The 57,671-nt window shown below is 51.0% G+C and carries 52 protein-coding genes and 3 tRNA genes (2 of these 55 only partly in view); 36 read left to right on the top strand and 19 right to left on the bottom strand.

From position 1 onward, the window contains the following. Both mrdA and rodA read left to right on the top strand, forming a co-directional pair. Positions 1-597, top strand: partial view of a penicillin-binding protein 2 gene (gene mrdA / locus H3L98_RS08630; protein WP_246327807.1) — the final stretch only. Its footprint begins 1,506 nt before the window's first position; only the last 597 of its 2,103 coding nucleotides appear in the window; the start codon falls outside the window, past its left edge; it ends in the stop codon at positions 595-597. Continuing rightward, the gene (gene rodA / locus H3L98_RS08625) at positions 594-1,706 is read left to right on the top strand and encodes a rod shape-determining protein RodA (protein ID WP_027021659.1); all 1,113 of its coding nucleotides are present in this window, start codon (positions 594-596) and stop codon (positions 1,704-1,706) included. The genes mrdA and rodA overlap by 4 nt, the downstream gene beginning before the upstream one ends. A 36-nt stretch (positions 1,707-1,742) precedes the next feature. Here rodA and H3L98_RS08620 read toward each other — a convergent pair whose 3' ends face one another. The 6 genes from H3L98_RS08620 to murI form a co-directional block, all read right to left on the bottom strand. Then, complete coding sequence (locus H3L98_RS08620; RefSeq protein ID WP_027021658.1) at positions 1,743-1,967, bottom strand: hypothetical protein; 225 nt, start codon at positions 1,965-1,967, stop codon at positions 1,743-1,745. A 123-nt stretch (positions 1,968-2,090) separates the two neighbouring features. After that, on the bottom strand, positions 2,091-2,753 hold the full coding sequence (locus H3L98_RS08615) for a DUF3108 domain-containing protein (protein ID WP_027021657.1): 663 nt from the start codon (positions 2,751-2,753) through the stop codon (positions 2,091-2,093). Between the two features lie 235 nt (positions 2,754-2,988). Beyond that, positions 2,989-4,116 (bottom strand): hypothetical protein, encoded by a 1,128-nt coding sequence (locus H3L98_RS08610; RefSeq protein WP_156932228.1) that lies wholly within the window; start codon positions 4,114-4,116, stop codon positions 2,989-2,991. 90 nt (positions 4,117-4,206) lie between these two features. Next, positions 4,207-4,833 carry a phosphoribosylglycinamide formyltransferase gene (gene purN, locus H3L98_RS08605; RefSeq protein ID WP_027021655.1) on the bottom strand — a complete coding sequence of 209 codons (627 nt, stop codon included), beginning with the start codon at positions 4,831-4,833 and terminating at the stop codon, positions 4,207-4,209. A 30-nt stretch (positions 4,834-4,863) separates the two neighbouring features. Further along, positions 4,864-5,361, bottom strand: coding sequence for a GNAT family N-acetyltransferase (locus tag H3L98_RS08600; RefSeq protein ID WP_051532008.1), 498 nt, complete (start codon positions 5,359-5,361; stop codon positions 4,864-4,866). Continuing rightward, positions 5,361-6,170, bottom strand: a complete 810-nt coding sequence (murI, locus tag H3L98_RS08595; protein ID WP_027021654.1) for a glutamate racemase — start codon at positions 6,168-6,170, stop codon at positions 5,361-5,363. The genes H3L98_RS08600 and murI overlap by 1 nt, the downstream gene beginning before the upstream one ends. 340 nt (positions 6,171-6,510) lie before the next feature. Here murI and H3L98_RS08590 point away from each other — a divergent pair, with 340 nt between their 5' ends. The 5 genes from H3L98_RS08590 to H3L98_RS08570 all read left to right on the top strand — a co-directional run bounded on the left by H3L98_RS08590 (position 6,511) and on the right by H3L98_RS08570 (position 15,718). After that, positions 6,511-8,175: a ShlB/FhaC/HecB family hemolysin secretion/activation protein gene (locus H3L98_RS08590; protein WP_051532007.1), complete on the top strand. Its 1,665-nt coding sequence runs from the start codon at positions 6,511-6,513 to the stop codon at positions 8,173-8,175. Between the two features lie 102 nt (positions 8,176-8,277). Beyond that, entirely contained in the window at positions 8,278-12,771 is a 4,494-nt protein-coding gene (locus tag H3L98_RS08585) for a hemagglutinin repeat-containing protein (protein ID WP_034333103.1), read from the top strand. 172 nt (positions 12,772-12,943) lie between these two features. Beyond that, positions 12,944-14,230 (top strand): phosphopyruvate hydratase, encoded by a 1,287-nt coding sequence (gene eno, locus H3L98_RS08580; RefSeq protein ID WP_027021652.1) that lies wholly within the window; start codon positions 12,944-12,946, stop codon positions 14,228-14,230. 48 nt (positions 14,231-14,278) lie between these two features. Further along, positions 14,279-14,548, top strand: a complete 270-nt coding sequence (locus H3L98_RS08575) for an FtsB family cell division protein (protein ID WP_027021651.1) — start codon at positions 14,279-14,281, stop codon at positions 14,546-14,548. Between the two features lie 18 nt (positions 14,549-14,566). Then, complete coding sequence (locus tag H3L98_RS08570) at positions 14,567-15,718, top strand: M14 family metallopeptidase (protein WP_027021650.1); 1,152 nt, start codon at positions 14,567-14,569, stop codon at positions 15,716-15,718. A gap of 167 nt (positions 15,719-15,885) precedes the next feature. On the opposite strand, the gene rnr is transcribed toward H3L98_RS08570, so the two are convergent. Continuing rightward, positions 15,886-18,291 (bottom strand): ribonuclease R, encoded by a 2,406-nt coding sequence (rnr, locus tag H3L98_RS08565; protein WP_084481844.1) that lies wholly within the window; start codon positions 18,289-18,291, stop codon positions 15,886-15,888. Between the two features lie 81 nt (positions 18,292-18,372). On the opposite strand from rnr, the gene H3L98_RS08560 reads away from it, so the two are divergent. The 6 genes from H3L98_RS08560 (at position 18,373) to H3L98_RS08535 (ending at position 23,562) form a co-directional block, all read left to right on the top strand. Next, positions 18,373-18,459, top strand: a tRNA-Leu gene (locus tag H3L98_RS08560). A gap of 24 nt (positions 18,460-18,483) precedes the next feature. Beyond that, positions 18,484-18,570 (top strand) — tRNA-Leu (locus H3L98_RS08555). 153 nt (positions 18,571-18,723) lie between these two features. Further along, positions 18,724-20,235 (top strand): ubiquinone biosynthesis regulatory protein kinase UbiB, encoded by a 1,512-nt coding sequence (gene ubiB / locus H3L98_RS08550; protein ID WP_027021649.1) that lies wholly within the window; start codon positions 18,724-18,726, stop codon positions 20,233-20,235. Between the two features lie 55 nt (positions 20,236-20,290). Beyond that, positions 20,291-21,988 carry a MotA/TolQ/ExbB proton channel family protein gene (locus H3L98_RS08545; protein WP_169733454.1) on the top strand — a complete coding sequence of 566 codons (1,698 nt, stop codon included), beginning with the start codon at positions 20,291-20,293 and terminating at the stop codon, positions 21,986-21,988. Then, positions 21,989-22,687, top strand: a complete 699-nt coding sequence (locus tag H3L98_RS08540) for an OmpA/MotB family protein (RefSeq protein ID WP_211247094.1) — start codon at positions 21,989-21,991, stop codon at positions 22,685-22,687. It begins immediately after the preceding gene. Further along, the gene (locus H3L98_RS08535; RefSeq protein ID WP_051532006.1) at positions 22,684-23,562 is read left to right on the top strand and encodes an HNH endonuclease; all 879 of its coding nucleotides are present in this window, start codon (positions 22,684-22,686) and stop codon (positions 23,560-23,562) included. Before H3L98_RS08540 ends, H3L98_RS08535 begins: the two co-directional genes overlap by 4 nt. A gap of 50 nt (positions 23,563-23,612) precedes the next feature. Here the strand turns inward: H3L98_RS08535 and H3L98_RS08530 are convergent, their stop codons facing one another. The 4 genes from H3L98_RS08530 to rfbA form a co-directional block, all read right to left on the bottom strand. After that, positions 23,613-24,878: an alpha-hydroxy acid oxidase gene (locus tag H3L98_RS08530; protein ID WP_034333099.1), complete on the bottom strand. Its 1,266-nt coding sequence runs from the start codon at positions 24,876-24,878 to the stop codon at positions 23,613-23,615. Between the two features lie 122 nt (positions 24,879-25,000). Beyond that, on the bottom strand, positions 25,001-25,546 hold the full coding sequence (rfbC, locus tag H3L98_RS08525) for a dTDP-4-dehydrorhamnose 3,5-epimerase (protein ID WP_027021646.1): 546 nt from the start codon (positions 25,544-25,546) through the stop codon (positions 25,001-25,003). A 106-nt stretch (positions 25,547-25,652) separates the two neighbouring features. Continuing rightward, the gene (gene rfbD, locus H3L98_RS08520; protein WP_051532005.1) at positions 25,653-26,582 is read right to left on the bottom strand and encodes a dTDP-4-dehydrorhamnose reductase; all 930 of its coding nucleotides are present in this window, start codon (positions 26,580-26,582) and stop codon (positions 25,653-25,655) included. Then, positions 26,579-27,463, bottom strand: coding sequence for a glucose-1-phosphate thymidylyltransferase RfbA (gene rfbA / locus H3L98_RS08515; protein ID WP_027021645.1), 885 nt, complete (start codon positions 27,461-27,463; stop codon positions 26,579-26,581). Before rfbA ends, rfbD begins: the two co-directional genes overlap by 4 nt. A 101-nt stretch (positions 27,464-27,564) precedes the next feature. Here rfbA and rluD point away from each other — a divergent pair, with 101 nt between their 5' ends. Continuing rightward, the gene (gene rluD / locus H3L98_RS08510) at positions 27,565-28,620 is read left to right on the top strand and encodes a 23S rRNA pseudouridine(1911/1915/1917) synthase RluD (RefSeq protein WP_034333096.1); all 1,056 of its coding nucleotides are present in this window, start codon (positions 27,565-27,567) and stop codon (positions 28,618-28,620) included. 3 nt (positions 28,621-28,623) lie between these two features. On the opposite strand, the gene folD is transcribed toward rluD, so the two are convergent. From folD to H3L98_RS08490, 4 genes are all read right to left on the bottom strand, one after another. Further along, positions 28,624-29,475, bottom strand: coding sequence for a bifunctional methylenetetrahydrofolate dehydrogenase/methenyltetrahydrofolate cyclohydrolase FolD (gene folD / locus H3L98_RS08505; protein ID WP_027021643.1), 852 nt, complete (start codon positions 29,473-29,475; stop codon positions 28,624-28,626). Positions 29,476-29,545: 70 nt separating this feature from the next. Continuing rightward, a complete protein-coding gene (locus tag H3L98_RS08500) occupies positions 29,546-30,448 on the bottom strand; it encodes a recombination-associated protein RdgC (RefSeq protein ID WP_027021642.1) in 903 nt (300 codons plus the stop codon). A 144-nt stretch (positions 30,449-30,592) separates the two neighbouring features. Further along, positions 30,593-31,708 carry a tRNA guanosine(34) transglycosylase Tgt gene (tgt, locus tag H3L98_RS08495; protein ID WP_027021641.1) on the bottom strand — a complete coding sequence of 372 codons (1,116 nt, stop codon included), beginning with the start codon at positions 31,706-31,708 and terminating at the stop codon, positions 30,593-30,595. A gap of 41 nt (positions 31,709-31,749) precedes the next feature. Beyond that, positions 31,750-32,574 (bottom strand): hypothetical protein, encoded by an 825-nt coding sequence (locus H3L98_RS08490; protein ID WP_246327806.1) that lies wholly within the window; start codon positions 32,572-32,574, stop codon positions 31,750-31,752. 117 nt (positions 32,575-32,691) lie between these two features. On the opposite strand from H3L98_RS08490, the gene H3L98_RS08485 reads away from it, so the two are divergent. From H3L98_RS08485 to rplT, 5 genes are all read left to right on the top strand, one after another. Continuing rightward, positions 32,692-32,768, top strand: a tRNA-Val gene (locus H3L98_RS08485). Between the two features lie 155 nt (positions 32,769-32,923). Continuing rightward, positions 32,924-34,831 (top strand): threonine--tRNA ligase, encoded by a 1,908-nt coding sequence (thrS, locus tag H3L98_RS08480; RefSeq protein WP_027021639.1) that lies wholly within the window; start codon positions 32,924-32,926, stop codon positions 34,829-34,831. Between the two features lie 92 nt (positions 34,832-34,923). Next, on the top strand, positions 34,924-35,445 hold the full coding sequence (gene infC, locus H3L98_RS08475) for a translation initiation factor IF-3 (RefSeq protein WP_084481843.1): 522 nt from the start codon (positions 34,924-34,926) through the stop codon (positions 35,443-35,445). Between the two features lie 144 nt (positions 35,446-35,589). Next, on the top strand, positions 35,590-35,787 hold the full coding sequence (gene rpmI, locus H3L98_RS08470) for a 50S ribosomal protein L35 (protein WP_027021637.1): 198 nt from the start codon (positions 35,590-35,592) through the stop codon (positions 35,785-35,787). Positions 35,788-35,800: 13 nt separating this feature from the next. Then, positions 35,801-36,160: a 50S ribosomal protein L20 gene (gene rplT, locus H3L98_RS08465; protein ID WP_027021636.1), complete on the top strand. Its 360-nt coding sequence runs from the start codon at positions 35,801-35,803 to the stop codon at positions 36,158-36,160. 77 nt (positions 36,161-36,237) lie between these two features. Here the strand turns inward: rplT and H3L98_RS08460 are convergent, their stop codons facing one another. Then, entirely contained in the window at positions 36,238-36,561 is a 324-nt protein-coding gene (locus tag H3L98_RS08460; RefSeq protein WP_051532004.1) for a hypothetical protein, read from the bottom strand. 175 nt (positions 36,562-36,736) lie between these two features. Between H3L98_RS08460 and tsaE the strand changes: the two genes are divergently transcribed. The 5 genes from tsaE (at position 36,737) to H3L98_RS08435 (ending at position 41,425) form a co-directional block, all read left to right on the top strand. Continuing rightward, the gene (gene tsaE / locus H3L98_RS08455) at positions 36,737-37,192 is read left to right on the top strand and encodes a tRNA (adenosine(37)-N6)-threonylcarbamoyltransferase complex ATPase subunit type 1 TsaE (protein ID WP_034333094.1); all 456 of its coding nucleotides are present in this window, start codon (positions 36,737-36,739) and stop codon (positions 37,190-37,192) included. Then, positions 37,180-38,406 carry an N-acetylmuramoyl-L-alanine amidase gene (locus H3L98_RS08450; protein WP_027021634.1) on the top strand — a complete coding sequence of 409 codons (1,227 nt, stop codon included), beginning with the start codon at positions 37,180-37,182 and terminating at the stop codon, positions 38,404-38,406. Before tsaE ends, H3L98_RS08450 begins: the two co-directional genes overlap by 13 nt. Positions 38,407-38,492: 86 nt before the next feature. Next, the gene (gene hpnD / locus H3L98_RS08445; RefSeq protein ID WP_027021633.1) at positions 38,493-39,344 is read left to right on the top strand and encodes a presqualene diphosphate synthase HpnD; all 852 of its coding nucleotides are present in this window, start codon (positions 38,493-38,495) and stop codon (positions 39,342-39,344) included. Then, positions 39,341-40,630 carry a hydroxysqualene dehydroxylase HpnE gene (hpnE, locus tag H3L98_RS08440; RefSeq protein ID WP_027021632.1) on the top strand — a complete coding sequence of 430 codons (1,290 nt, stop codon included), beginning with the start codon at positions 39,341-39,343 and terminating at the stop codon, positions 40,628-40,630. Before hpnD ends, hpnE begins: the two co-directional genes overlap by 4 nt. A 72-nt stretch (positions 40,631-40,702) precedes the next feature. Continuing rightward, complete coding sequence (locus H3L98_RS08435; protein WP_027021631.1) at positions 40,703-41,425, top strand: SDR family oxidoreductase; 723 nt, start codon at positions 40,703-40,705, stop codon at positions 41,423-41,425. A 47-nt stretch (positions 41,426-41,472) separates the two neighbouring features. On the opposite strand, the gene H3L98_RS08430 is transcribed toward H3L98_RS08435, so the two are convergent. Beyond that, positions 41,473-43,134: a phospho-sugar mutase gene (locus tag H3L98_RS08430; RefSeq protein ID WP_051532060.1), complete on the bottom strand. Its 1,662-nt coding sequence runs from the start codon at positions 43,132-43,134 to the stop codon at positions 41,473-41,475. 226 nt (positions 43,135-43,360) lie between these two features. On the opposite strand from H3L98_RS08430, the gene H3L98_RS08425 reads away from it, so the two are divergent. After that, on the top strand, positions 43,361-43,921 hold the full coding sequence (locus H3L98_RS08425) for a hypothetical protein (protein ID WP_027021629.1): 561 nt from the start codon (positions 43,361-43,363) through the stop codon (positions 43,919-43,921). A 112-nt stretch (positions 43,922-44,033) separates the two neighbouring features. Then, positions 44,034-45,077, top strand: a complete 1,044-nt coding sequence (trpD, locus tag H3L98_RS08420; protein WP_027021628.1) for an anthranilate phosphoribosyltransferase — start codon at positions 44,034-44,036, stop codon at positions 45,075-45,077. 56 nt (positions 45,078-45,133) lie between these two features. On the opposite strand, the gene H3L98_RS08415 is transcribed toward trpD, so the two are convergent. Together H3L98_RS08415 and H3L98_RS08410 are read right to left on the bottom strand one after the other, a co-directional pair. Then, the gene (locus tag H3L98_RS08415) at positions 45,134-46,192 is read right to left on the bottom strand and encodes a serine hydrolase (protein ID WP_027021627.1); all 1,059 of its coding nucleotides are present in this window, start codon (positions 46,190-46,192) and stop codon (positions 45,134-45,136) included. 192 nt (positions 46,193-46,384) lie between these two features. Continuing rightward, the gene (locus tag H3L98_RS08410; RefSeq protein WP_034333090.1) at positions 46,385-47,236 is read right to left on the bottom strand and encodes a DMT family transporter; all 852 of its coding nucleotides are present in this window, start codon (positions 47,234-47,236) and stop codon (positions 46,385-46,387) included. 185 nt (positions 47,237-47,421) lie between these two features. Here H3L98_RS08410 and H3L98_RS08405 point away from each other — a divergent pair, with 185 nt between their 5' ends. The 10 genes from H3L98_RS08405 to H3L98_RS08360 form a co-directional block, all read left to right on the top strand. Beyond that, positions 47,422-47,736 (top strand): HLGFF motif protein, encoded by a 315-nt coding sequence (locus tag H3L98_RS08405; protein ID WP_027021625.1) that lies wholly within the window; start codon positions 47,422-47,424, stop codon positions 47,734-47,736. A gap of 1 nt (position 47,737) precedes the next feature. Continuing rightward, on the top strand, positions 47,738-47,935 hold the full coding sequence (gene ccoS / locus H3L98_RS08400) for a cbb3-type cytochrome oxidase assembly protein CcoS (RefSeq protein ID WP_027021624.1): 198 nt from the start codon (positions 47,738-47,740) through the stop codon (positions 47,933-47,935). Beyond that, a complete protein-coding gene (locus H3L98_RS08395; RefSeq protein ID WP_034333085.1) occupies positions 47,917-49,206 on the top strand; it encodes an MFS transporter in 1,290 nt (429 codons plus the stop codon). Before ccoS ends, H3L98_RS08395 begins: the two co-directional genes overlap by 19 nt. A gap of 191 nt (positions 49,207-49,397) precedes the next feature. Next, the gene (carA, locus tag H3L98_RS08390; RefSeq protein ID WP_027021623.1) at positions 49,398-50,525 is read left to right on the top strand and encodes a glutamine-hydrolyzing carbamoyl-phosphate synthase small subunit; all 1,128 of its coding nucleotides are present in this window, start codon (positions 49,398-49,400) and stop codon (positions 50,523-50,525) included. Positions 50,526-50,539: 14 nt separating this feature from the next. Beyond that, positions 50,540-52,420 carry a hypothetical protein gene (locus tag H3L98_RS08385; protein WP_027021622.1) on the top strand — a complete coding sequence of 627 codons (1,881 nt, stop codon included), beginning with the start codon at positions 50,540-50,542 and terminating at the stop codon, positions 52,418-52,420. Then, the gene (locus H3L98_RS08380; protein ID WP_027021621.1) at positions 52,417-52,923 is read left to right on the top strand and encodes an isoprenylcysteine carboxyl methyltransferase family protein; all 507 of its coding nucleotides are present in this window, start codon (positions 52,417-52,419) and stop codon (positions 52,921-52,923) included. Before H3L98_RS08385 ends, H3L98_RS08380 begins: the two co-directional genes overlap by 4 nt. A 65-nt stretch (positions 52,924-52,988) precedes the next feature. Beyond that, on the top strand, positions 52,989-53,459 hold the full coding sequence (locus H3L98_RS08375; protein WP_156932227.1) for a hypothetical protein: 471 nt from the start codon (positions 52,989-52,991) through the stop codon (positions 53,457-53,459). A 75-nt stretch (positions 53,460-53,534) separates the two neighbouring features. Beyond that, positions 53,535-53,909 (top strand): hypothetical protein, encoded by a 375-nt coding sequence (locus H3L98_RS08370; RefSeq protein ID WP_156932225.1) that lies wholly within the window; start codon positions 53,535-53,537, stop codon positions 53,907-53,909. An 87-nt stretch (positions 53,910-53,996) separates the two neighbouring features. Next, on the top strand, positions 53,997-57,278 hold the full coding sequence (gene carB / locus H3L98_RS08365; protein ID WP_027021619.1) for a carbamoyl-phosphate synthase large subunit: 3,282 nt from the start codon (positions 53,997-53,999) through the stop codon (positions 57,276-57,278). A gap of 327 nt (positions 57,279-57,605) precedes the next feature. Beyond that, positions 57,606-57,671: the 5' portion of a PilC/PilY family type IV pilus protein gene (locus H3L98_RS08360; RefSeq protein WP_027021618.1), read on the top strand. 3,708 nt of this gene lie beyond the right edge of the window; 66 of the gene's 3,774 nt are visible here — the first part of the coding sequence; its start codon is at positions 57,606-57,608; the stop codon falls past the right edge of the window.

Here is a 57,671-nt window from a genome sequence, read left to right as displayed (position 1 = left end):
AAAGAGCTGTTAAACCATGAAAAACAAACCATTACCGTGATTGACCCCAAGCCCGAACGTCAATTGCCTTTTGCTGCCGACCATTTTGATTATTTGAAAGAAGCGATGGCGCGGGTAATACGCGGCGGTACGGCACGGCGCATCGGTGGCGGTTTGCGCTACAGCATGGCGGGCAAAACGGGAACGGCACAGGTGGTGCAAATTGCCCAAGGCAAAACCTATAACGCTGCTGCCCTGCGCGAACAACACCGCGACCACGCTTGGTTTATCGCCTTTGCGCCTGTAGAACGCCCGCAAATCGCCATTGCCGTGATTTTGGAAAACGCAGGCTGGGGCGTGAAAGCCGCGCCAATTGCCCGTCAGTTAAGCGATTTTTACCTGTTGAAAGTGAAAACAGGGCGTTTGGAAAAAGACGTAAAAGGCGCACAGCTTACCGCCAATCCTTTATTATTCAATGAAGAAAGCGCAGCTTCAGACGCTTCAGCAGCAGTGTCTGCGCCAGCCGAAGCACCGTATGCCGCGCTTGCCCGCCGCCGCCGCGAACAAAGCGCGTCCCAACCCCATGCCCCCGCAGCGGGCAGCGAACCGACACCATGAACCACAAACACAACGACAGCTTAATCAAACTGAAAAAACTGGTTTGGGAGCCGATGGACAAATGGCTGTTTTTCGCCATGCTTGCCATTTATGTGATGAGCCTGTTTCTGCTGTATTCGGCAGACGGCGGCGATTTTAGCCAGCTTCGCAACAAAACCCTGCACACCGTTGGCGGATTTATCCTGCTGTGGCTGATTGCCCGCGTGCGCCCGCAAACATGGAGTAATTTTGCCCCGCCTGCCTATGTATTGGGTGTGTTGTTGTTGTTGGGCGTACATTTTTTCGGCATCACGGTAAACGGCTCTACGCGCTGGCTCAATTTGGGCATTGTGCGCCTGCAACCGTCTGAAATCATGAAAATTGCCCTGCCGATGGTGGTGGCGTGGTATTTTCAGCGTTATGAAGGCAAATTGCGCTGGTTTCACTATTTGGGCGCATTGGCGATTATTTTTGTTCCCGGTGCGTTGATTTTAAAACAACCCGATTTAGGCACAGCCACGTTGATTATGGCATCGGGTTTGTTTGTGGTGTTTTTTGCGGGACTGCCGTGGAAAGCCTTATTTACATCGGTGGTGTTGTTTGCCGCTTCCCTGCCTTTGGCTTGGCTGTACGGTATGCACGACTACCAAAAAACCCGCGTGATGATGCTGCTTGACCCGACTAAAGACCCTTTGGGCGCGGGCTATCATATTATTCAATCCATGATTGCGGTGGGTTCGGGGGGCGTGTGGGGCAAAGGCTGGCTCAACGGCACACAAACCCATTTGGACTATATTCCTGAAGCGACCACGGATTTTATTTTTGCCGTGTATGGTGAAGAATTTGGTTTATTGGGGAATATTTTATTATTGCTGGTGTATTTGGTGATTTTGGGGCGCGGGCTGTATATTGCTTCGCTTGCACCCACCGTTTACAGCCGCACTTTGGCGGGGGCGCTGACAATGACGTTTTTCTGTTATGCCTTTGTAAACATGGGCATGGTAACGGGGATTTTGCCTGTGGTGGGTGTGCCTTTGCCTTTGGTAAGCTATGGCGGTACGGCAACGCTGTCGATTATGGTAATTTTGGCATTGCTGATGGGGATTTCTTATCAGAATCGGATGAAGTAGGAAAATCAATGGGCTGCCTGAAGCAGAATAACTGTTTCAGGCAGTTTGATTGTTGGCATACACCAGCACCACGCCGCGCACTTTCCAAAAATAATCTTGCGCCTGTTGCAGAGGCAGTTGCGGTGGCAGCGATACTGATAGCAGGTTGGGCGCAGCATGGCTGTGGTAGCGCAAACGTGCGCCGCAAGCGGTAATGGCATTGAGTAGGGTGGCGGCGTTGGTGTTGGGGTCGTGCCAAATCAGCAGTTCGTGGGTATTCATGGGCGGGCATCTCTTAAAATGGGTTGCGCCGCCCTGATTTATGGCGGCGTGGCGGGGTAAAACATGGTGTTGCTCTGTGGTTTGGTCAAAAGTAAGCAGGCAGCGTATGTGCTGCCTGAAAAATTAAGGCTTAACAGCTTTGCCGTCAATGGTAACGGATTTGAGGGTTAAATTGTATTTTTTGCCGTTGTCCTGATAGGTAATCACGGCAGGCACATTGTTTAATGCAGGGGCGAAGGCGTAATAAACGGTGTCGTCGCCACGTTTCACATGAAACTGATTCACTGTGGTGTTGCCACCACCCACATTCATTGGTTTGTTGCCTGCGGCGCGTAAACCGCCTAAAGGATAGAGTTTTTTACCATTGGTAATGGTCAGGTTGGCGGGGGCTTTGCCATCGTTAAACGCCAACTGCCACGACAGGGTAAACAAATCCATCACGCTGCCCGCTACATTGGCGGTTTGGGTTTCGCCCGCTTTGCCGTAAGTGGCGCGGTTGCCTGAAAACTGTGCCGAAGCATAGGTTTTGCCGTTGCGTACATCGCGGTAATAACTGGGTTTTAATTGTTTACCAACAATTTTGCCGCCGCTTTCAAAGCGGATTTTGTACATCGGCACATTGATTTGCGCTGCCACGGTGTAGTTGTCGCCGCTGCGTTTGAAGGTCATGGTGGCGGGAATGCCGTAGCTGCCGCTGTAATTTAAGGTGGCGTTTTGCGGGATTTCGGCGGCTTGTGCCGACAGCGCGGCAAACAGCGCGGCGCAAAAAATGGTGCGTGGGAACATGGGCTTCCTTGTGTTGGGAAAAAAACGCCAATGTAGCACGGGCAAATGTTAAGAAACGGGCAGATTGGGTAAGGTTTTGGCGGGATTGGGTAAGTCTGTTGGCTAGTATTTTGTTTTTAATGGATTTGATAGGCTGGGAACAACATTGTGTTGTGGTAAAAGGTGTGGAAATTTCCCGACAAAAAACTGCCTGCCGTTTATCGGGGCAGGCAGTCGGGTTGGAACAAGAGATGATTTACAGCACGTCAAAGCTCGGTACATCGTATTGCGGCGGCTGCAGGGCGGCATCGCTGCTGTAATGCGGGACATCGGCAAGCGGCACGGGCGTAAATTGTCCTTCAATCATGTGGTCGCCGTAAGTGTTGTCCAATACTTGGGAAAAACTCAAATGGAACGGGGGGTTGGCATGCTTGTCGTTAAAATCTGCCAGAGGGTCTTGTCCGTCTCCGCCTGTATCGCCATCGCGGGTAAACGAGGCGAAGGAAGGAGCGATATTGCGTTCACTCAATGTCTCTGACCAGATGGAAGAAGCGGCGGGGCTGTCGTCGCTGTCGTGTTCGGCGCTGCGGACAAAAACGGGTTGTTCGGTGTATGCGTCCGTCATGGCAGCAGGCACGGGGTGATTGACAGGTGCAACGTTAGACGGAGTGTTTAAATCGTGAATCGCGATTTTTGGGGGTTCGGCATTGGGGGGATACTGGTTGAAATTTTCAGCACCTTGGGTAACGGCGTTAATATCGGCGATAGAGCCATCGCTTAACAGTTCTTTGGTACTGCCTGTGGGTAAGTCAATATGAGGCGGTGGGCTGGCTTCCATTGGAACGGGTGGGGGATTTTCATTGTTATCTGAATTTTCGCTGGGGGTGGTGCTGTTGGAGTTTTCGCTGCCGATTTGTCCGTTATTATTATGATTGTTTTGATGATTCTGAATCAGATTGTCATCGTCTTTATGGCGTTTTACCAGCCATACTGCGCCCAAAATGCCTGCGGTGGCAGCCGCAGCCGACCAAGTCAGCGAGCCGAAACTTAAACCTGCTGCTTCTTTGATGGCGGCGGCAGGGGCTGCATCGGCGTTTTGCACGGCGGTCAGGTTGCCGAAATACGAACGGTGCTGGTTGGAAGGCGCAGGAAAATAATCCGCATATTGACTCAAAACAAAGTCGGGACGGGTGCTGCTGTCAGGTAGGTCAATCCACAAATCACCGTTGTCCTGCAAATGGGCGGCGTATTCGGTAATCGGCTTACCTTGCATATCTAAAAGCTGATAAAACGCATCGGGTTGGGCATTCAAACGAGTGGGGGAAGGTTGGGTGCTGACAAATTCGCTTTGTCCTTGGCGGGTCATTCGGATAACGGCAGGCATAATGAGGTTTCTGTTATGGTGTCAAGATTCTATGTAGGATAATGTTGCTGCAGGTTAAAGTCAATCCGTGTGCGGTGGAAAAGGCGCGTTTTATGCCAGTAGTGCTGCGGATTCGGCTGTTTGCCGTTGCCTGATAACGCGTTTGCCAACAATATGCAGTCTGCCTGCCACAAAATCCGCCACGGCTTGCGGAAAAATCCGATGTTCGGCAGCCAGCACCCGCGCAGCAAGCGTGTCGGCGGTGTCATTATCCAACACGGGAACAGCGGCTTGGGCGATAATGGGACCGTTGTCCAATTCGGCAGTGGCAAAATGCACGGTACAGCCTGCGATGCGGCAACCTTCGTCCAAAGCGCGTTGATGGGTGTGCAGTCCCGTAAATGCGGGCAACAGCGAAGGGTGGATATTGATGAGGCGGTTTTCGTAATGACGACAAAATTCGGGGGTTAAAATCCGCATAAATCCTGCCAATACCACCAAATCGGGCTGATGTGCGTCAATTTGCGCCATCATGGCGCGGTCAAACGCAGCGCGGTCGGGGTAATCGCGGTGGTTGAGTGCGGCGGTGGCAATCCCGCGCGATTGCGCCCATGCCAAACCCGCTGCATCGGGATTATTGGACAACACGGCGGCAATGTTCGCATTGGGAATGTCCGCTTCTACCAATGCCTGCATATTGCTGCCGCGCCCCGAAATTAAAATCACAATGTTTTTCATGTTTTTATCTCAAATATCATGTTGAACTGTTTAACGCAGGTTTTTCTGCAAAACGTTTACTGCTTTTATCATACTGCCGCTGCGGGTACGGAACACAACGGTTTTCCGCGCCACAGGCACAAAATTCTGCCGCAGCCAAAAACGACAGGCATCGGGATTGTCGTATAACACCGACAAACGCACGCGCCGAAAACCCGCACGGCGCATACGGCGGCAAAAATCCGCCACAATCCGCCCGCCTGTGCCTTGCCCGTGCAAACGCCCGTGTACCAGCAGCAAACCGATATAAGCGCAATCCGCATCAGGATAGCCGTATAAAGCATCTAATACGGCAACTGCCTGACCGTGTTCGCGAATCAGAAAAAAGGATTTTTCCGCGCCCGCAGGCGGTAACTGACGGCTGTCGCGGCGCACCGCATCGGCGGGATTGGCGGGCAGCGGGTCAATCCGCGACAGATAGGCACGGTTGCTGCGGTAAATATCAGCGGCATCATTCAAATGCGCTTCGGCAGACAAATAGGCAAACATCAGCCCAAACCCATCATTTCAATTTGTTCCAAACTGCGCCCCAAAAAGCGTTCGCCTATGGTTTGAAAACGCAGCGGAATATCGGAAACATAAAAACGGTAATCGGGCGCGGGATTGTTGGGATTCAATAAATCGGCAGCGGCAAGTGCCTGTGCGGTGGCTTCGGCAGTGGTAATGGCGGAATCCACCAGCGTGATATTGGGGGCTTCCTGTTTGAGCAGCGGCTTGAGCAACGGATAATGCGTACAACCCAACACCAGTGTATCCACCGAATCCGCCAATAAAGGTTTTAAATACTCGCGCACGGTTAGGCGGGTGACTTCGTGGTCGAGCCAGCCTTCTTCCACCAAAGGCACAAGCAGCGGACAGGCTTGCGACAAAATACGCGCAGCGGGATTTTGGGTGTGTATGGCGCGGGCGTATGCGTTGGCGTTTACCGTGGTGCTGGTGGCAATCACCCCGATATTGTGGTTGCGGCTGGTGGCGAGCGCGGCTTGTGCGCCTGCGGCGATTACGTCCAACACAGGCATATTGCCCGCGCTTTGACGCACTTTATGCCCTGCCACCGCAGCAATGGTATTGCAGGCAATCACCAAGGCTTTCACTTCGTTGCCCAATAAAAAATCCACAATTTGAGCGGTAAAGTGTTCAATGGTGGCGCGGGATTTGACACCGTAAGGCACACGGGCTGTGTCGCCGAAATACACAATGTTTTCCATCGGCAGGCGTTCCATCAGGGCGCGAACCACTGTTAATCCACCCACGCCCGAATCAAACACGCCGATAGGGCGCGAATGCGAAGCAGTCATAACAAAACCGTTTGGCTTGAAAAACGCTTATTGTAATCCAAATTGTCGCCTTTTTTACCTGCTATGGTGCGGCGGGAGGGGCTTTGGATTGTCTATGTTATTGATTGGTGTTATATTTGAAAAGTTTTGCTGTGGGTGTGGCGGGGTTTTTTACCTGTTTTGCCCATTATCAACAAAAATTGTCAGTTTGCTGAAATTGTCAGTTTTCCTGTCCGTACCGGCATAAAATTTTGAAATTTTAATCCGATTGATAAAATTTTTAATGGATAGGGGTTAAAATACTTCGGGTTTTCCCAATGGTTTTTAACTGCCCAAGTCATTCAAACATCAAGGAAAAATCATGAAAAACAAGGAAAAGCTCTTTTCTGCGCTGCTGGTGTCGGCGGCAGCGGCGGTGCAGGCGGCAGACATTCCGCATGTTCCCAATCCTGCTGCCGAAGATGCGCGTGATGCCTTGCGCGAAATCCGTAATATTGAAGACGGATTGCGTGAAGATGCCGCGCGTTCGCGCCAGCAAACCCACACCGATGTGGAAGAACACAAGGCGACAGAAACGGTCGCGCCCCCTGATAAATCCAGCAGTTGTTTGAATTATAAAAGTATTGCTGTTGAAGGCATTACTTTGATTGATGCTGCGCCGTTTCAGCCCAAAGCGGCAGAATGTGTCAGCGAAAACAGTTTGAACCAACTCAGCCGCGAAATTGTGGCTGCCTATATTAAAAAAGGCTATATCCACACGGCGATTGATTTTGTGGAAAATCAAGATAATACCTTAACTATTAAGGTAAAGGAAGGACGAATCCGCAAGATTACCGGTAAAAGCCGTACCGTGAATACAGCTATGCTGTTTCCTGATTATAAAGGCAAACCGCTGAATATCCATTATTTGGATCAGGGCGTGGAACAGGCGAATAAATTAAGCGGCAACGATGTCAGCATGGATATTTATCCGCACAGCGACGGCTCGGCTACGGTTGCCTTAAACAATAATAAAGGTAAAAGCTGGTTCGGCAGTGTGTCGGTGGATAATCGGGGCAGCAAACCCAATGTGGCGGTGGTGCGGGTGCAGGCTGGGATTGACAGTCCTTTGGGGCTTTCCGACAGTCTGTATTTGGGTGGGTATTCCAATTTGCGCCCCGACAGCGACCGTTATAACCGTGGTGCAAGTGCTTTTTATTCCGTGCCTTATGGAAATTGGACTTTTAGCGGTTATGGCAGTTTGTCGCGCAGCCAGAGCATCACGCAGTTTGGCAGTGGCATAAAATTTGCTTATCGTTCTAAGACGGTTGCAGCAGGTGTGAAAGGCGAGCGTGTGTTCTCACGCGGTCAAAAACACGTTGCTTCGGGCTATGCGGGTGTGGATTATTTAAATGTCGCCAGCAAATTCGGCGGCAGCCTGCTGAAGCTGCAAAGCCCGAAATTAGGCACGGTGCAGGCGGGTGTGTCGCATTCGCGGATGTTGGACAACGGCACTTGGCTGAATGATGTGGGTGTTGAAGTTGGCACAAAAGCATTTGGTGCTAAAGATTCGCCGCAGTCGCCGTTTACTTCGCGCTATGTGCGCCTGTCGCTGCAAAGCGATTTGTCGCAAATGCGCCGTGCGGGAAATTGGCTGGTGCGCAACAAGCACCGTTTGACGGCGCAGTATGCCAATAAAGACGTATATGCAGCCAAGCAGTTTGCGGTCAGCGACCGTTCGGCAGTGCGCGGGTTTAAACAGTTGTCGCTTAACGGCAATTCGGGGGTGGCGGTAAACAATACCCTCTATGCCCGCCGCCAGTCGGCTTCTGGTATGTATGTTGAGCCGTATGCTGGTGCCGATTGGGGCATTGCCAAAGACCGCGAAAGCCGCTATACGGGCTACGGTGTTGCCGCAGGGGTCAATATCGGTTATAAACACCGTTGGCAAATTTCGCTGGAAAGTGCGCGTGGGTTTTTGCGTGCCAAAGGCGGAATCAAAGCCCGTGAAGAGCAAATTACTGCCTCGGTAAGGGTGATTTTTTAAAAGTTGGCATGTGATTTGCTTGTAGCACAACAGTAGGATTTCAATTTAAACGAAACGCCGATGCAACAGTCGGGTCAGTTTCTCAACCATGTAAAGGAAATAATGATGCAAACACATAACTTGAAGTTGTCCTCCAGCGGCAAACTTTTGGTTTCCCTGAGTTTGGCGTATATGGGCGTGTCCGGCGCAATGGCCGCCAATATTGAAGCCGCCAACGGCAATACCGCCGTCAGCCAACAAAACGGCGTAGATATCGTTAATATCGCCAAGCCCAACGCACAGGGTCTGTCTCACAACGAATTTAACAAATTCAATGTGGGTAAAGCTGGTGCGGTATTGAACAACGCACAACGTGCCGGTCGTTCCGAACTGGCAGGTGAATTGGGCGCGAACGCCAATTTGCGCGACCAAGCTGCCAAAGTGATTTTGAACGAAGTAGTCAGCAAAAACCCCTCACTGATTTTGGGTAAACAAGAAGTATTCGGTATGGCTGCCGATTACGTTTTGGCAAACCCCAACGGCATTTCCGTTAAAGACGGCGGCTTTATCAATACCAACCGTGCTGCTTTGGTGGTAGGCAAGCCCGAAGTTAAAGGCGGTCGTTTGGAATCCTTGGGCGTGGGCGGTAACACTGCTGCCAAATTGGAAGTTCAAGGTCAGTTGAAAGGCGCGAACGTATTGGATTTGGTTGCCCCAAAAGTGGTGGTGGCTGCCAATGCCGATGTACAAGCTGCTGACGCCATCAACATGGTTTCAGGCAGCAGCAAAGTTGCCCTGAATCAAGATGGTACCGTATCTGCACAAGCCGTTAAAACCGAAGCGGCGGCAGAAGCTGCACCTGCGGCTGCCAAACCCGCTACCGTTACCCGCACCCGCACCGTTACCAAAATGGTAAAAGAAACCCACCGTGTGCGCGGTCGTAACGTAACCCGTTATGTTCCCAAAAAAGTGGTAGAAACCTACACCGTTCCTGCACCTGCTGCCGCGCCTGCGCCTAAAAAAGCTGCTGCGCCCGCACCGGTATTGGACGGTCAAGTATTCGGCTCTATGCGCGCCGGTTCTATCCGCATTCACGCCACCAATGAAAAAGGCACTCAAGAACTGCGCGGTACCATTGCTGCAGAAAAAGAGCTGAAAACCGATATCGCAGGCAAATTGGACGTGCGTGCTGCCAAATTGTCTGGCGAAAATGTGGTATTGAAAGCCAAAGACACCAATATTGACGGTGTGGTAAGCAGCAAAACTGACTACAACACCCAAGAAAGCGGTACCGGTCGTATGGTTGCGGCTTACCGTCATGCCGAAAACGGTGTGAAATACCAAAACAGCAAAAACAGCACTTCACAAAGCTTTGAAGGCAGCAGCATTTCTGCTAAAAACGGCTTGTCTTTGGAAAACAGCGGCAACATCAACATTAAAGGCGCAACCATCAATGCAGGTTCGCTGAATGTGGAAGCTGCCAGCCTGACTACCGGCGGCGAGCGTACTACCAACCGCAAAAACAGCACTTCCAACAAGAGCAAAGCCTTGTGGATGAACAACACGGTTACTTCTGATACCGAAGAAACCCTGCACGCCACCAAAATCAAAGTAAACGAAACTGCCGATGTAAAAGTTAAAGGCAAAGTGGACCTGAAAGCCACCAAGCTGAACGTAGGCAAAACCTTGAGCCTGAAAGGTGAGCAAGGCATCAAACTGCAAGGCGAAGTAACCCGCGATTTGCACAGCACTTCTGTGAACTTCAAAAACGAAACCAAAGTTGAAAACGTTAATAACCGCAAACTGAAAACCGGTCATTCGCGTAAAAACTTTGACCTGCAAACCCTGCATGCCACTGAAATTGAAGCTGGCGGCGATGTGATTTTCCAATCTCAACAAAACTTGGAAACTGCCGGTGCGAAAGTAAAAGCAACAGGTAACTTGCTGACTGATGTAAACAAAGTTCACTTGGACACCGTTTCTACTATTGAAAAATCAGTTGTGGATGACAAACTGCGCTTCTTTGGCGGTGCAGACGAAGGCTTGAACGACCTGACCGACCAAACCCTGCACGGTTCTTCCCTGATTGCCGGTAAACAGGTTTTGCTGAACAGCAAAAAAGGCGTAACCGTACGCGGCAGCGCGGTTAAAGGCGGCAGCGAAGGTGCAATTGTGAATGCAGGTGCGGGCAAAGCCAACATCACGCATGTAAACGCCACCGATTTGCTGGTAAACCGCAAACGCATCGGCACCATCTTCAACATCACCAAGAGCCTGAATGCCAGCAAAAACAGCGAACAAACCGCTGTGGGCGCAACTTTGAACTCTGATGCCAATTTGGTTGTGAAGAGCGAAAAAGAAATCAATGTGTTGGGTAGTAAAATCTTGGCTGCCCGCGACATTGAGCTGAAACCCGCTACCGGTAATGTGAACATTGCTGCAGCCAAAACCAACAGCCAGCGCGAAACCGAAACCTTTGGTATCAAACCCTTTGCCCGTGCCAACGGCGATAAAGGCAACCTGTTGAATGCCAGCGGCAAAGTAGGCGTGGGCTTGAGCTTTGAAAAAGGCAAAACCAACAGCCAGCTGACCCAACACGCAGGCAGCAACGTACAGGCAGGCGGCACTTTGAGTGTGGCTTCCGAAAAAGATGTTAATGTACACGGCAGCACCATCGGTGCCAAAGGTGGTGTGGATGTTAAAGCACAAAACATCAACATTACCGCTGCTAAAGATGTTAACACCACTGTTTCCAACCAACGTGTAACCGAAATTGGCATCGGCGCTTCCGTATCTGCCAACAACGGTACGCCCAAAGCAACCTTGAGCGCAGGCATCAACAGCGGCAAAACCGTTACCGATTCCAAAGCGACCACCGCTAAAGTTTCGGGTGTGAACAGCGACGGCAATGTGTACTTGGTGGCAAGCAACAACATCAAGCACGAAGGCACCAACGTTAAAGTGGGCGGCGACCTGAACCAAACTGCGAAAAACATCACCAACGCAGCAGCGGTGAACACCGTTGACACCACCACTGTAGAACACAAAGGCGGTATCAATGTGGAAGTGGGCGCGTCTGTAAACAAAGCCTTGAGCGCGAAAGCCACAGTAGGCGGCAGCGGCGGCAAAACCGTGAGCAACACCACAGTTGCCAACGGCGGTAATGTTCAGGCAGGCGGCAATGTAAACCTGATTGCTGAAAACAAAGTCAGCGATGTGGGCACCAAATACAATGCCAACGGCACTTTGAACATTGCAGCAAAAGACTATGTGAATGAAGCTGCTGTCAGCACTGCCAAACACGTCAGCAACAAAGGCGGAGCAGAATTGTCTGTGGGTGCATCTACCACCGATTTTGCCACCATCAATGTGAGCGTGGGCGGTAAAGTGAACTACAACCACGAAAAAGGCAATGCTACCCAAGCAACTAAAGGTACTTTGAATGCCAACAACGTGGTGGTGAATGCCGGCAACAAAGCGACCATCGCAGCGGATGTTACTGCTAAAAACGATGTGAACATCAACGCGGCAAACGGCGTAACCTTCACTGAAGCTAAAGACACCGTAAACAATGTAAGCGGCGGCTTTGAATTGGGCGGCAGCGTAGGCGTGAAAGTGGTTCCCGCAGCAGGCGTGGTTGTACCGAACTCTGTAGGCGTAAATGCCAACGTGAATTACGGTAAAAAAGACTACAGCAAAGCCACCGGTGCCAATGTTCAAGCCGGTAACGACATCACTGTGGACGGCGGCAAAAAAGTTGAGCTGCAAGGTACCAATGTTGCTGCCAAACACAATGTTTCCATCAAAGGCAACCAAGTTGTCAGCAACTCTGCCCTGACCACCAACAACGAAGTGGCTTTGGGTGTGGGTGCCAACGTAGCCTTGGGCTTGGGCGACAACGCCGACCCCATCAAATCCTTTGATGTGGGTGTGGATGTGGACGTGAAACGCGATAAAGAGCACACTCATGCCATCAACAACATTCAAGGTGGTAATGAAGTCAGCATCGCGGGCAACTTCCAAGGCGCAGGTGTAAGCCTGACCGGTACTGATGTTGCTGGTAACAAAGTGAAAATTACCAACGAAAACCCGAACGGCACAGTCAGCATGACCGGTGTGAACAGCTCGTTCAGCAGCCTGACCGTAGGCGCAGGTGTGAATGTTGGCGGTGAGCTGGAAATTGAAAAATGGACCGAACGCGAAATTCGTACTTGGTTGAACCGTTGTGGTTATCCACAAGTTTCGGTAACCGATAAAGAGATGATTCGCAAGATTTGGAATCTGCATGGCGGTGGCCGCTTCTACATTGACAACAAAGTAGGCGGCGGCGGCGGCGGCGGTAAGATTACCTACACTCCGCCCACTCCCGACCCCAAACCGATTCCCCCGTCAACACCTGAGGAGTCCAAACCCAACAAGCCGGTACCGCCCACTGTACCTGAAGAGCCTGTAGTTCCCTCTCTGCCTGAAGAGCCTGTGGTTCCGCCCCAGCCTGAAGAGCCCGTGGTTCCGCCCCAGCCTGAAGAGCCTGTAGTACCCGAGCAACCTCAGCCGCCTGTTGTAGAAGAGCCTCAACCTCAACCGGCACCCGCTGAAGAGGACGTGTTGGACCTGTAATTCGGTATCAGACTAACAGTCTAGTGTAACAAAGCAGCACACCGTGTAAAAAACGGTGTGCTTTTTTGTGCCTGCCAGTGTTTTGCCGCAGGCGAACAGGGTATAATTAAGGCAGTTTTGGCAAGTTTGATTCTTGTCATGCCATTGAAACAGCGTATTTGAGGAGTAAACAATGAGTGCCATTGTCGATATTGTCGCCCGTGAAATTTTGGATTCGCGCGGCAACCCCACCGTAGAATGTGATGTGCTGCTGGAAAGCGGCGCAATGGGGCGTGCCGCCGTACCCAGCGGTGCATCTACCGGTCGTAAAGAGGCTTTGGAGCTGCGCGACGGCGACAAGCTGCGCTATTTGGGCAAAGGTGTGCGTAAAGCGGTTGAAAATGTGAATAATGAAATCGCACAGGCATTGATTGGCATTGATGCGTCCGAGCAGGCTTATGTGGACCGCATTATGTTGGATTTGGACGGTACGGAAAACAAATCGCGTTTGGGTGCGAATGCGATTTTGGCGGTATCGCTGGCGGTGGCGCGTGCCGCTGCCGAAGATGCAGGTTTGCCCTTATACCGTTATTTGGGCGGTGCTGGACCGATGGCGTTGCCCGTGCCGATGATGAATGTGATTAACGGTGGTGAACATGCTAACAACAGCTTGGATATTCAAGAATTTATGATTATCCCCACCAGCGCGTCTTCCTTTGCCGAAGCCTTGCGCTGTGGGGCAGAAGTGTTCCATCAATTGAAAAAAATTTGCGATATTAAAGGTTTTTCTACCACAGTGGGCGATGAAGGCGGATTTGCGCCCAATTTATCCAGCCACGAAGAGGCTTTAAAGCTGATTATGGAAGCCATCAAAGCCGCAGGCTATGAAGCGGGTAAAGACGTGATGTTGGCATTGGATTGTGCGTCCAGCGAATTTTACCAAGACGGCAAATACCGCTTGAGCGCCGAAGGCTTGGAATTGAACAGCGAAGAATTTGCCGAATATTTGGAAAAACTGGTGGATAATTATCCGATTATCTCGATTGAAGACGGCATGGAAGAGGGTGACTGGCTGGGCTGGAAGCACCTGACTCGCAAATTGGGCGACCGTGTACAATTGGTGGGCGATGATTTGTTCGTCACCAATCCGACCGTGCTGGCAGACGGTATTAACAAAGGCATCGCCAATGCTTTGCTGGTAAAAGTCAATCAAATCGGTACTTTGAGTGAAACACTGAAAGCTGTGGATTTGGCAAAACGCAACCGCTATACCTGCGTGATGAGCCACCGTTCCGGCGAAACCGAGGACACCACCATTGCCGATTTGGCAGTGGCAACCAATTGTATGCAAATCAAAACGGGTTCTCTGTCGCGTTCTGACCGCATGGCAAAATACAACCAGCTGTTGCGTATTGAAGAAGAGTTGGGCGATACCGCCTATTATCCGGGCGTGGAAGCGTTTTACCAGCTGAAACGTTGATTTTAAAGGGAAGCTGCTGTTTGACAGCAGCTTCCAAACAGGTGTGTCATGAAATATATTAGTGCGATACTTGCATTCGTGTTTTTGGGTTTGCAATATCAGATTTGGTTTCATAACAAAGGATTGCGTTCACAATACAGCGAAATGCGCCAAAAAGCGCAGGCAGCGCAGGAACAAAACCGCCGTTTGGTGCAGCGCAATCAGGAATTGAAAGCGGAAGTGGATGATTTGAAAAACGGTTATGAAGCCGTAACCGAAATCGCCCGCAGCCAGCTGCATTATATTCAAGCAGGCGAGACGTTTTATAAAATCCAGTAATCTTCCTGAAAGAATCAGATGAAAATCAGTACGATGTTTGATGCGGGCGCGGTGGTGGTAAAAGATGCGTCCAATCCTGCCGATATCCGTTTGGATTTGCGTTGCGACAATGCTTCGGATTTTAAACAGTGGTTTTATTTCCGTTTGCAGGGCGCGGCGTACACGCCTTGCACCATGCATTTTGAAAACGCGGGCGAATCGGCTTACCCTTTGGGCTGGGCAGGTTATCAGGCGGTGGCATCTTACGACCGTCAAAACTGGTTTCGTGTGCCTTCGCGTTTTGACAACGGCGTGTTTACCATTGAACATACGCCTTTGGCAAACAGCATTTATTACGCTTATTTTGAACCGTATTCGCACGAACAGCATTTGAATTTGCTGGGGGAAGCGCAGGGCAGCGGTTTGTGTCAGATTGACGACTTGGGTAGCACGGTGGACGGGCGCGACATCAATTTGCTGACGGTGGGCAATCAGGCGGAAAGCGATTTGAAAATTTGGGTGATTGCCCGTCAGCACCCTGGGGAAACTATGGCGGAATGGTTTGTGGAAGGCATGCTGGCGCGTTTGCTGGACGCGCAAGACCCCACGGCGCGGGCTTTGTTGGACAAAGCCACATTTTACATTGTGCCGAATATGAATCCCGATGGTTCGGTGCGTGGCAATCTGCGTACCAATGCGGCGGGCGCGAATTTAAACCGCGAATGGCTGTCGCCCAGCGTGGAAACCAGCCCTGAAGTGTTTTATGTGCGTGAAAAAATGCATGAAATCGGTGTAGATGTGTTTTTAGATGTGCATGGCGATGAAAGCATTCCTTATGTGTTTGTGGCGGGAACGGAAGGCGTGCCGAATTACAATGAACGCATTGCCGCGCTGGAAAACCTTTTTAAACAGGCTTTTGCAGCAGCATCGCCTGATTTTCAGGATGTGCATGGCTATGAAAAAGATGCGGCGGGACAGGCGGATTTGAGCTTGGCAACGCATTATGTTGGCAATACATTTGGCTGTTTGGCTTATACTTTGGAAATGCCGTTTAAAGACAACGACAATCTGCCCGATGATGATTTTGGTTGGAACGGTCAGCGTTCGTTGCGTTTGGGGGAAAGTGTGTTGTCGGCGTTTTTGGCGGTGTGTCAAAATTTGACGGCGAATCAGGAAGAAACGGCAGAATAAATTGAATCCGTTTTATAGTTGATAAAAATAAAAACGAGACAAGGCGACAACGCCCGCCGTGTACGAACAGTACATCAGGGCGTTGGCAACGCGGTATCGTTGCGATTTTAATCAACTATAGTAATAAGCAAACAGGCTGTTATATTCACAGCCTGTTGTTTTTTTATTTATTTTTTACGCCGTTTGCTGCGGGTTTTGGCGGTGGTGGGACGGTCGTCGCATACCCGCGTGATTTTGCCGTTTACCATTTTCAGCGATTTGCTGGTGCAAGATTGGATATCGGTTTTATTCGCAGCTTTGACTTTTTTGCTGCGCGGTGCAGTGGCAACGGGCGCAGTTTCGGTTGGTTTGGCGGATTTTTTACCGCGTTTGGGGCGGGTTTCGTGGTGCAACACCAGTTCAATGCGCGAACTTTCCAAATCGGCGCGCGCCACTTGCACGGTCACACGGTCGCCCATGCCGAAACGCACACCGCTGCGCTCACCCACCATCGCCATGATTTCAGGGCGGAAATGGAAATAATCTTCGCCCAAATCGCTCACATGCACCGAACCTTCCACATGCACGTCGTCCAGCGTCACAAAAATGCCGAAACTGGCGACACCCGACACTTTTCCGCCAAACACTTCGCCGATTTTATCCAACATATAATAGGTTTTCAGCCAGCTTTCCACATCGCGTGAGGCATCGTCGGCGCGGCGTTCGCACATGGACGTATGCGTACCCAGTTCCGCCCAAGTATGGGGCGCAACGTGGTGTTGTTTGCCTGCCAATACCGCTTTGATGGCGCGGTGTACCAGCAGGTCGGGATAGCGGCGGATGGGCGAGGTAAAATGGGCGTAGTGTTCGTATGCTAAACCGAAATGCCCTTCGTTTTCAGGGGCGTACACAGCTTGCTGCATGGAACGCAGCAGCATGATTTCAATCATTTCACGGTCGGGACGGCTACTGATTTGAGCAGACAGTTCGGCATAATGCTTGGGCTGTGGGTCGTCGCCACCACCCAAACTCAAACCCAGCAAACCGAGTTGTTCGCGCAAAGTGGCGAGTTTTTCGGGTGTGGGTCCCGCGTGATTGCGGAACAGGGCAGGATGTTTGTTTTTTAACAGAAAATCTGCTGCGCACACATTGGCTGCCAACATACATTCTTCAATCAGCTTGTGGGCATCGTTGCGTGTAACGGCTTGAATGCGCTCAATTTTACCTTGTTGATTAAACAGCATTTCGGTTTCGGCGCGTTCAAATTCCATTGCACCGCGTGTGCGCCGTTTTTTCTGCAAAATTTGGAATAATTTATATAAAGTATTCAGGCTGTTGCTGAATTCAGGTTTGATGATGTCGCCGTCGCCTGCTTTTTCGGATAACCAGTTCCACACTTGGGTATAGGTCAAACGGGCGTGTGAGCGCATCACAGCGGGATAAAAACGGTATTCTTTGACGTTGCCTGCGTAGGTTAAAACCATGTCGCACACCATGCACAGCCGTTCCACATCGGGGTTGAGCGAGCAGATGCCGTTGGACAGGTTTTCGGGCAGCATGGGAATCACGCGGCGCGGAAAATACACGCTGGTGGCGCGTTCCAAGGCATCGCGGTCAATGGCATCGCCCGTGCGGACGTAGTGGCTGACATCAGCAATTGCCACCACCAAACGGTAGTTACGCCCGATTTTTTCCGCAAAAACAGCATCGTCAAAATCACGTGAGCTTTCGCCGTCTATGGTTACCAAGGGCAAATCGTGCAGGTCTTCACGCCCTTTGCGGTCAGAGGGGCGCACTTTAGCGGGGATTTTGGCGGCAGCTTGTTCGCAATCGGCACTGAAGCGGTGCGGTAAACGGTGTTTGCGTAGGGCGATTTCAATTTCCATGCCGCTGTCGGCGTAATCGCCTAAAACTTCAATAATTTGTGCCACCGCAGGACGATGCCCTTCGGGGTAGCTGTCAATTTGTGCCACCACCACTTGACCTTTTTGCGGACGGTAGGCAGCAACAGAATCGGGCGTTAAAATAATGCTTTGCTGCAAACGCTGGTCTTCAGGCTCTAATACCGCTACACCGCGTTCCACAAGGAAGCGTCCCACCACTTCTTTTTGGGCGCGTTCCACCACGTCTAAAACCTGACCTTCGCGCCGTCCGCGACGGTCGCGCCCCGCAGGACGCACGGTAACGATGTCGCCGTGCATCAGCCCGCGCATCTGCCGTTCATACAGCACAAAATCGCCTTCGCCTGTGGGCGTAAGCGGCACGGCAAAGCCAAAACCGTCTTTGTGGGCTTCCACGCGGCATTTGACCAATTCAATTTTGTCTGCCACGCACACCAGCCCGCGCCGGTTAATCAGCACTTGCCCGTCCCGCGCCATGGCTTTTAAACGCCGTTCAAAAAACGGCAATTCTTCTGCTGTAATGGACAGCTTATCCGCCAAGGCAGTGGTTTTTTGCGGTACGCCGGCTTCTTCCAACAGCTGCAAAATCCATTCGCGGCTGGGCAGGGGGGCATCGTATTTTTGCTGCTCGCGCGTTAAATAAGGGTCTTTTTCCCGTAGATTCAGTGTGTTTGTTTTTTTCTTACTTTTCATGATTGACAATCTTTCCTATGCGTTTATATAATGCGTTCTTTCGTGGCGTTAATACTAACGCAAACGAAGCAGAAAAGCAAAGCCCAGGTGGCGGAATTGGTAGACGCGCCAGCTTCAGGTGCTGGTATCCGCAAGGGTGTGGAAGTTCGAGTCTTCTCCTGGGCACCAAATGCTTTTCTGAATATTTAAATTGCCCAGATGGCGGAATTGGTAGACGCGCCAGCTTCAGGTGCTGGTGTCCGCAAGGGCGTGGAAGTTCGAGTCTTCTTCTGGGCACCAATTCCCAAAAAATCCCATTGATTTTTCAATGGGATTTTTTTCGTTTGGCAATTGGCAAAAATTGTTTTAATCCGTCTGCCGATGGCGGTAGAATGCTTGACATGATGGGGTGGCGCGTTTTGCCCGCTGCCCGACACACAAAGGATTGCTGCAATGAAATCACTTACCCGTGCCGTGGTAATCGGCAAAACCGCCTACCGTTATGCCTTGCTGCCGATGGTGGCACAATCCGTAAAAAATCGTGGATTGCGCCGCGTGTTGGTACGTTTGCCGCAGTCGCCTGACTATGCAGACCAGCCCTTGCCCGTGCGCCTGCGTTTGGCATTGGAAAGTTTAGGACCGATTTTTGTCAAGTTGGGGCAGGTGTTATCTACCCGCCCCGATTTATTGCCGCCCGATTACGCCCTTGAGCTGGCAAAGCTGCAAGACCGCGTACCGCCGTTTGATGCGGGTTTGGCGCGGCGGCAGATTGAAAACGCATTCGGCAAACCGATTGACGAATTGTATGCCGAATTTGACGAAACGCCTGTTTCTGCCGCATCGGTGGCGCAGGTGCATCGTGCTGTACTGCATTCGGGTGAAACGGTGGCGGTAAAAGTTTTGCGCCCCAATCTTGCCCCTGTAATTGAACAGGATTTGGCGTTAATGAAATTGGCAGCAGCGTGTTTAGAACGCTTGTTTGCGGATGGCAAACGCCTGAAACCGCGTGAAGTGGTGGCGGAATTTGACAAACATCTGCACGATGAACTGGACTTGCTGCGCGAAGCCGCCAACGCCAGCCAGCTGCGGCGCAATTTTGCCAATAGCGAACAACTGATTGTCCCCCAAGTTTATTTTGACCTGTGCGCCCGCGATGTGCTGACGATGGAATGGATGAACGGCACGCCCGTTTCCGACATTGCCACTTTACGCGCCCAAAACATTGATTTGCAGCAATTGGCGCGTTTTGGCGTGGAAATTTTCTTTACCCAAGTGTTCCGACACGGTTTTTTTCATGCCGATATGCACCCCGGTAATATTTTGGTGGCGGCAGACGGGCGTTATATTGCGCTGGATTTCGGCATTGTCGGCAGCCTGACCGATTACGACAAACGCTATTTAGCGATTAATTTTCTGGCATTTTTTAACCGCGATTACCATCGCGTTGCCACTGCCCACATTGAAAGCGGCTGGGTACCCGCCGACACCCGCGCCGAAGATTTGGAAGCAGCGGTGCGTGCCGTGTGCGAACCCTTTTTTAACAAACCTTTAGCAGAAATTTCATTTGGGCTGGTGTTGATGCGCCTGTTTGAAACCAGCCGCCGTTTTAATGTAGAAATTCAGCCGCAACTGGTGCTGCTGCAAAAAACCCTGTTAAATATTGAAGGCTTGGGACGGCAGCTTGACCCGCAATTGGATTTGTGGGACACCGCCAAACCGTTTTTGGTGAAATGGATGGACGAACAAATCGGCGTGCGTGCGTTTTGGCATCATTTAAAGCAGGAATCGGCGGACTGGGCGGAAATTTTGCCTGCCTTGCCGCGTAAACTGCATGCTTTGGTGGACGAAGCCCGTCAGCAGGAAATGCGCGATGCCTATCTTGCCCTGATTCGCAGTCAGCAACGACAAAACCTGTTTTTGGGCTTGATTGCTTTGATTTTATTGTTGATGCTGTTGTTTAAATAGTATTTCTTTGTTAATCTTGTAACTCGATTTAATATTTTATTGGGAGTTGTAAAAAGTGGATTTTATAAAGTTACTAGGGGTAATGTTTAGTGGAATAAATTTGGTTTTCACATTGATTTTGATAGTTGTTTTTAGTTCTTCAATTTGGAAAACTTATAATGGAAAACAAACTAAATTTACTCAAGCTGCCCCAACTTTATTAACATCTATCGGTATTTTTGGGACATTCTTTGGTATTGTGCTTTCATTACTCGATTTCGATGGAATAGATAATATTAAACAGCAGCTTAACGTTATTATTTCTGGGATGCAAACAGCGTTTGTTACCAGTGTAACGGGTTTGGGTTTGTCTGTTTTGTTAAAGGTTATTTCGTTGTTTCAATCAGATGGAGATAGTGATGATGATATCGGCTCAGAAGAATTAATAGAAAAATTTATTAAGCAAGCCGATAATACAGAAAAAATGGCTTTGTTGTTGAATAAATTGGCACGTTCTATTGTTCAAGATAATGAAAACAGCATTTTGGGTCAAGTACGTCTTTTGCGTGTACAGTTAATAGATAAACAAATTAATAATCAAAAGCTCCTTGAAACACAAGTTGAGTCGTTGCAAAAAATATTTGACTGGACTCAACAGTCTTATAAAGAAAAGCAGCAATTTGAAGAGAAGCTTTGGGTTGCAATGGCAAATATTACTGAGTCGTTGCAAAAAATATTTGATTGGACTCAACAGTCTTATAAAGAAAAGCAGCAATTTGAAGAGAAGCTTTGGGTTGAAATGGCAAATATTACTGAAACATTAGCTAAATCGGCAACCGAAACTATTATTAAGGCTTTAAAAGATGTCATCAGTGATTTTAATCAGAATTTAACTGAACAATTTGGTGAGAATTTTAAAGAATTGAATCAAGCTGTTTTTAAATTGGTTGAATGGCAGGAAAATTATAAACATCAATTATTGGACATGACCGAACAATATAAATTGGGTGTGCAAGCAGTAAATGGTACGCGAGAATCGGTTCAAAGCATTGAACTTGCTGCATCGGCTATCCCTCAACATATGGATAAACTGTCAGCAATTATTGCATATAATCAAAACCAGCTGAATGAACTGGGAAGGCATTTGCAAGCGTTTGCCGATATTAAGGATGCAGCTGTGGCGGCTTTGCCAGAAATTCAAGAACATATTACATTGGTGTTGAATAATATGAATAATGGCAGCATGAATGTAGAGAATGCAATGAGAAATGCTGCTACGGAATTCCAAACTCAAACTTCAATCTGTTTGCAAGGTTTGGCAGATATGTCTAGGGCAATTGAGCAGGATACATTACGAATTCATAGTAAGTTAGAAGAAGTAGTAAGCAGTATCGAACAGATTAAACAAGGAATGGAAAAATGGCTGCAGAATTTGGAATCTGCGATTAAGCAGGTGCAGAAAACATTTGAACAGTCATTATCCGAAATGACTGAAGAGCAGAAACGTTTCTTTAGAAAACAAATGGCTGATGTGGAAGCTACTTATGAAAAAATGAAAGATGGTATTTATCACTTATTCAAAGAAACACAAGATGAGATTTACCGATTATTGAAAGAAACGCAAGAAAATATGCATAAACGTCAAGAAGAATCCATTCGAGATATGGGTAAATCATTGGTTAGCATTACACGAGAATTTGAAAAAGATTATAAGCATTTAACCGAACAGATGGGGAAAGTTTCCCGTACTATTGGGGGAGAAGGGATAAGATAAATGAGCTTGAATAAAATCTTGAACCAGTTTAAAGACAATAAAGAAAATGATGATTCCCAGTGGATGCCTGTGTCAGATTTAATGTCTGGCTTAATGATTTTATTTATGTTTATTGCGATTAGTTTGATTTTGCAAGTACGCAATACAGCTGAAAAATATCAAGATGTACAGCAATCCATTTATCAGGCGTTAGTAGCGGAGTTTGAAAAAGATTTAAACCAAATGGGAGCAGAAATTGACCCAAAAACTTTAACATTTGTGTTTAAATCGCCTGAAATTCTATTTGAAACAGGGCAATCTGCATTGCGTCCCAATTATCAGCATACCTTGAATAATTTTTTCCCCCGTTATATCCGTGTGGTGAACAAATATAAAGATTATATTGCAGAAGTACGTATTGAAGGGCATACCAGCAGCGAATGGACGGTAGGGGTAAACAGTGATGTGGCATATTTTGAAAATATGCGTTTATCTCAAGACCGAACGCGTGCCGTATTGCATTATGTTTATTCTATTCCAAGTGTGGCTCAATATCGTCCTTGGATTAAAGAAAATTTGGCTGCTGTCGGGTTATCTTCTGCTAAAACTATTAAGCATCAAAATGGTGTAGAAGATAAAGAGCAATCTAAACGGGTAACGTTTCGGATTATTACCAATGCTGATGAGCAATTGCAAAAAATTACAGGTGAACTGAAATGAGTATAGAAGATGTACTGGCAGAATTGAGAGAACTGGCACAAGGAATGACGGGTAAAAAGGAGTTGCTTGAATTTCAATTGCAGCCTGTGGAGTTGGAGGAAATCCGTCAATTAGGTACAAGAGAAGGATTGGTAGTTGATATTACTAGTTCTGATTTAACTATTTGTCCAACAACAGGGATATTTCTGTATAAGGGACAACATATTTTATTGTTTATTCCTGACCATTCCTATGCTAATAAGTTTGAAAAGGTAGTTTCGGGTGAGGATTTAGGTAATAGATTTCATTTGTGTGATTGCTCAACAATTTATAAAATGATGGAGAGTAATCGTTTTCAACGTTATAAGGCAACTAATAATACGGAAGGTATTTTTCCTATTGTAGGAAGTAATGGACACCAAAAAGCTGATGTGGCTTTGAAAGTGTGTAAAAATTGTTTGTATAAACTGAATTATCAGAATTATGCGGAAGAAAATACTTCAGTACGGTTGAGAACTTTTGACAATTTTCATTTAGATGAGTTCTTTAAAGCAAATCATACAAAATTTGAACAAATACCTGAAGATATTGGACAGGATAAAGCGGGTTATCCTGATAATTGGAAAGAGATTTCCCGGCAATATCGGGAAAGTGTGAAGTGGTGTTGTGAAGATTGTGGATTAAATTTGGCACAGCATCGGTATTTATTAGATGTACACCACAGGAATGGTGCGAAGCATGATTGTCGTATTGGTAATTTACGGGCATTATGCAAGGAATGTCATACCAAGCAACCTGTTCACGGGCATTATCGCAGGGTCGCAGCAAAAGGTGTAGCAGAGTGTCGGAATTTAAGGAAATGGCAGCAGGCGCAGTGGCACTGTCGTGATGAATAATGAAAAAACCTTGTTTCTATTTGAGAAACAAGGTTTTTATTTTTAGTGATTTACCACATAGTGCCAAAACGCAGCGAAGCACGGGGCCAGCCGTACAGTTCGTCATAAATGCGGCGGCGTTTTTGCAATTCGCTTTCGGTGCGCTCGTATTCGGAAATGGGATAAGTGCCTTTAATCAGGATTTCGCGTCCCACGTTTTGAATATCGCGGTGTCCTGTAAACGCCATGGTTACATCCATTTCTTTATACAGGATTTCCAAAGCACGGGTAACGCCTTCTTGCCCATATGCGCCCAAACCGTACAGGAACGCGCGACCAATCATCACGCCACGCGCACCCAAAGCCCATGCTTTCAAAATATCCTGACCGCTGCGGATGCCGCTGTCCAACCAAATTTCGGTTTGTCCGTTTACCGCGCTGACAATATCGGGCAGGGCAAGAATGGACGACAATGCGCCGTCTAACTGACGACCGCCGTGGTTGGAAACCACAATCGCATCGGCACCATGTTTGACTGCCATTTCGGCATCTTCGGGGTCCATAATGCCTTTGATAATCAGTTTGCCACCCCACAAATCTTTAATGCGTGCCACATCGTCCCAACTCAAGCTGGGGTCAAACTGCTCTGCCGTCCAAGAAGACAGGGAAGACAAATCGCCTACGTTTTGCGCGTGTCCGACAATATTGCGGAAAGTGTGGCGTTCGGTGTTAAGCATTTTCAAGCACCATTCGGGTTTCAATGCCAGATTGAGCAGGTTGGGAATGGTGGGTTTGGGCGGGGCAGACAAGCCGTTTTTGATGTCTTTGTGGCGTTGTCCCAAAACCTGCAAATCGGCAGTCAGCACCAAGGCGGAACATTTGGCGGCTTGGGCGCGGCGAATCAGATTTTCCATAAAGGCGCGGTCGCGCATCACATACAGCTGAAACCAAAACGGCGATGTGGTGTTTTGTGCCACGTCTTCAATCGAGCAGATGGACATGGTGGACAGGGTGAACGGTACGCCGAATTTTTCGGCGGCGCGGGCAGCAAGGATTTCGCCGTCGGCGCACATCATGCCTGTAAAACCTGTGGGGGCAATCGCCAAGGGCATTTTCACATCATGCCCAATCATTTGCGTGGCTAAAGAGCGACCTTCCATATTGGTCAGCACTTTTTGGCGCAGCTTGATGGGGGCGAAATCGGTGGTGTTTTGATGGTAGGTGCTTTGTGTCCAAGAGCCTGAATCGACATAGTCGTAAAACATTTTCGGCACTTTGCGCTTGGCAACGCGGCGCAAATCTTCGATACAGGTCATTTTGCTTAAATCGGATTTCATCACAATTCCTTTTCGGTAGGAAACTTCTTGCTTTGGGAAGAAGTTTTGGGCTGTTGGGCTTGCGGTTGGCGCAAATTTTAGCATTATAACCCGCGCCATGCGGTTTTCCAATGTTTTTGCCGCTAGGGGAAACAGGGCAGACGGTGCAGGGGCAGGGCAGCGGCATCTTGGGGGGAAAGACGTGGCGTGGTGTGTGCAAAAGGCCAACGGATGCCGATGTCGGGGTCGTTCCACAAGAGGGCGTGTTGGGATGGGGGGTGGTAGTAATCGGTACAGCGGTAGTGGCAGATAACTTGGCGGGTGAGGGCGTAAAAGCCGTGGGCGAAACCTTCTGGAATCCACAGCATACGGCGGTTTTGTGCGGAAAGTATCGTACCGTACCATTGCCCGAAAGTGGGCGAGTGGCGGCGCAAATCCACAGCCACATCAAACAAACGCCCGTAAACGGCGCTGACGAGTTTGCCCTGCGGGTGGGGAAGCTGGTAATGCAGTCCGCGCAATACGCCGCGTTGGGAATGTGATAGGTTGTCTTGCACAAACTGCACGGGGGCGATGTGCTGTTCAAACCATGCTTGGCGGTAGGTTTCGCTAAAGCTGCCACGGCTGTCGCGGTGAATCTGGGGTTCAAGCAGCAGCAGGTCGGGCAGGGGGGTGGGGATAATGTTCATCAAGTTTCCTTTTCGGTTTGAAAACCTGCTGTTTATGGCGGTAAAATAAGCGTTTGTTCGGGCAGGGTAATCCTGTCCGAATCAGGATAATACATAGGGCTGCGCTTTATGTGTTGTCCTGTGTGTTGAAACATGATGGGGTGTCGGTGGAATTTGCCAAGCAGCGGGCGAGGGCGTGTTGCCAGTCGCAGGGGGGAATGCCGAAGGTGCGGGTGATTTTGTCGCTATTTAGGCGCGATTGGACGGGGCGCGGGGCGGGGCTGGGATAGTCGGCGGCGGCGATGGGGTGAATTTGGGGCAAACGGGTTAGCAGGCGTTGGCGCAAGGCAGCTTGGCACAGGCTTTGCGCCAAACCAAACCAAGAAGTATGTGTTGCGCCTGCGTAGTGGTACACGCCGTAGGGCAGCGATTCGGGGGCGGAAAGGGAGCGTTGTGCGATACGGCAGACAGCGGCGGCAACGTCGCCTGCGTAGGTGGGCGAGCCGAAGCGGTCGGCGATTACGTTTAAATGTTGATGTTGTCGGGCTTGTGTGAGTATGGCATGGACAAAGCCGCTGTGGTGGTCAAACACCCATGCGGTACGGATAATCAGGTGGTGTGGACAGTAACGGGCAATCAGTTGTTCGCCTGCCAGCTTGCTGCTGCCGTAGCGGTTGAGCGGGGCGGGTGGGTCGTATTCGCGGTAGGGACGGTTTTGGTTGCCGTCAAAAACATAATCGGTAGAAAGGTGTATCAGCACGGCACCAAGGGCGTGTGCGGCTTGGGCGAGATGGGCTGCGCCTTGGGCGTTGGCGGCAAAGGCGGCTTCGGGCTGGTGTTCGGCTTCATCGACACGGGTAAACGCGGCGGCGTTGATGATGATGTGCGGGCTGACGGCAGCGGCGGTGCGCCACACGGCGGCGCGGTTGGCGATGTCGGTGTCGTGGCGGGTGGTGGCAATCAGGCGGACGTGCGGGGCAAGCAAACGCGCGATGTGTCGTCCGATTTGCCCGTTTGCGCCCGTGAGCCACACGGTGGGAACAGCAGGATAAATCATGATGTTAGCGATGTGGCAGAACGGCACAGTTGCGCCAAATAATCACCATAAGCCGTTTGTGCGTGACGGCGGGCAGCGGCGGCAAGTCCGTCTGTGGACAGCCAACCCTTGCGCCACGCGATTTCTTCCAAACAGGCAATATAATTTTGCTGCGCCTGCTGCACCGTCCGCACAAACGCCGATGCCTGATGCAGACTTTCGGGCGTACCCGCATCCAACCACACAAAACCGCGCCCCAAAGTTTGTACCCGCAACAAACCTTCCTGCAAATACAAGCGGTTTAAATCGGTAATTTCCAATTCGCCGCGTGCTGACGGGCGCAACGAACGCACTTTGTCGGCAACGCCGCCATCGTAAAAATACAGCCCCGCCACCGCCCAATCCGACACAGGCTGGACAGGTTTTTCCTGCAAATCCCGCGCCTGCCCCGTTTCGTCAAACGACACCACACCAAAACGCTGTGGGTCTGGCACTTGCTTGGCAAACACCGTTGCCCCGTGCGTGTTCGCCGCCGCTGCTTGTAATGCCCCGCCGAATCCCGCCCCGTAAAACACATTGTCGCCCAACACCAAACACACCGCTTCCCCCGCACAAAACGTCTCGCCTATGGTCAATGCCTGCGCCAAACCGTCAGGACGCTGCTGCACCGCATACGATAATTGAATGCCAAAATCCGCCCCCGTTCCCAACAAACGCCTAAATACCCCCACATCTTGCGCCGTGCTAATCAGCAGAATCTCGCGGATACCCGCCAGCATCAGCACCGACAAAGGATAATAAATCATCGGTTTATCATAGACAGGCAATAAGTGTTTAGACACCCCGAAGGTGGTGGGAAACAGCCGCGAACCCGTTCCGCCCGCCAGTAAAATACCTTTCATCAACATTCCTTTTCGGTTGGCAATCGGCAACGCCGCGCCGTTTCTTTTTGCGCCGTTTTGCCGTATGATGCGCCCTTTGTGGTATCAATTAAGATTTTGTAATGATAAACGATTTTGACGACATGGAAGAAAACGTGCTGGTGTTGGACGTGCCTGTGGCTTTGGCGGGACAGCGTTTGGACGCCGCACTTGCCAAATTATTGCCCGACTACTCGCGCAGCCGCATCAGCACTTGGATTAAAGACGGTGCTGTGATGCTCAACCAAGCCCCCGCCGCGCCCAAACACAAACTCATCGGCGGCGAGACCATTACCGTAACCGTACCAAACGACCCAGCCGAACAGGCTTTTGCCCCCGAAGCCATGGATTTGAACATTGTTTACGAAGACGATGCCGTGCTGGTGTTGGACAAACCTGCGGGTTTGGTGGTGCATCCTGCTGCGGGTAATTGGTCGGGTACGCTGTTAAACGGTTTGTTGGCGCATTGTCCTGCCTTGGCAAACGTACCGCGTGCAGGCATTGTGCATCGTTTGGACAAAGACACCAGCGGTTTGATGGTGGTGGCGAAAACCCTGCCCGCGCAAAACCATTTGGTCAAACAACTGCAAGCGCGTAGTGTCAAACGCATTTACCGCGCTGTGGCAGACGGGATTGTGCCGTTTGACGGCAAAATTGAAACCCAAATCGGGCGCGACCCGCACAACCGCACCAAAATGGCAGTAGTCAAATTTGGCGGCAAAGACGCGCTCACGCATGTGAAAGTATTGGAACGCTACCGCGCCCACAGCTATATTGAATGTGCTTTGGAAACAGGACGTACCCACCAAATCCGCGTGCATATGCGCGAAGCCAAACACCCTTTGGCGGGCGATCCCGTTTACGGTAATCCGCGCCACCCCGCTTCCCCCGCTGTGAAAGAAGCGGTAAAAGGTTTGGCACGTCAGGCATTACACGCCTACCGTTTGCGTTTTATCCATCCGAATACGGGCGAAGAAGTGGCGTTTGAAGCGCCTTTGCCTGCGGATATGTACTATCTGCTGTCGGTGCTGCGCCACGAGTGCGGCATGGATTCGCCGTTTGGTGCTGCGCCTGTGGATGAGGACGACGATTGGAACGAAGACGATTACGATGTGGAAGTGGTGTACGCCCGTCCTTAATCCTTAATCGCGGGTTTGCGCTGCTTCCAAAGTGTTTTCCAGCAAACCTGCAATCGTCATCGGACCAACCCCCCCCGGAACGGGGGTAATCATGGCGGCGCGTTGTTTGGCAACTTCAAATTCCACATCGCCGCACAAGCTGCCGTCAGGCAAACGGTTGATGCCCACGTCAATCACCACTGCGCCTTCACGAATCCAGTCGCCGCGAATCAGATGGGGTTTGCCCACGGCGGCCACCAAAATATCCGCCGCCGCCACTTCCTGCGCCAGATTTTGCGTAAAACGGTGGCACACCGTTACCGTTGCGCCTGCCAGCATCATTTCCAATGCCAAAGGTCGTCCGACAATATTGGATGCGCCCACAATCACTACTTTTTGCCCTTTGGGATTGATGTCGTAAGCGCGAAGCAGGGTCATAATGCCTTTGGGCGTGCAGGGGCGCAGCAGCGGTTTGCGTACCGCCAGCCGTCCCACATTATAGGGGTGGAAACCGTCCACGTCTTTATCGGCGCGGATGCGTTCCAAAATGTTTTGGCTGTTGATTTGCGGCGGCAGCGGCAGTTGCACCAAAATACCGTCCACGGCAGGATTGTCGTTTAGTTCATCAATCAGTGCCAACAAATCGGCTTCGCTGGTGTTGGTAGGCAGTTCGTAGGAAAACGATTCCAAACCCGCTTGTTGGCAGGCGTGGTTTTTATTGCGGACATAAACGGCGCTGGCAGGATCGTCGCCCACCAGCACCACCGCCAAACCGGGGACGCGCAAGCCTTGGGCGCGGCGTTGGGCAACGGCATCGGCAACAGCTTTCAAACATTGTTGTGAAACGGCTTTTCCATCAATAATTTGTGCAGACATGGTTTTGTGTTCTCGTCAAACGGGGCAAAAAGGGCGCATTTTACGCCAAATAGCTGCCACTGTGGCGGATTCAGCGCGTTTGCCAACCGCCCAAATGCCCCACCAGTTCCAACAGCATTTCCGACAGGCTTTGCGCCATCAAAATTTGCGAAGCAAACGCCAAAGCGGGCGCATCGTCGCCGTGTTGTTGCGCCTCTTCCTGAAGTACATCAAGGTATTGCACCCGTTTCAAGGTAAAATCTGCCGTTAAAATAAAGGCAATTTGGTCGCGCCACACCAAACCCAGTTGGGTCACGCTTTTGCCGTTTTTAACGTGCTGTATCACTTCGTCTGCGGTCAAATCCTGTTTGGCAACTTTGACCACCGCCGCTGCTTCGCCCTGTCCGCGCAATTCGCAATCGCGGTCCAGTTCAAAACCGCCTGCCGCTGCGCCTTGCAGCAGCCAATCGGTCATCAGCGCAGCGGGCGAAAGCTGTGTGTTCGGCAAACGCACTTCCAAACCGCCCAAGGCTTCACGCAGCTTGGTAAGCAGGTTTTCAGCGCGGTTGGCAGAAGCATTGTTAACAAACAAAAAACCGTGGCGGGTGTCGCAAACGGCGTGAACGCGGCTGCTGCGGGTAAAGGCGCGGGGCAGTAAATCATCGGTAATTTGTTCTTTAAGCTGCTGTTTTTCCTTGCGCCCAACCGTGCGCCCTTCGGTGTTTTGAATCTCGCTAACTTTTTCGTCCAAAATATCGCGAATCACGCCTGCGGGTAACACTTTTTCCGATTTTTTCAGGGCAACGCCCCAAGTAAAATCCGCTGCAAACACGTTTTCGGGCGAAAACGGCTGCGGCGGCGCAAAGCCTTCACTAAACCAATCCAGCCCTTGTACAGGGCGGAACGCGGCGGCGTTTAATTTGTCTGCCAATGTGTCCAGATTGGGCAAGGTGTCGGGGCTGACGGGGTAAAAGCTGATTTGTTTAAACCACATGGATTGTTGCTTTCGGTTGATGTTGAAATGTTCTTGAGCTGACTTCCCCCCTGTTTACGGGGGGGCTGGGGTGGAGAAATAGATTTTGTGGTTTCCCCCACCCTAACCCTCCCCCAGTAGTGGGGGGAGGGGATATGGTAAAGTTTAATCCGTTCCTTTGGCGCGGTTTTCGTGGAACTGCGCTTGCCAATCAGTAAACTTACCTTGCTCAATGGCTTCGCGCATTTCCGCCATAATCACCTGATAAAAATGCAGATTGTGAATAGTGTTTAATTGTGCGCCCAAAATCTCGCCAGCGCGGTGCAAGTGGTAAAGATAAGCACGGCTAAAGTTTTGGCAGGCATAGCAGGAACAGCTTTCGTCCAAAGGACGGGTGTCGTGTTTGTGTTTGGCGTTTTTGATTTTGATGTCGCCAAAACGGGTAAACAACCAGCCGTTGCGGGCGTTGCGGGTGGGCATCACGCAGTCAAACATATCCACGCCGTGCGCCACGCCGTACACCAAATCTTCGGGCGTACCCACGCCCATCAGGTAATGCGGTTTGTGTGCAGGCAGCATCGGTCCGACCGCGCGTAACATGCGGTACATTTCGGGCTTGGGTTCGCCCACCGACAAACCGCCGATTGCCAGTCCGGGAAAATCCAATTCTTCCAAACCGCGCAGCGATTCTTCGCGCAAATCTTCATACATCGCGCCTTGCACAATCCCAAACAAGGCATTGGGGTTACGCAAATCTTCAAACGCGGTTTTGGAACGTTCCGCCCAACGCAAACTCATTTGCAGCGACTGCCGCGCCTGCTGGTGTGTGGCTTCACCAGGGGTGCATTCGTCCAACTGCATCACAATATCGGAATTTAAAACCGTTTGGATTTTCATGGAAATTTCGGGCGAGAGAAACAGCTTGTCGCCGTTAATCGGGCTTTTAAAGGTACAGCCTTCTTCGGTGAGCTTACGCATTTCTGCCAGCGAAAACACTTGAAAACCGCCCGAATCGGTCAAAATCGGTTTGTCCCAGCCGATAAACTGGTGCAGTCCGCCAAAGCGTTCAATCACGTCCAAACCGGGGCGCAGCCACAAATGATAGGTGTTGCCGAGAATAATTTGCGCCTTGATGTCGTGTAGGTTTTGCGGGGTCATGGCTTTCACCGAGCCGTAAGTGCCAACGGGCATAAACACAGGCGTTTCCACCGTGCCGTGGTTCAGTTCCAAGGTGCCGCGCCGTGCGTGTCCGTCTGTTTTGTGTAGGGTAAATTTCAGCATAAGTATTCCGAAGGATTGTGTATTTTCAGGCTGCCTGAAACTTAAAATTCCTTATTATTTAAAGGGTAGTTTTTAGGTGCGATATATTGTTTTTTGCCTGCATGATAAGGCACGGTAAACGTTTGGTTACGGTATTGTTTGCGCCCGTCAAATCCCGATACGCTTATTTGCAAAGGATAAAAACCCTTAATGGTCTTGCCGCTTTTAGCAATTTTGATGGTAGATGACAAGTCGTGCAAACTGTTTAAGCATTCGCGTCTTTCGGCGGCATTGGCTTTTCTCCCTTGACGGTTTAAGCGGCAATCGCCCAATGCGCCGCTATTGTCCGCCGCGCTTGCAATCAAACTTCTGCCGATGCTTTGACCGCCGTCATAATGAAATAATACATACGCGCTGCCGGCATAGCCTTGATGCACATCGCTGTGCCGAGTCATAAAGCCCCATTTGTCCTGCCCAAACTGATGAAATGACCAGTCTTTTGCCGCTGGTGCGTTACCAAATGCGCCCGCCCAACTTTCAGGCAGCGCAGCCGCCAACTGCCAATCATTTTCTGCTTTTTGTTTTAACACAAACACTCCGGCAAAACCCGAATCCGCATGAGAGCCGTTTTCCTCGCCATTGGTAAAATCCAATTTACTGCCCGCAAACAGCAAATGCATCTGCTTACCTTGCGCGGTTTGGCGGGTTTCGCTTTTGATTTGACGTACGCAGTATTCACCGCCCAACTGCTTATCGCTTACACGATAACATTGGTATTCATTTGAATATTTTGGATAAAATTTTTGCACAATCTGCTGCGGCGTTTGTGCGTAAACTGCCGATACAGACAGCAGGCAAGCGATAGACAAAAATCCCTTTATCATCATAATCAACCTTAAAGCCGTAAAAACCGTGCGCGATTATAACGGGTTTTGCCCATAAACAGAATTTGCGCCCGCGTGCTTGTAAATCCAGCCTGTTTTCCCTATAATGCAACGTTTAACAGGCACGTAGCTCAGTTGGTTAGAGCACCACCTTGACATGGTGGGGGTCGTTGGTTCGATTCCAATCGTGCCTACCAAAAAGTTTATTGAATTTACAAGAAACCGTCTGCATTTAGCAGATGTGTGTTTAACCACCCAAAAAAACAACAAAGGTTTCGCGAATCTTTGTTGTTTATTTGTATGTAAGCTATTTTTAAGCAAACGATAACAATATCCTGATGGAGTTTTTATTATGATTAACATTACTTTGCCCGACGGCTCAATCCGCCAATACCCCGCCCCCGTTACCGTGGCGCAAATCGCCGCGTCTATCGGCACAGGTTTGGCGAAAGCCACGGTGGCGGGCAAAGTAAACGGCGTACTGGTGGATGCCTGCGACCCGATTCACAGCGATGCCACCGTACAAATCATTACCCCCAAAGACCCCGAAGGCGTGGACATTATCCGCCACTCTTGCGCCCACTTGGTCGGACATGCCGTCAAGCAGCTTTATCCCGATGCCAAAATGGTGATTGGCCCTGTGATTGAAGACGGTTTTTATTACGATATTGCTACTGATAAACCGTTTACCCCTGAAGATGTTGCCGCCATTGAAGCGCGTATGAAAGAGCTGATTGCGCAAGATTACGATGTGGTGAAAGTGATGACCCCGCGCGCGCAAACCATTGAAACCTTTAGCAGCCGTGGCGAAGAATACAAGTTGCGCCTGATTGACGATATGCCCGAAGTAGAAGCGATGGGCTTGTATCATCATCAGGAATATGTGGATATGTGCCGCGGTCCGCACGTTCCCAATACCCGTTTTCTCAAGCATTTTAAATTAACCAAATTAGCGGGCGCATACTGGCGCGGCGACAGCAATAATGAAATGCTGCAACGCATTTACGGCACGGCTTGGGCAAGCAAAGACGACCTGAAAGCCTATATCCAACGCATTGAAGAAGCAGAAAAACGCGACCACCGCAAATTAGGCAAACAACTGGATTTGTTCCACTTGCAAGACGAAGCCCCTGGTATGGTGTTTTGGCATCCACGCGGTTGGACGCTGTGGCAGATTATTGAGCAGTATATGCGCCGCCAGTTGGATGCGGCAGGCTACCGCGAAGTGAAAACCCCGCAAATTCTGGATAAGGCTTTTTGGGAAAAATCAGGGCATTGGGAAAACTATAAAGACAATATGTTTACCACCCAATCGGAAAAACGCGAATATGCCGTTAAGCCGATGAATTGCCCCGGACATGTGCAGATTTTCAATCACGGGCTGCGTTCCTACCGCGATTTGCCGATGCGTTTGGCAGAATTTGGTTCTTGCCACCGCAACGAGCCCAGCGGTGCGCTGCACGGTTTGATGCGTGTGCGCGGTTTTGTGCAGGACGATGCGCATATTTTCTGTACCGAAGAGCAAATTACCGCCGAAGCGCGTGATTTCAATGAATTGGTGATGAAGGTTTACCGCCAATTCGGTTTTGAAAACGTTAGTGTTAAGTTGTCCTTGCGCCCCGAAAAACGCGCAGGCAGCGATGAAATTTGGGACAAAGCGGAACAGGGTTTGCGTGATGCTTTGACCGCGTGCAATATTGAATGGGAAGAATTACCCGGTGAAGGCGCGTTTTACGGTCCGAAAGTGGAATACCATATTAAAGATGCTTTGGGACGTTCTTGGCAGTGCGGCACGATTCAGCTGGATTTTGTGCTGCCCGAACGCCTGAACGCCGAATATGTAACCGAAGACAACGGTCGCGCCCGTCCTGTGATGCTGCACCGCGCCATTCTCGGCTCGCTGGAACGCTTTATCGGTATTTTGATTGAAGAATATGCAGGTTCGTTCCCCTTGTGGCTGGCACCCGTACAAATGGTGGTGATGAATATTACCGAAAAACAAGCGGATTACTGCCGCGAAGTGACGGCTAAACTTCAGGCTGCGGGCTTCCGCGTGGAACTGGATTTGCGTAACGAGAAAATCGGCTACAAAATCCGTGACAACAGCCAATACCGCTATCCTTATCAAATTGTTGTCGGCGAAAAAGAAAAAGAAAACGGACAAGTGGCGGTGCGCCGCAAAGCCGAAGATTTAGGCAGTTTGAGCGTGGATGAATTTATCGCCAAATTGCAGGAAGAATTGGCACAATCGTTTGTTTGATTTTCAGGTTGTCTGAAAACACAAAATACTGACCCCGACACGTTCCCGCTTATCAACGTGTTGTTATCTTAAAACCTTTTATAGGAGCATTCATCATCGCACAAGAACGCGAAGCACGAATCAACGGCGAAATCACCGCCAAAGAAGTGCGTTTAATCAGTGGTACCGGCGAACAGCTGGGCGTGGTATCGGTCAAAGAAGCCTTGGCAATGGCGGGCGAACAGGACGTGGATTTGGTGGAAATTTCCCCCACCGCCAAGCCGCCCGTGTGCAAGCTGATGGATTACGGCAAGTTTAAATACGAGCAGTCCAAAAAACGCGACGAAGCCAAGAAAAAACAAAAACAGGTGCAAATCAAAGAAATCAAGTTCCGCCCCGGAACGGATGACGGCGATTACAACATCAAAATGCGCAATATCGTGCGCTTTTTGGAAGATGGCGACAAGGTAAAAGTTACCCTGCGTTTCCGTGGTCGCGAGATGGCGCACCAGCAGCTGGGTGCAAAATTGCTGGAACGGGTAAAAGAAGACCTGATTGAAGTCGGCACGGTGGAGCAGTTTCCGAAAATGGAAGGCCGTCAGATGGTGATGATGGTTGCACCCAAGAAAAAATAAGCCTATAATGGCGTGTTTGCCTGATAACGCTGCTGCGGGCAAATGTGTTTGATGTTGAAACAGCGGCATAAAAGCGTGGTATCGGGTTTTAAGTATTGCTTGGCAATCGCCTTATACCTTATCCAATATTTATGGAGTTTTCCCATGCCTAAAATGAAAACCAAGTCGGGCGCGAAAAAGCGCTTTAAAGTACTGGGTAACGGCGGTGTAAAACGCGCTCATGCGTTTAAGCGTCATATCCTGACCAAAAAAACCACCAAAACCAAACGCCAATTGCGCGGCACCACCATGGTGAACGAACGTGATTTGGCTTCTATTGCCAAAATGTTGCCCTACGCTTAAAGGAGTTTAGACTATGCCTCGCGTAAAACGCGGTGTTACCGCCCGTGCCCGTCATAAAAAAGTCATCGCTTTAGCCAAAGGCTATCGCGGTCGTCGTAAAAACGTCTATCGCGTTGCCAAGCAAGCGGTAATGAAAGCCGGTCAATACGCTTATCGTGACCGCCGCCAACGCAAACGCCAATTCCGTCAATTGTGGATTGCCCGTATCAATGCGGGTGCGCGTTTGAACGGTTTGTCTTACAGCAAATTTATGAACGGTCTGAAACGTGCTGCCATTGAGCTGGATCGCAAAGTATTGGCTGATTTGGCGGTATTTGACAAAGCGGCATTTGCACAATTGGTTGAAAAAGCCAAAGCTGCTTTGGCTGCATAAGATAAAAACAGCTTTTGGGCTTTGCCTGAAAAGTTGTCTGCAAACAGGAAATTCATTAGGGTTTCCTGTTTGTTTTTTTATTTATTGGGGTTGGCGATAAACGGATTGCCGTGGCGGTCGTAGCTGCGTATAACAGTGTGTGCAGGGCGTGCGTGCCATTGGTGCAGTTGTTCGCGGCGCAGGCGCATGGGGTCGGTGCGTTTGTTGCCGCCCATGCCGTAAAAATCTTGTACGGTATAATCGCGGGCGTGGGTGTGTAAAATGCGGCGGATGTAGCCGCCTTTTACGGGTGCATCAACCACTTCGCCGTTGGCATCAAAGTATAATTCGTTAAAGGGCAGAGGTTGAGAGGTGGCGCAAGCACTTAAACACAGTGCCAAGCAGTAAGCTGTGTGTTTCATATTGGGGAAAGGCTATCGGTGGATAGGGGAAACATTATATAATAAAGCAAAATAGGGTGCAGTATGGCAAAATTGTGGTGGAAACTTTTTGATATATCGTGATTTTTGATTTAAAATATCATTAAGCAGCCGTATAAATGGTGCTTGTTATACAATAACATATTGGTTTGAAATAATGGAAACGGTTTTTTTGCCTGATGAAGTCGCAGCAGTGCAGTTTGCCCGTGAATGGGCGGATTGTTTGACTGCGCCTTGTGTGGTGTATCTGTTGGGTGATTTGGGCGCGGGTAAAACCACTTTTGCGCGGGGTTTACTGCGTGGCATGGGTTATGATGGGGCAGTAAAAAGCCCGACTTATGCTTTGGTGGAAAGCTATGCTTTTCCTGATAAAACCGTTCATCATTTTGATTTATACCGTTTTTCGTCCCCTGATGAATGGGACGATGCGGGTTTGGGCGAATTGTTTGTGTCCGATAGTATTGGTTTAATCGAGTGGCCGCAGCAGGGGCGGGGTTTTGTGCCTGCGGCGGATTTGATTTTTGAATTTTCTGTGTGCGGGCAGGGGCGCAATTGCACCGTGTCGGCACAGAGCGAAACGGGTAAACGGAGTGTGGATTTATGGCAAAATTAAGCCGACGTTTGTTGTTGGGTGCTTCGGCAGGTGGTTTGTTGGTAATGGCATTGGGCAGCCGTGCGGCGGGCAACCGTTTTTTGGCGGTACGCATTGCTTCGGGCAGCGGCTACACCCGTGTCAGCTTGGAATCGGACGATAAAGTCCGTTATAAATATTTTATGCTGGAAAATCCCTACCGCTTGGTGGTGGATGTGGAAGATGCGGATTTAAACGCTGTTTTAAGCAATATGGCTGGCAAACTTCCGCCCAACGACCCGTATATCGCCAATATTCGCACCGCGCAAAAAGACAGCAAAACCGTGCGCATTGTGTTTGATTTGAAACGGCGCGTGTTGCCCAAAGTATTCGGTTTGCAGCCTGAAGGCAATGTCAAACACCGTTTGGTAGTGGATTTGTACCCCGTGGCGGGGACGGCTGCCAAAACGGGTAGCGACCCGATTCAGACATTTTGGCAAAACCGAAAGAAAAATCAAGAAGCTAAAGATTATGCAGAAAATACGCCAACCGTGAAGCGCGGACATCGTCCTTTGGTGATGTTAGACCCCGGACACGGCGGTAAAGACCCCGGTGCAACAGGGCGTTCCGGTTTGCGTGAAAAAGACGTGGTACTGCACATTGCCAAAGAAACCAAAAAACGTTTGGAATCGATGGGTTATCAGGTGGTTTTAACGCGCAATAACGATACGTTTATCCCTGTGTTGGCACGTCCGATGCTGGCACGGCGGGCAAAAGCCGATGTGTTTGTGTCGATTCATGCCGATTCCGTGCCGAATCCCGAACCACGCGGCGGCGGTGTGTATGTGCTGAACCAAAAAGGTGCCAGTGATGAAGCATCGCGTTTATTGGCGGAAAGCGAAAATGCAGCGGGCAGCGACATCGGCGGGGTGCAAATCAGCAACGCCAATAAAGATGTCAATCAGGTGCTGATGAATATGGTGCAAACGCAAACCATTAACGACAGCAAACGCTTGGCGCGATTGATGTTAAACCATTTGGCGAAGCACAACCGCACCAAAAACCAAGTCAATTTCGCCAATTTCGGCGTGTTGCGTGCGCCCGAAATCCCCGCCGTGCTGGTGGAAACCGCGTTTTTGTCCAATCCGCAAGATGAAGCCCTGTTAAGCAGCAGCGAATTCCGCCGCAAAATCGCCCATGCCATTGCCGAAGGCATACGCCAATATTTGGGCGCGGCGGTGTTGGCACGACGCTGATGCTGCTGTAAGGTGTTGAAAAGTCCCGTCCTGCACGGATTTTCCGTAGCAGGGCGGATATTTTTTAAAGTAAACAATGGATTGATATGAGTCCGCTTGATTATTGCCGCCGCAAAACCCGCGCCAGCGGTTCCAGTTTTTTAGCAGGATTTTTCTTTTTGCCTGCTGCCAAAAAAGACGCGCTGACCGTGTTATACGCGTTTTGCCGCGAATTGGATGATGCGGTGGACGATTGCAGTGATGGTCAGGTTGCCAAAACGGTATTAGCGTGGTGGCGGCAGGATTTGGATAAAGCCTTTGACGGCACAAGCACGCCCGAACATCCTGTTAATCAGGTACTTGCCGAAGTGGTCAAAGCGTTTTCCCTGCCCAAAGACGAGTTGGAAGACGTTATCAACGGCATGGAAATGGATTTGCATCATGTCCGTTATCACGATTTTAACGATTTGCAATATTATTGCTATCGCGTGGCGGGCGTGGTGGGACGTTTGATTGCACGGATTTTGGGTTTTTCTGATGCGCAAACCTTGGATTATGCGCAAACTTTGGGTTTGGCATTGCAGCTGACCAATATTATCCGCGATGTGGGCGAAGATGCACGTATGGGGCGGATTTATCTGCCGATGGCGGAATTACAGCAATTTAATGTCCCTGCACAAACGATTTTAAGCGCCACGCCTACCCCCGATTTTGCCAAGCTGATGGCGTTTCAGGTGGAACGTGCTGAACAAACCTATCGTAACGCATTGAATCTGCTGCCCGAGCAAGACCGAAAAAAACAAAAAGCAGGTTTGGTGATGGGGGGAATTTATTACGCGCTATTGCAGGAAATTAAATTGGACGGCGCACAGAATGTGTTGAAATATAAAATCAATATTCCCAAACCGCGTAAAATCCGTTTGGCGTTGAAATTTTGGCTGTTTGGATTCCGCCTATGAAACAAAGGCATAAAGTGGCGGTGGTGGGTGCAGGTTGGGCGGGGCTGGCGGCGGCGGTGCAGTTGGCGCGGCATGCTGAAGTGGTGTTGTTTGAAGCAGGGCGCGAAGCGGGCGGACGGGCGCGGACGGTGGCATCGCGCCACGGTTTTTCTTTTTTAGACAACGGACAACATTTGCTGTTGGGGGCGTATCGCAGTGTATTTGCGCTGTTGCAGCAGGCGGGCGCGGATGTGTCGGCGCATACGCAGCGCGGGGCAATGGATTGGCAGATGCACGGCGGTTTGTGTTTGCAAACAGCGGCTTTGCCTGCGCCGTGGCATTTGTTGTGGGGTGTATTGCGGGCGCGGGGCTGGTCTTGGCGGCAGAAAACGGCTTTGTTGCGGCAGATGGCGGCGTTGCAGGCGTATCAGCGCAGCAGTGCGCCCGACCAAACTGTGGGCGCGTGGCTGCAAGGGCAGGGCGCAGATGCCACGCTTTTGGCGCAGTTTTGGCAACCTTTGGTGTTGGCGGCTTTGAATACGCCTGTGGCAAGCGCGAGCCTGCGCGTGTTGGCGGATGTGTTGGCAGACGGGGTGTGGAACAGCAGGGACGGCAGCGATTTTTGTTTGCCAAAAACCGATTTGGGACAATGGTTTGTTGCACCTATGCTGCGTGATTTAGCGGCGCATGGCGGACATTTTGTGCCTTCGGTGCGTGTAGGGGGTTTGGCGCGTGAAAACGGGCGTTACCACATTCACGGGCAGGATTTTGATGCGGTGGTGGTGGCGGTTGCGCCGCATCAGGTGGCACGGGTATTGCCTGAAGCATGGTTTGCGCCACAGCAAGCGTGGTTTAAATCCTTGAAATATCATGCTATTGCCACTGTTTATCTGCGTTTTCGCGATAGGGTGATGTTGCCCGCGCCAATGTTGGGTTTGGCAGATGGAACGGCGCATTGGCTGATTGACCGTTATCCGCTAAATGGGGCGCATGAAATCGCGGCGGTGGTAAGCGTATCCGAACAATACGGCGACTATACGCCCGCGCAATGGCAAGAATCTATCTGTCAAGACCTGCGCCGCGTTTGCCCGAATCTTCCCGAACCTGAAGCCTGTCAGGTGATTACCGAAAAACGCGCCACCGTTGCCAGCGAAGCAGGTAGAACCTTGCCCGATGTATCGGTGTGGCGGGCGCACAAGCTGTATGTGGCGGGCGATTATCTGCATCCGCGTTATCCCGCTACTTTGGAAGCGGCGGTGCAAAGCGGCATGGCAGCGGCGCGACAATGTGTGGGAGATTTGATTTGAATCAAATGACTTTCGCCCTTGTCAGCTATAGTTAGGCGATTTTTAAAAAGCAAAAAACATAAGGAATATGTGATGACACAGGATTTGCAAGGACGCACCGTGCTGGTAACGGGCGCATCGCAGGGTTTGGGCGAACAGGTTGCCAAGGCTTGCGCCGCTGCGGGGGCTACCGTGATTTTAACGGCGCGTCACCAAAAAAAATTGGAAAAAGTATATGACGATATTGTGGCAACGGGCGCACCCGAACCGTTTGCCGTGTGTTTTGACCTGATGACTGCCGAAGAAAACGAGTTTGCGCGTTTGGCGGACACCATTGCCCAAGCCACAAATGGCAAATTAAACGGTGTGGTGCATTGCGCCAGCTATTTTTACGCGCTTTCGCCCTTGGATTTTCAAACGGTTGCCGAATGGGTAAACCAATATCGCATCAATACCGTTGCGCCGATGGGCTTGACCCGTGCTTTGCTGCCTTTGCTGAAAGCGGCAGACGATGCTTCGGTGGTGTTTGTGGGCGAAAGCCACAGCGAAACGCCGCAGGCGTATTGGGGCGGATTTGGTGCGTCTAAAGCGGCGTTAAATTATTTGTGCGGGGTGGCAGCGGACGAATGGGAACGTTTTGAACATTTACGCGCCAATGTGCTGGTACCGGGGCGCATCAACTCGCCGCAGCGTTTGCGTTCCCACCCTGGTGAAACGGCAAACGAGCGCAAAAACATGACGGATATTACCCCTGATTTTGTGTATTGGTTGGGACAGGGTAGTCGTGGTAGAAGCGGGGAAGTGGTTTATTTGTAAAGATTTCTAAAAAAGGGCGCATCGGTCAATCTGATGCGCCCTTTGGGTTAGCAGTTTTGGTTGCCGTAGGTTTCGCTGCGTAGTAATTCACGCACGGCGTGTTCCAATTCTGCCAGCGAACGGCGGGCATCGGCATCGTCTGTGCCTTGTGCGTCTAAATAGAATTTGACTTTCGGTTCTGTACCCGACGGGCGCACAATCAGGCGGTTGCCTGTGTCCAGTGTGTAAATCAGAATGTCGTTGGGATGGTCGCTTGCCAACAAATCTTGGCTGCGGACAACGGTTTGGCTGCCGATGTGTTGCAGGGGGTGCTGGCGTAGGGCATTCATCAGTGCGGCGGTGTCGCTGCTGCGAATGGAAATTTGGCTGCTGGCAAACGCGCCGAAACGGGCGGTAAATTCGGCGGCGTAGTCGGCAAGGGTTTTGCCTTGCTGTTTTAATGTGTTGACCAAATCCAAAAAGGCGAGGGCGGCGGAAATACCGTCCTTGTCGCGCACTTTGTCGGGGTCAACTAAATAGCCCAAGGCTTCTTCAAAACCAAACAGCAGGTTTCCTACTTTGGCAATGTATTTGAAACCTGTGAGGGTTTCGGCGTAATCCAGTCCGCATTCGGCGGCGATACGCGCCAGCGCGGGGGTGGATACCAGCGAACACGCCAGCGTGCCGCCGAGTCCTTGGGCTTGGGCGCGTTGTGCCATGTGCCACGCCAGCCAGCAGCCCACGGTATTGCCGTGCAGGGTGTGCCAATTGCCTTCGGCATCGGGCAGGGCAACCGCCAAACGGTCGGCATCGGGGTCGTTTGCCAAAATCAATTCGGCATCGGTGCGTTTGGCTAACTCAATGGCCAAATCCAATGCGCCTGCTTCTTCGGGATTGGGGAAACGCACGGTGGGGAAGCTGCCGTCGGGTTCGCACTGTTCGGCTACGAGGGTGGGCAGCGGCAGTTGCGCGGCATTTAGGGCTTGGAACAATACGTCTTTGCCCACGCCGTGCATGGCGGTGTAAACATAATTTAAGGGCGCGGGCGCAGCAGTAACAATTTTGGCGGTTTCGCGCACATATTCTTTAACGATTTCATCGTTTAATATGGCATAGGTGTCGCTGCGGGGCAAGTCGCGGATATTGCCTTGTGCGATGTGGTCAATGTGGGCGGCGATGTCGCGGTCGGCGGGGGAAACGATTTGTCCGCCGCCGTTGCTGCGTCCCAAATACACTTTATAGCCGTTGTCTTCAGGCGGATTGTGGCTGGCGGTGACCATCACGCCACCGCTTAAATTCAAACGTTTCAGCGCATACGCCAACACAGGCGTGGGCAAGGGACACGGCAGCAGCAGGGTGTTGATGCCTGCGCCCGCCATAATTTCCGCCGTATCTTGAGCGAATCGGGCGGAATTTTTGCGCCCGTCATAGCCGATAACCACACTGGGGTCAGTGTCAAACTGATGCAGATAGGCGGCAAACCCCGCCGCTGCCTGCGCCACCAACACGCGGTTCATGCCTTGAGGACCTGCCTGCAAACGCCCGCGCAAACCCGCCGTGCCAAACTGCAAACGTCCGTTAAACCGCGCTGCCAGCGTTTGCTGCGCTTCGGCTTCGCCTGCTTCGGCACGCCCGATTAAATCGGCCAGTTCCGCATGGGTTTCGGTGTCGTCGTCCTGTTCTGCCCAGAGGCAGGCGCGGTCCAGCAAATCAAGCAAATGATTGTTCATGATGGATTCCTCAATATCAAAATTCGGCAAGGTTTCAAACAGCTTGTTCCTGCCCGTCAACCGCCATAGTGTATCAGAAAAGCATCATTGCGGCAGCGTTTGTGCACGTCAATCCCTTTCTCTTTCTTTACAAAATTTTACTTGTTTAAGGGGGGCTATGTGGTAAAATCCGCAACAATTTAAATAACGCAACATTCCCGTTTAAAAAACGAGGAAAAGGAACATTATGAAAAAACCCTTGATTATTTTGAGTTTTGCTGCAGCAGTCAGCCCCGTATTAGATGCAAAAGTGTACAGTTGCGGTTCGGGCTGTTATTCCGACAAAGCCAAAGGTTCCAAGGGCTACGCCAATTTGGGTAAACAAATCGGCACTTATACCAGCATCAAACGTCAAGATTCGCTTGACAATGTGGCAGAAGCCAAACCTGCCGCGCCCGAAGTGGCGGTGCAGCACGCCCACGGCAACCGCGCCCGTGCCGCGCGTCCCGTGCCTGTGGCGGTTAAACGTCCTGTTGCACCGCGTCCCCTGCCTGCCGTAGCGGTGGCACGTCCCAAAGCGGTTCCCGTTGCCCGTGGCGGCGGTGGTCGCCGTACCATTTTGGAACAGGAATTGGCAAACGAACGCAATGCTTTGGCTGCCGCACAAAAAGCCTTGGCAGACGGTCGTGTGGTATCTGCAGGCAAAACCGATACTGCCCATCAGGGTCGTGTGCGCCAATTGGAAAGTGCCGTTTTGGACCGCCAACAAAATATTCAGGCATTGCAGCGCGAATTAAGCCGTATGTAAATGCCGCCAAAATATTTTATTCAAAACCGTATTGTGATGAAAAACAATACGGTTTTTTGTTTTATCCCCCGCCGAAAACACGGTAGAATGCCATTTTTTGGGAGCTTGCGCCGTGATTACCCCCCAACAGGCCCTGTTGCGCCTGATTGACAATAACGAATTGTTTTATGACGAAATGACCGATTTGATGCGTCAAATCATGCGCGGCGAAGTCGCCCCAGAACAGCTTGCCGCGCTGCTGACGGGCTTGCGCATCAAAGTGGAAACGGTATCGGAAATCACAGCGGCGGCGGCGGTGATGCGCGAATTTGCCTTGAGTGTGCCGGTAAGCGATACCGAAAACTTGGTGGATATTGTCGGTACGGGCGGTGACGGCGCAAAAACCTTTAATATTTCCACCACCGCCATGTTTGTGGCGGCGGCGGCGGGCGCAAAAGTGGCGAAACACGGCGGACGTTCGGTGTCGTCTTCCAGCGGCGCGGCGGAAGTGGTGGAAGCCATGGGCGCACCTTTGAGCTTGTCGCCGCAGCAAATTGCCCGCAGCATGGACGAATGTGGTGTGGGTTTTATGTTTGCGCCCAATCATCATTTGGCGATGCGCCACGTTGCGCCTGTGCGTAAATCATTGGGTTTTAGAACCATTTTTAATATTTTAGGACCTTTAACCAATCCCGCAGGGGCAAAAAACCAATTATTGGGCGTGTTCCACATTGATTTGTGCGGGATTTTGTCGCGGGTGTTACAGCAATTGGGTTCACAGCATGTGTTGGTGGTGCATGGCAGCGATGGTTTGGACGAAATTACGGTAACGGGTGATACCCATGTGGCAGAGTTGAAAGACGGTCGTATTCACGAATACACGGTTTGTCCTGAAGATTTTGGTTTGACACGTTATAAAAATTTGGACGGTTTACAGGTGGATAACGCTGCCGAATCGTTGGCGATGATGAATCGGGTGTTGGCGGGCAGCGAGCGTGGCGCGGCGCGGGATATTGTGTTGATGAACGCGGCGGCGGCATTGTATGCGGCAAATGTGGCAAGTGATTGGGCAGACGGCGTGGCACGGGCGCAAGCGGCTTTGGACAGCGGTGAAGCGCAGGCAAAACAGTTGGCGTTTGTGGATGGTTGCCGCCGATTGGCAGCGGAAAGCGCATAAAATAAAAAAACACGCAGCACAATCAATGTGCTGCGTGTTTTTTGAATCAGACGGGATTACAGCGGGGTTTGAATGGCATTACGCAGGGCGCGTGCATCGTTTACGCGGCTGGCAGAAGTGGATGAACCCAGCACCACAATCACCACAGGCTCTTTGCCCATTTGCGCCTGCAACACCATAGAACGTCCTGCTTCGCGGATGTAGCCTGTTTTTTGCAGGCTGATGTTCCACACGCCTTCGCGCACTAAAGCATTGGTGTTTTTATAAGTTTGGGTTTTGCCTGCGCTGGTGTACACAGAACCGTAGTTAGACGTGCTCAATTGGCGGATTTTGGGATAGCCGTTGGCGGCGCGTACCATCACGCTTAAATCGCGTGCGGTAGAAACATTGCGCGGGTCAAGACCTGTGGGTTCGAAAAAGCGGGTGCGGCTCATGCCCAAATTGCGGGCTTTGGCGTTCATGGCGGCAACAAATGCACTCATGCCCCCCGGATAGGTGCGTCCTAAAGCGTGAATGGCGCGGTTTTCGCTGCTCATCAAACCCAAATGCAGCAGTTCGCCACGGCTGAGAGTGGTGCCGATAGACAAACGGCTGCCTGTGCCTTTTAAGCGGTCGATTTCGGCAGCGGTAATGGTAATGGGTTCGTTCATGCTCAAATTGGCATCCAACACCACCATAGCGGCCATCAGCTTGGAAATCGAAGCGATGGAACGCACGCTGTCCATGTTTTTCTGATACAGGATTTTGCCGGTATTGGCGTTCATCACCAAGGCAGAACGCGCATTCAGCATCGGCACATAGGCGTAAGACGAAGGATTGCTGCTGTTAAAGGTTTCGGCAAACGGACGGCGGTTTTCAACGGCGGGCTGGAAGTTGTGGCTGACGGCGGGCTGTACCTGCACCACGTTTTCATAAGCTGCCTGTTGTTGCTGCTGCTGGCGCTGGCGTTCGGCAAACACGCGGATGGGGTCGTCGTCGGTTTCGGCAGCGTAAATGGTGGGGAAGTTTTGGTCCAAGAACTGTCCCAGCGGGTCTTCGCTGGCGTGGGCGGGGAAGCTTAATGTGCCTGCCAGTGCGGCAAACAGGGCGGTAGTGCGGATGCGGGAGTACGACATACAAATCCTCTCTTTACAAACTAAATAATACAATTACATTTTCATACGCAAGGCAGCGGCGAACTGTGCGCTGCCCCGTCAAACAAACAAGGGGTTACAAAGTATTGACCCATGTGCAAATCATACCATGTGCGCTGCTGTGATGCAGCAATGGTGCGGCTTTGACGGTTTTTTTCGTCTTTTTTGTTGCAATTAACGCAAACTGCTGCCGATTCCCGCCAAAATCACCAGCACAATGCCCGAGATTTCCCACACGCCCAAGCTTTCGCCCAAAAAACCTGCGCCGTATAGTGCAGAAAACACCACCGTTAAATACGACAGCGCGGCAACGGTAAATTTTTGTCCGACATGGTAAGCGCGGGTTAATGCCAACTGCCCCAAAGTGGCGACCACGCCAATGCCCAGCAGCAGCGGCAGTTTGTCCCACGTTAGCGGTGTCCAACCCGCAAAAAAAGTGGCAGCGAGGGCAGAGACCACGGCGGCAGTCAGCGAGAAATAAAACACAATGCGCCAAGCGGGTTCGCCCAACTGCGACAACTGGCGAACCTGTAAATAGGCATAACCTGCGCCCAAACCGCTGCCCAAACACAACAGCGCGTTCCAAAGTTGTCCTTCGGCTAACGATGGCTGCAACAACAGCACCACCCCGCCCAAACCCAGCGACAACGCCAACCACACGCGCAGCGGCGGACGTTCTTTCAGCAGCAGCACCGACAGCACCGCCAGAAAAAATGGCGACGTATAGTTTAGCGTAACCGCTGTTCCCAAAGGCAGGCGCAGTACGCCGTAAAAAAACAGCAGCAACGCGCCCGTTCCCGCCAATCCGCGCCACAAATGCGCTTTGGGGTGAGACGTACTCAAATCACGGCGCAGATACAGCGCGTGCGCCCCCAAAAACACCACGCCCGCCGTTACCCGCCAAAACACCAGCTCATAAGGGTTCATCTGCCAGCGCAGCCCTGCGGTTTTCACCCCCACGCCCATCAGGGTAAGAAAAAACGCCGCCACCACCATCCACGCCGAACCTAATTTGTCTTGCCGCATATTGTGTGCCAAAAACCTGCGCCGCTGCCGCTTGGGTGGGAACGTATCGGCAAAACTTTGCCATACAAGCGAAAAAAATCTGCCTGCTTGCCCGCTGCGCCGCTGCGCGAAATAAAAAAACCGAATTATACCGCTGTTGCTGCGCAAAAAAAGTTACAATGCGGCACGATTAACCATTTTGGGGTATGAACATGCAACGCTTCAGCCTGTGCGCCGCAGACGGCACGCATTTGGGCTTTTTGGTAACGGACGCGCCCACAAGAGGCGTTGCCGAAACGGGCGTATGTGCGTTTAAAGCAGCAGAAACGGCAGAGGATGTACACGCGGCGGCGCATGCGCGGCTGGCTTGGTTGGCGCAACACGCGCAATCTTGGCAATGGTCGGGCGATGCGGCGCGGGTGTGCGATGCGGCGGGCGATACGGTGGCACAGGTGCGCGGCGGCTATTTGCACAGCGGCGGTTTTGATTTTATCCTGAACGATTTAACAGGGGTGCTGTAAAATGGAAAGCCTGTATATTCTGATTCCCATCAGTATTTTGCTGGCGTTTGTGATGGCGTATTTTTTTTGGTGGTCGGGCAAAAGCGGTCAGTTTGACGATTTGGAAGGTCCGGCACACCGCATTATTATGGATGACGACACCCCCGCTGCGCCGCCTGAATCTGCCGATAAGGAAGCCCCATGTCAGAAAAGCGATTAAACCCGTTTGCTTTTGCGCGTACGCGCCGTTTTGCGCCGCTGTTCGGTACGCAGTTTTTGGGTGCGTTTAACGACAATCTGTTTAAAACCACGCTATTTGTGTTGATTGGGTTTTACGGATTGGGACAGGGCGGTTGGTTGCCTGCGCAGCAGCTGTTGAATGTGGGGGCATTGTTGTTTGTGCTGCCGTATTTTTTGTTTTCAGCACTGGCGGGACAGCTGGCTTCGCGTTGCGATAAGGCTTGGCTGGCGCGGTGGACGAAAGTGTTGGAAGTAGCGGTGATGGCGGTGGCGGCGGTGGGATTTGCCACGGGTTCGGTGTGGTTGCTGCTGTTGTGCTTGTTTGCGATGGGAACGCAGTCGGCGTTTTTCGGACCTGTCAAATACGCTGCTTTGCCCGAATATTTGGACGACAAAGAATTGGTAATGGGCAACGGGCTGATTGAATCGGGAACGTTTTTGGCGATTTTGTTCGGACAGATTTTCGGCACGCTGGTGGCAGACAGTGGCGCGGGCGTGTTGGCGGTAACGGTGTTGGCGGTGGCGGCAATGGGTTTGCTGTGCAGCCTAAAAATGCCGCGCCTGCCCGCACAAGAGCCACAAGCGCGGGTGGATTGGCATATTGTGCGCGGAACACGCGATTTATTGCGCGAAACCTTTGCCCGCCGCGATTTAACCACCGCCATTATCGGCATTTCGTGGTTTTGGTTTGTCGGCGCGGTTTATACCACGCAATTGCCTACTTTGGTGCGGGTGCATTTGGGCGGCAGCGACAGCGTGTTTAACTTAATGCTTGCCCTGTTTTCCATTGGTATTGCCGCAGGTTCGGTGGCGTGTGCCAAACTCAGTAAAGGACGTTTGCGCCTGAATTTGAGCATGGCGGGCGTGGCAGGTTTGGGCGTGGCGGGTGCGTTGTTGGCGTGGTGTGCGCCTGCGCCCGTGTTGGCAGAAAATGCCGTTTTAACGGGCGCGGGTGCGTTTTTATTACAGGCACAGGCTTATCCGATTATGTTGCTGGTGTTGGCAATCGGCGTGGCGGGCGGATTTTTTTCCGTACCTTTATATACTTGGCTGCAAACCGCTGGTGGACGTGAATTCTGCGCCCGTGCGGTGGCTGCCAATAATATTATCAACGGCTTGTTTATGGTGGCTTCTGCCATCTTTGGCGCACTGGTGCTGTGGCTGACGGACGATGTGCGCTGGCTTTACGGCATCACGGCTTTGGGCAACCTGCCTTTGTTGGCGTACTGCATCAAACGTCTGCCCGATTGATGCGCCTTCCCCCTTGAGAGCGGGCGCGTTTTCCCTTAAAATGCCTTGCTTTCCCGTCAAAGGATTTATCGGTTTGCCCTTGGGTAAACTTCTTTAGAAAGAAAGCACGTTTCACAACTTTTCCCTCATGTTGTGGCGCGTGCTTTTTTTCGGGCAAACCCGTCTTATTTTTCAGGTTTTCAGGAGTTGTTATGACCGTCCCCGCCTTGCTTGTGCTTGCCGATGGCAGTATTTTTCATGGAATTTCGGTAGGTTATCAGGGTACGGCTTCAGGCGAAGTCGTATTCAATACCGCCATGACTGGTTATCAGGAAATCCTGACAGACCCGTCTTATACCAAACAAATCGTTACCCTCACTTATCCGCATATTGGCAATACGGGTGCCAACCACGAAGACACTGAAAGTGCCGCCGTGTGTGCCGCAGGTTTGGTGATTCGTGATTTGCCGCTGTTGCACAGCAATTTCCGTGCCGAAGAAAGTTTGCAAGATTATTTGGTGCGTAACCAAACCGTTGCCATTGCCGATATCGACACCCGCCGTCTTACCCGCATTTTGCGCGACAAAGGCGCACAAGCGGGCGCGATTTTAACGGGCGAACACGCAACCATCGGCGCGGCGCAACAGCTGATTGCCGAATTCGGCAGCATGGCGGGCAAGGATTTGGCAAAAGATGTTTCCTGTACCGAGCCTTACGAATGGAGCGAAGGCGAATGGGCTTTGGGCGAAGGCTTTAGCCAACCCGACACGTCCTATCATGTGGTGGCGTATGATTTTGGTGTCAAAACCAATATTTTGCGGATGTTGGCGCAGCGCGGTTGCCGTTTAACCGTTGTTCCCGCGCAAACGTCTGCCGCCGATGTGTTGATGATGAACCCCGATGGCGTGTTTTTGTCCAACGGACCAGGCGACCCCGAGCCGTGCGACTATGCCATTGATGCAGTACGCCATTTGTTAAACAGCAAAAAGCCTGTGTTCGGCATTTGCTTGGGACACCAGCTTTTGGGCTTGGCGGCAGGCGGACAAACCGAAAAAATGCCGTTCGGACACCACGGTGCCAATCACCCCGTGCAAGATTTGGACAGTGGCAAAGTCTTGATTACCAGCCAAAACCACGGTTTCCAAGTGGCGGAAACGTCTTTGCCCGACAATGTGCGCGTAACCCACCGTTCCTTGTTTGACGGCACGGTGCAGGGCATTGAGCTGACCGACCGTCCCGCTTTCAGTTTTCAAGGACACCCCGAAGCCAGCCCCGGTCCGCACGATGTAGCTTATCTGTTTGATAAATTTATTGACCAAATCCGCGCCAACCGCGCCTGAAGCCGATATTTGCCATGAACGCCGATGCCCGCTACATGAGCCATCTGCTCGACTGCCTGCACCAACGCCGCGCCCCAGACGGCGGTTTGGCGTTTGCAGCGGTGTGGGGCAAGCTGGATTTGGACTACCGTCCCGACAGCCTGACCCGCATTGCCGCGTTTTTGCGCCGTGTGCATGCCAAGCAGGGCAACGATGCCTTCGGGCAATTGGAAAGCAGCCGTTCGGGGCAAAATTTTCTGCTGACCTTGGCGGCGTATTTGGCAGAATATGTGTCGCGGCACAGCGGTGCGGATTACGATTGGCAAGACGGCGAAGCGGTGTTTGATACCCACCGTTTCAAACCTTTGCCGCTGCTGCGCCGTTTGCTGGAAGGGCGCAACAACGGTTTTAATCTTGATGCGGTGGTGTGGCAACTGTTGTGCAGTGCGCCCGTGCCTGATGTACAGAAAATGGCAGCGTTTTTGCCCGACTGCTACCGCCGCCGCCGCAATCTGCCGAATGGATTGGCGTTTGCGGGCGTGCCTGCCGCCTTGTCGTGGCGTGGCAGCAAAGACGATTTGCCGCTGCTGGACGCAGAATTGGCGCGTTTGCATCACAGCGAAGGGCTGAATACCGATAATTTTCGTGAGCGTTTTGCAGGCGAAGCAGAGCGCAATTTCCTATTATTACTGGCGTTTTATTTGGGCGAGATTTTTAGCGGCGGCGATGCGCGTTGGTACGGTTTGCCTGCCGATGGCGATGCGCTGCTGGATTTGGCGGTGCTGGATTGGAACGGCAATGCCTTACCGCTGATGCGCCTGTTGGCAGATGCTTTGTGCGGTATCGGTATCCGTTTTAGCGAATGGGCAGCCAATCCGCCGCTGCCGCCCGACCCCAACGATGCCGCCCGCCGCGCCATTGATGCCGTGCGCCTTGCCGATACCGAAGCCTTACCCTTTGCTTTTGCAGAAGAATTGGCGGCGATAGAATGGGATTGCAGCCTCGACAGCCTGCATGCCCTTGATGCTTTGTTGGACGACATTCGCGGGCGCGTTCCCGATTTTGACATTTTTGTGCGCGAAGCTGCTGCATTGAATTTCCTGCACTTTTGCGCCTTTTATCTGGCGCGCGCCGCCGCCGAATATTCGCATAATACCCTGTATTTTCTCGATTACGAACAAGCCCGCGAACAAATTCCCGATTTGCCCCGCGATTGGTTCAGCCAATACGCTGCGCGTATCGGCGACAAAATTTACTTTCCATTCGGGCGCATCGCCTCGCGCATTTGGGACCATTCCCCCGAAGAAGGTTGCGCCGATTTCGCCCGTATGTTGCGCCGCAACGAACGCGGTTCGCTTTACCGCTGTCCGCCGCGCAAACGCATTGCCCCCGCCGCAGATTCCCCCGATTTGGCGCACAAAACCATACGTCAGGCAGGCTTTGCCGCCGCATACGCCCTGCATTGTCGTAGGGGTTTGCCCGAACAAGCCGTTTTCCCGCCCATGCTGCTGCTGCCCCACCCCGAAAAGCATTGGGATTTGCGCCAACTGATGTTTGATTCTGCCGATGAAGCGGTGGCGCACGGGCAAAGTATCTTGGCGCACAACCCCGACAATTTACCTTGTGCCGTATTGGTTTACGAAGGCTATGTCCATTTGCCGCGCGGACGTTTTGATGCCGTGATGCTGGACATCCGCAGCTATCGCGGCAACAAACCCCTGTCGGTACAAGCCGCCATACCCATGCGCCCTAATGCAGACGGCACATGGTCGGCAGGCACGCCCGTTTTTCACGGCAACGCCTTTGCCAACGAACACGAAGCCTTGGCAGCCGCTGCTCAACTTTATCGCGGCATGAGCGATTTTGAGCAAGGTCAAGCCGCCGAATCTAACCCCTTAACCACACAGAAAAAATGATTACTGTTTGTTTTATCCTGATTTTCGCTGTCAGACTGTACACCCTGTCCATTTCCAAACGCCACGAACAAGCCCTGCTGGCTGCGGGTGCGGTGGAACACGGCGCAGCCCATTCCAAACGTTTGGCAGCCGCGCACATTGCCTTTTATTTTGGCGCACTGATTGAATCCTATTTGCGCGGTGCATCGTTTGATGGCGTTTCTGCCTTTGGTTTGACGCTGGTGGTACTGTCGTTGGGCGTATTGTTTTATGTTATCCGTGAGTTGGGCGAAATTTGGACGGTAAAAATCTATATCCATCCGCAACACCAACTCAAACAATCGTGGCTGTTCCGCCATGTGCGCCACCCCAATTATTTTTTAAACATTATCCCCGAACTGATTGGCATCGCCTTTTTGTGCCATGCGTGGGCGACTTTATCGTTTGGTTTGCCCATCTACGGCGCGATTTTGGCGGTGCGGATTAAGCAGGAAGAAGCGGCGATGCGCCATTTGCGCGGGTAAATGGTATGTTGTTTGCACTATTCTTCAACCCAACCTACAATTTTTCGTGAATAAAGGAATTGTAGATGTTGAGTACGATAGTTATACATTATCAACAATGCTTTAATCAGTTAAATTGTTCTAAATCTTCTGTTTTGGGGGAAGCACCACATAAACCAATTTTATTATTGACGATAATTGAATTGGTAGAAACCAATCAATTAAACAGTAAATATATTTATCTTACGCCAACTTTAGAAAATACTTTTGAGAAAATTTGGTGCCAATATGTGCATACACAACATAGAATGAATTTGGCACAGCCTTTTTATCATATGCAAACCGAATCATTTTGGTATCTGTGTCGCAGTAAGTTAAGTGATAGCGACTTTTTTAATAAAAATAAAATGAAGAGTTTAAATGCATTAAAACGACAAGTTGATTATGCCAGTATAGATGAAGATTTATTTTTGTGTTTGCAAAATCAAACCAGTAGGGAAATTTTGCGAATGTTTGTAATAATGCGTTATTTTGATAGCAAAGGTGGGTTGGGTTGAAAACCCAACAGAATCAAACGAATCATAAGCTGTCGGGTTACGCTTGCTTTCTATATTTTATATGAGGATATGATCATGGTTAAATATTTTGAAGAAAACTCAAATCGTGTACGTCGTGCAGTACAAGCATGGCAAATTTTGGTTCATGCAGCAATGAACCGCCAAACTCATACTTACAAATCATTGTCTATTTTGATGTATGGTCATTATGCAGGTGGAACTTTGGGGAGTGTATTAGGCTATATTGCGTTTTATTGCAATGAAAATAATCTACCTCCTTTAACAGCATTGGTTGTGAATAGTGAAACTGGTGTACCTGGTGCTTTAATCCCAATTAGTTCCGATCTCAACCAAGTGCGAGAACAAGTTTATCAAACCGATTGGTATGCTATCTATCCACCAACAGAACAAGAATTGATAGAAACCCATGAACATCAAAAAATTAAATAATTAGATTGGGTTGTAAGCCTAACATTTAATTTACATTGATACTCAAAAAATGTTGGGTTTATAACCCAACCTGCAAGGAAAAACAAAATGCCCAAACGTACCGACCTAAAATCCATCTTAATTATCGGCGCAGGTCCGATTGTGATTGGACAAGCCTGCGAATTTGACTATTCGGGCGCACAGGCCTGTAAAGCCCTGCGCGAAGAAGGCTATAAAGTCATCTTGGTCAATTCCAACCCCGCCACCATTATGACCGACCCCGAAATGGCGGATGTGACCTACATCGAGCCGATTATGTGGCAAACGGTGGAAAAAATCATCGCCAAAGAACGCCCCGATGCCGTGCTGCCCACCATGGGCGGACAAACCGCCTTAAACTGCGCCTTGGATTTGGCGCGGAACGGCGTGTTGGCAAAGTATAACGTTGAGTTAATCGGCGCAACCGAAGACGCGATTGATAAGGCCGAAGACCGCGGTCGCTTTAAAGAGGCGATGGAAAAAATCGGTTTGCATTGCCCCAAATCGTTTGTGTGCCACACCATGAACGAGGCCCTTGCCGCGCAAGAGCAAGTGGGTTTTCCCACGCTGATTCGCCCGTCTTTTACCATGGGCGGTTCGGGTGGCGGCATCGCTTATAACCGCGATGAATTTTTAGCCATTTGCGAACGCGGTTTTGACGCTTCGCCCACGCACGAGCTGTTGATTGAACAGTCGGTACTCGGTTGGAAAGAGTACGAAATGGAAGTGGTGCGCGACAAAAACGACAACTGCATTATTATTTGTTCCATTGAGAATTTTGACCCGATGGGCGTGCATACGGGCGACAGCATTACCGTTGCCCCCGCGCAAACGCTCACCGACAAAGAATACCAAATTATGCGTAACGCATCTTTGGCGGTGTTGCGCGAAATCGGTGTGGATACAGGCGGTTCGAACGTGCAGTTTGCCGTCAATCCCGCCAACGGCGAAATGATTGTGATTGAAATGAATCCGCGCGTTTCCCGCTCGTCTGCGCTGGCGAGTAAGGCAACGGGTTTCCCGATTGCCAAAGTGGCGGCGAAACTGGCGGTGGGCTTTACGCTGGACGAGTTGCGCAACGACATCACGGGCGGACGCACGCCCGCATCGTTTGAGCCGAGCATTGATTATGTCGTGACCAAAATCCCGCGTTTTGCCTTTGAAAAATTCCCCGCTGCCGACGACCGTTTGACCACGCAAATGAAATCGGTGGGCGAAGTGATGGCGATGGGGCGCACCATTCAGGAATCCATGCAAAAAGCCCTGCGCGGTTTGGAAACGGGTTTGTGCGGCTTTAATCCGCGCAGCAGCGATGCCGACGAAATTCGCCGCGAATTGCGTAATCCGGGTCCTGAACGGATTTTGTATGTTGCCGATGCCTTCCGTGCAGGCTTTACGATTGCCGAAATTCACGAAATTTGCGCGATTGACCCATGGTTTTTGGCGCAGATTGAAGACATTGTTAAAGAAGAAGCCGCATTACTGCAATCCGATAAACGCCTGAACAACGGTCGCCCCATTCCCAGTTCATGGAAAGATTTTCCCGCCTTCGGTTTGGAAGATTTGGACTATCCGACTTTGCGCTGTTTGAAACGCAAAGGCTTTTCCGATAAACGGCTGGCACAATTAACAGGAGTACCTGAAAGTCGTATGCGCGAACACCGCTACGCTTTGAAATTGCATCCCGTTTACAAGCGCGTGGATTCCTGCGCCGCCGAATTTGCCAGCGACACCGCCTATCTGTATTCCACTTATGAAGAAGAATGCGAAGCGCGTCCGTCCAACAAACGCAAAGTGATGATTCTCGGCGGCGGACCCAACCGCATCGGGCAAGGCATTGAATTTGATTATTGTTGTGTGCATGCTGCGCTGGCGTTGCGCGAATCGGGTTTTGAAACCATTATGGTGAACTGCAATCCCGAAACCGTTTCCACCGATTTTGACACGTCCGACCGCCTGTATTTTGAACCGCTTACGTTAGAAGACGTGTTGGAAATCGTCCGCACCGAAAACCCGTGGGGCGTGATTGTGCATTACGGCGGACAAACGCCGCTGAAACTCGCCAATGCCTTGGTGGAAAACGGTGTGAACATTATCGGCACGTCGGCAGATTCCATTGATGCCGCCGAAGACCGCGAACGTTTCCAAAAAGTCTTGAACGACTTGGGTTTGCGCCAACCGCCCAACCGCACCGCGCGTAACGAAGAAGAAGCCCTGACTTTGGCAGAGGAAATCGGCTATCCCTTGGTGGTGCGCCCGTCTTACGTTTTGGGCGGACGTGCCATGCAGGTGGTGCATTCTGCCGAACAATTAAAGACTTATATGCGCGAAGCTGTACAGGTTTCCGAAGACAGCCCCGTGTTGTTGGACTTTTTCCTGAACAACGCCATTGAAGTAGATGTGGATTGCGTGTCGGACGGCAAAGAAGTCGTGATTGGCGGCATTATGCAACACGTTGAACAAGCAGGCATTCACTCGGGCGATTCAGGCTGTTCGCTGCCGCCGTATTCGCTTTCTGAAGCCATTCAGGACGAAATCCGCCGCCAAACCAAAGCGATGGCATACGCGCTGAACGTCGTTGGCTTGATGAACGTACAGTTTGCCGTGCAAGACGGCGTGGTGTATGTGCTGGAAGTCAACCCCCGCGCCTCGCGTACCGTTCCCTTTGTTTCCAAAGCCACTTCCGTGCCTTTGGCGAAAGTGGGTGCGCGCGCGATGGCAGGCATCAGCCTGAAAGAACAAGGCGTAGAAAAAGAAGTGATTCCCGATTTTTACGCCGTCAAAGAAGCCGTGTTCCCCTTTATCAAATTCCCCGGTGTGGACACCATTTTAGGACCGGAAATGCGTTCTACAGGCGAAGTGATGGGTGTGGCGGAAACTTTTGGCGAAGCCTACTTAAAAGCGCAACTGGGCGCGGGCGAGCGTATGCCTGCCACAGGCAAAGTGTTTATCGCCGTGCGTGATGAAGACAAGCATTTGATTGTGCCAACCGTTAAAAACTTCCTATCTTTGGGCTATGGTGTCTGCGCCACACGCGGCACGGCGGCGTATTTGGCGGAACAAGGCATTGTGGTGCAAACCGTGAATAAAGTGCGCGAAGGTCGTCCGCATATTGTTGATGCGATTAAAAACGGCGAAATTGCCTTGGTGGTCAATACTGTGGACAGCAATCCGCAAACCATCGCCGACAGCCACAGCATCCGCCGCAGCGCACTCACCCAGCGTGTGCCGCAGTACACCACCATTGCGGGTGGCGAAGCCATGAGCGAAGGCGTGAAGTCGCTGAACGATATTCATGTGTTCAGCATTCAAGAGCTGCATCAGCGTCTGGCGGCGCAAAAAACCGCTTAAACCTTTGAAACTGTAACACACGCCCCTGTTCAGTTGGCAGAATAGGGGCGTTTTGTGTGGGAGAATGCCACGCGGCGGCGCAAAACCCGTGCCGGAGTTTGGATATTGCAGACGGCGCAGGTATAATACTGCTGCCATACCCAAAATATTCCTGCCGCATTATTGTTTGATTGGCATGGTATTTGCTTGTAGTTTAAAGGATTTACGGGTTGGGCAATAGCGTGTCTCAAGCTGCCGTATTTGGGCAGGCGGGCGTTAAGCCTTTTTCAATCAGAGTGGTAGGCAGCAAAAGAATGGCTGCGTGTTACCAATCAAAAGGATATCATTATGGTTCGCAAGAAAAAATATTTTATGCTGAAGCCCTTGGCATTATTGCTGGGCATCATGGGCTTG

This window comes from Conchiformibius steedae (assembly GCF_014054725.1).
Taxonomy (GTDB): Bacteria; Pseudomonadota; Gammaproteobacteria; order Burkholderiales; family Neisseriaceae; genus Conchiformibius; species Conchiformibius steedae.
The sequence above is the reverse complement of the archived record's forward strand: the minus strand, read 5'-3'. Positions and strand labels throughout refer to the sequence as shown.

Bases quoted from the DNA above. Each gene is read 5' to 3' on its own strand.
- H3L98_RS08570 (WP_027021650.1), top strand. From the start codon at position 14,567: ATGAAAATCAGTACGATGTTTGATGCGGGCGCGGTGGTGGTAAAAGAT.
- H3L98_RS08375 (WP_156932227.1), top strand. From the start codon at position 52,989: ATGTTGAGTACGATAGTTATACATTATCAACAATGCTTTAATCAGTTA.
- H3L98_RS08535 (WP_051532006.1), top strand. From the start codon at position 22,684: ATGAGTATAGAAGATGTACTGGCAGAATTGAGAGAACTGGCACAAGGA.
- H3L98_RS08540 (WP_211247094.1), top strand. From the start codon at position 21,989: ATGAGCTTGAATAAAATCTTGAACCAGTTTAAAGACAATAAAGAAAAT.
- rluD (WP_034333096.1), top strand. From the start codon at position 27,565: ATGATAAACGATTTTGACGACATGGAAGAAAACGTGCTGGTGTTGGAC.
- H3L98_RS08380 (WP_027021621.1), top strand. From the start codon at position 52,417: ATGATTACTGTTTGTTTTATCCTGATTTTCGCTGTCAGACTGTACACC.
- H3L98_RS08585 (WP_034333103.1), top strand. From the start codon at position 8,278: ATGATGCAAACACATAACTTGAAGTTGTCCTCCAGCGGCAAACTTTTG.
- hpnE (WP_027021632.1), top strand. From the start codon at position 39,341: ATGAAACAAAGGCATAAAGTGGCGGTGGTGGGTGCAGGTTGGGCGGGG.
- rodA (WP_027021659.1), top strand. From the start codon at position 594: ATGAACCACAAACACAACGACAGCTTAATCAAACTGAAAAAACTGGTT.
- murI (WP_027021654.1), bottom strand. From the start codon at position 6,170: ATGACTGCTTCGCATTCGCGCCCTATCGGCGTGTTTGATTCGGGCGTG.
- thrS (WP_027021639.1), top strand. From the start codon at position 32,924: ATGATTAACATTACTTTGCCCGACGGCTCAATCCGCCAATACCCCGCC.
- H3L98_RS08460 (WP_051532004.1), bottom strand. From the start codon at position 36,561: ATGAAACACACAGCTTACTGCTTGGCACTGTGTTTAAGTGCTTGCGCC.
- H3L98_RS08575 (WP_027021651.1), top strand. From the start codon at position 14,279: ATGAAATATATTAGTGCGATACTTGCATTCGTGTTTTTGGGTTTGCAA.
- H3L98_RS08530 (WP_034333099.1), bottom strand. From the start codon at position 24,878: ATGAAATCCGATTTAAGCAAAATGACCTGTATCGAAGATTTGCGCCGC.
- H3L98_RS08425 (WP_027021629.1), top strand. From the start codon at position 43,361: ATGAAAAAACCCTTGATTATTTTGAGTTTTGCTGCAGCAGTCAGCCCC.
- H3L98_RS08430 (WP_051532060.1), bottom strand. From the start codon at position 43,134: ATGAACAATCATTTGCTTGATTTGCTGGACCGCGCCTGCCTCTGGGCA.
- carA (WP_027021623.1), top strand. From the start codon at position 49,398: ATGACCGTCCCCGCCTTGCTTGTGCTTGCCGATGGCAGTATTTTTCAT.
- H3L98_RS08410 (WP_034333090.1), bottom strand. From the start codon at position 47,236: ATGCGGCAAGACAAATTAGGTTCGGCGTGGATGGTGGTGGCGGCGTTT.
- rpmI (WP_027021637.1), top strand. From the start codon at position 35,590: ATGCCTAAAATGAAAACCAAGTCGGGCGCGAAAAAGCGCTTTAAAGTA.
- H3L98_RS08435 (WP_027021631.1), top strand. From the start codon at position 40,703: ATGACACAGGATTTGCAAGGACGCACCGTGCTGGTAACGGGCGCATCG.
- H3L98_RS08620 (WP_027021658.1), bottom strand. From the start codon at position 1,967: ATGAATACCCACGAACTGCTGATTTGGCACGACCCCAACACCAACGCC.
- ccoS (WP_027021624.1), top strand. From the start codon at position 47,738: ATGGAAAGCCTGTATATTCTGATTCCCATCAGTATTTTGCTGGCGTTT.
- tgt (WP_027021641.1), bottom strand. From the start codon at position 31,708: ATGCTGAAATTTACCCTACACAAAACAGACGGACACGCACGGCGCGGC.
- H3L98_RS08370 (WP_156932225.1), top strand. From the start codon at position 53,535: ATGGTTAAATATTTTGAAGAAAACTCAAATCGTGTACGTCGTGCAGTA.
- eno (WP_027021652.1), top strand. From the start codon at position 12,944: ATGAGTGCCATTGTCGATATTGTCGCCCGTGAAATTTTGGATTCGCGC.
- ubiB (WP_027021649.1), top strand. From the start codon at position 18,724: ATGAAATCACTTACCCGTGCCGTGGTAATCGGCAAAACCGCCTACCGT.
- H3L98_RS08615 (WP_027021657.1), bottom strand. From the start codon at position 2,753: ATGTTCCCACGCACCATTTTTTGCGCCGCGCTGTTTGCCGCGCTGTCG.
- rplT (WP_027021636.1), top strand. From the start codon at position 35,801: ATGCCTCGCGTAAAACGCGGTGTTACCGCCCGTGCCCGTCATAAAAAA.
- purN (WP_027021655.1), bottom strand. From the start codon at position 4,833: ATGAAAAACATTGTGATTTTAATTTCGGGGCGCGGCAGCAATATGCAG.
- rfbD (WP_051532005.1), bottom strand. From the start codon at position 26,582: ATGATTTATCCTGCTGTTCCCACCGTGTGGCTCACGGGCGCAAACGGG.
- folD (WP_027021643.1), bottom strand. From the start codon at position 29,475: ATGTCTGCACAAATTATTGATGGAAAAGCCGTTTCACAACAATGTTTG.
- H3L98_RS08500 (WP_027021642.1), bottom strand. From the start codon at position 30,448: ATGTGGTTTAAACAAATCAGCTTTTACCCCGTCAGCCCCGACACCTTG.
- rfbA (WP_027021645.1), bottom strand. From the start codon at position 27,463: ATGAAAGGTATTTTACTGGCGGGCGGAACGGGTTCGCGGCTGTTTCCC.
- H3L98_RS08450 (WP_027021634.1), top strand. From the start codon at position 37,180: ATGGCAAAATTAAGCCGACGTTTGTTGTTGGGTGCTTCGGCAGGTGGT.
- carB (WP_027021619.1), top strand. From the start codon at position 53,997: ATGCCCAAACGTACCGACCTAAAATCCATCTTAATTATCGGCGCAGGT.
- rnr (WP_084481844.1), bottom strand. From the start codon at position 18,291: ATGAAAAGTAAGAAAAAAACAAACACACTGAATCTACGGGAAAAAGAC.
- hpnD (WP_027021633.1), top strand. From the start codon at position 38,493: ATGAGTCCGCTTGATTATTGCCGCCGCAAAACCCGCGCCAGCGGTTCC.
- H3L98_RS08610 (WP_156932228.1), bottom strand. From the start codon at position 4,116: ATGCCTGCCGTTATCCGAATGACCCGCCAAGGACAAAGCGAATTTGTC.
- H3L98_RS08385 (WP_027021622.1), top strand. From the start codon at position 50,540: ATGAACGCCGATGCCCGCTACATGAGCCATCTGCTCGACTGCCTGCAC.
- H3L98_RS08395 (WP_034333085.1), top strand. From the start codon at position 47,917: ATGTCAGAAAAGCGATTAAACCCGTTTGCTTTTGCGCGTACGCGCCGT.
- rfbC (WP_027021646.1), bottom strand. From the start codon at position 25,546: ATGAACATTATCCCCACCCCCCTGCCCGACCTGCTGCTGCTTGAACCC.
- H3L98_RS08415 (WP_027021627.1), bottom strand. From the start codon at position 46,192: ATGTCGTACTCCCGCATCCGCACTACCGCCCTGTTTGCCGCACTGGCA.
- tsaE (WP_034333094.1), top strand. From the start codon at position 36,737: ATGGAAACGGTTTTTTTGCCTGATGAAGTCGCAGCAGTGCAGTTTGCC.
- H3L98_RS08590 (WP_051532007.1), top strand. From the start codon at position 6,511: ATGAAAAACAAGGAAAAGCTCTTTTCTGCGCTGCTGGTGTCGGCGGCA.
- H3L98_RS08405 (WP_027021625.1), top strand. From the start codon at position 47,422: ATGAACATGCAACGCTTCAGCCTGTGCGCCGCAGACGGCACGCATTTG.
- H3L98_RS08490 (WP_246327806.1), bottom strand. From the start codon at position 32,574: ATGATGATAAAGGGATTTTTGTCTATCGCTTGCCTGCTGTCTGTATCG.
- H3L98_RS08600 (WP_051532008.1), bottom strand. From the start codon at position 5,361: ATGTTTGCCTATTTGTCTGCCGAAGCGCATTTGAATGATGCCGCTGAT.